Below are 57,671 nucleotides of genomic sequence, written 5' to 3'. Positions count from 1 at the left end.
CTGCTCCGATCAAATCAAGTGGATCTTGATCTGCGTTTCCACGAACTTCCAAGGCTTCATTAACCCCTTGGGCAATATCAGGAGATTGTTCCACCAAAGATGGGTGTACTCCTACAGTTTCAGCTGAGAATCCATATTCCGTATTAGTATAACCAATCTCTGCAATAGTATCACGAACCACACGGTTAATATCCACATAAGCAGTCGTTGAAATCTCACCAAAGACATGCACGGAACCAGTATAAACAGCTGTTTCGGCAGCCACGTGAGCTTCTGGATCTTGCTCTAAAATAGCATCTAAAATAGCATCTGAAATTTGGTCTGCAATCTTATCTGGATGCCCCTCAGATACTGATTCAGACGTGAAAAGTTTACGTTCTGACATAAAAATGTCCCCCCTTAAAAAAATATTGTTATAGAGTTACAAAGTACTGATAGAAGATTTCTACCACCTTATCGGGACCATATAACACTTCATTATAACACATTACATATGATATGGAAAATGATTTTTCAAAAAGCCCATTAAATCAGCTTTTTCGGTCTATGCACTACCCAGTTAAACTGACTTAAACAGTCCTCAAAGTTCCTAAAAAGTTCACAAAAAATACCCACTAGGGTATCTATCAATTGACGAGTTCAGCAGGCAAGATCTAGTACCCTCACACGGTGCTTTTTTTATCTTCAAAAATGGTAGGCGTCCGCGTACCAATGGGTACTCAAAAACCTACCATCTACTTAAATGATAACAGTTCTTTAAAAATTTTCAACCCTATCTACTTTACTCAGTCTCCATTTTTAAATAATATAGTTCCAATAAATACTAAAACTCCCAGAATAAAGGATAAAATATTAGGACCTATCCAATAAGGATCTGGCGTACCTATAATGGAAATAACAAATGAGATAGCTGCCGCATTTAGGAGTCCTTTACTTCCTTTTCTCATACCTATGAAAAGTAATATAGTCGCAATCATAAAACAAATATAATGGATGGCACCAATATATAAGATCAGTAGATACATGGGGTTTCCTAAAAATAAAGGAAAAATCATAATACCAAGGTGACAGACTGCTATTATAAGTGCGCTCCATAACCAAGGCGACTGAAGAATAATTCTTTTTGGCGAATTTTCTTCATCATTGTTTGATCGTATATCAGCATTCAACTGATCGTTTACATCTATGTCTCCTTCTACTTGAGAGTCCGCCATCTCTGGTTTAGTGTCAATAGATGATAGATCTTGTACTTTCACCTTAGACTCCCAGCTAGCTGCAACTTTCTCAAGTAAACTAAAAACACGACAAGCAATATAAATCGATAAGAGAAGATAAAAGAGACCGTAAAAGCTTATACGAGAGATGAAAGAGTATACTATACCTATCTCAACAAGGGAAGATAAAATGAGCAAAAGAGAAAAGACTTTCTGAAGTTTATCACTTGTACTTGTGATCATAACATTAATCAGAAGTAAAAACATTAACTCCATTACACTGTATCGAAGTGTAAAAGCGTAAATATCACTCGTTCTATCCATACCAATCAATATAAATAGTGGAGAAATATTTGTAGAGGCAACAAATAGTACTAAATAAGCTATCGATGATTTCCAACCATCTTTACTTTTCCAATTGTTTAAAAGCTCCCTCATTTCTACATTCTTTATAAGCAAGCAAATCCATATTAAACAAATGATATTTAGCACAAAGGAAATGTTCATCAGATTTGTTGGGGAGAAAGGTGGTAAAAAAAACATCAGTAGTTGGGTAATTGAGAGGAGAAGAGCAGCTATCAATCCTTCAACATTTAAACGCTGCTTCATGATTCTCCAAATTACCCAGCAAATAATCATTCCATTCCATATAGAAAAAATACTAGAGACAGTGAACAGTGGTGTATTTCCATTTAAATTTTGGGAACTATAGTTCACCACTATACTACTACCATAAGAAACAAGATAAAGAATTGCTTCAAGAATTAGCAGTATACAATACCATTTTTTTCTAGACATAGATTCTCCTCCACTTTCTAAGAAAAGTATTTAACGATTCATTTATTTAAATTATAACACAATTTGTAACCGTTTTCTTAGTGCGTTATCAGTACTAAATAAATAAAAAAGATAGGATTGAACATCCTACCTGCTATCATCAGTCTTCATTTTTTAACAATACAGTTCCAATCAATACCAGCACTCCTACCACAAGCGGTGGTATATGATTAATCAGCCAATCCGGATCACCCGCAGCAATAAATGAAAAAACATAAATAGCTGCTGCTATATAAAAAGTTGCTTTATTGGCATTCACTATTCCATTCCAAAGCAGGATGGTTGCAATCACAAAGCTAATCATATGGATTCCCAAAAAGTACAAAAAGCCACCAGCCCACGCTCCCATTGAAAAGAGACCTAATAAAAGTAAAACTATATAAACAATGGCCAAGAACAAAGCAATAGAAAGGATTACAGAATTTCCAATTCTCTTCTCTGGCTTCATTTCATTGTTCGGAAAAAGACTTTCATCTGAAGCATATGCCTCTTTTTCTTTATCTACTTCAAGATTTTTCTGTTGATCAGTCATAACTTTCTCCTAACATTTTTAGTTATTCTTTCAAATAATAGCGCTTAAAAATAGAGAGGAAGAACTGATTTAACTATCTCTTTGATCGACCCGAATACTTTTTATTGAGTAGAGTTGACCATATCCATTTTTTAATTAAGAGCTTTTCACTTCTTTAACCAGGAGTGTTCCGATTAAATCCAAAATACCTAAACATAAGGGAGCAATTCGAAATATTTCCCAGTCCGGATCAAAAGCCAAGATGATAGACAGCAGATAGAGTCCAATACTCGCATAGAGAAGGCTTTTATTCCCCTTCTTCATCCCTAGTCGAATTAGAAAGGCTCCAATCGCAAGACTTAATAAGTTTGGACCAAGGAAAATCAAAACGACAAATCCCCAACCATCACCCCAAGGTGCAAAGAAAAAGACAAACAATACAAGATAGATAATGGATAGGTAAAAGGTTACTGAAAGAAGAATAGAATGTAAGCTATTTTCTTTTGGAGGATTCTGAACAGATACAGAATTGGGATAATCTTCACTGATCTTACTATGTTCTTTATTTTCCTCAAGATGTTTCTCTTGGTTTGTCATCATTTTCTCCTACCTTTCTTATATTTTTATGTTTTTCCTTTAACACCATTATACTTGATTCCATTATTCTTTTCATGATAGCCATCTATTCAATGCTATCTCTTAAACATTAATTTGGACAGGTTTCCAATTAGATTGCTAACATATCATGAAATGGACTAAAAGTCTTCCCTAAATAAAATCAGCCTCTGCAATAGCTCTTTTCACTTCTTCAATTGGTAAATTGACCAGTTCTACTTCTTTTTCACGGTAAAGATACTCGGCATATTCATCGATGCGGTATTGATGGATATAAACGACCCGCTTGCAACCGACTTGAAGCAACTGCTTGGTGCAATTGAGGCAAGGAAAATGCGTCACATAAGCTGTAAATCCTTTGGGAATTCCACGTTCAGCTCCTTGCAAAATAGCATTGACTTCCGCATGAATCGTCCGGACACAATGTCCCTCGACCATGAGGCAGCCATCCTCTAGACAATGATCTGTCCCAGAAACGGATCCATTATACCCGGTTGCAATGACCTTATTATCCTTTACCAGTACAGCCCCAACCTTAGCTCGATTACATGTCGCACGATTCGAAATCAGTAAGGCCTGTGCTGCAAAATATTCATCCCATGCTAGTCGATTGTGTGTCACCTTTATATCCTCCATCTCTCCTCATATCGGTTACGATTGTTTTCATTATAGCATGAAATCAACAAGAAAAAAAGGGAGTGGGAAAGAACTCTGACTAGTAAAAAAGAGTTCGTTTTCCAACCCCCGCACAGTTGATTAGGCTATCTTTGGAGCTTATAAGGCGAACAAAGAAGCCAATCAACCACTGCGTCATACAGTTATTTCTATCATACATCAAAGGCTGGACAACTTTTGCCCAGCCTATTGTAAATATTATTTACCAAGTTTTGCTTTAGCTGCATCTGCAAGAGCTGTGAAAGCCGCTGCATCGTTAACAGCCAAGTCAGCAAGCATTTTACGGTTAACTTCGATCTCAGCCAATTTCAAACCATGCATCAATTGTGAGTATGAAAGTCCGTTCAAACGAGCTGCCGCATTGATACGTGTGATCCACAATTTACGGAAGTCACGTTTCTTTTGACGACGGTCACGGTATGCATAGTAGTAAGAGTTCATTACTTGTTCTTTTGCAGTACGGAACAAGATATGTTTAGCTCCATAGTAACCTTTAGCTAATTTAAGAATACGTTTACGACGTTTGCGTGATACAACGCCACCTTTAACACGTGCCATTTATATTTCCTCCAATATTTCCTAGAATTCTTTACTTACGAATACGCAATTATTTCAAGCGAGTAAGCATTGCTTTGATACGTTTGAAATCTCCTGCATGCACCATAGATGCTTTACGAAGATGACGACGTTGTTTCTTAGTTTTTCCGTGGAAACGGTGAGAAGTGTAAGCACGGAAACGTTTAAGTCCACCAGAACCTGTACGTTTGAAACGTTTAGCTGATGCGCGGTGTGTTTTTTGTTTTGGCATGATATTTTCTCCTTTTTTTAACTTTCTGACAGATTATTTCTTGTCAGTTGCTGGCGCCAATTGCATGAACATTTGACGTCCATCCATCTTAGCTCGTTGTTCGATGATCGCCACATCTTGTGTCGCTTCAGCGAAGTCGGCTAAAACTTTAGCACCAATCTCTTTGTGGGTAATCATACGACCCTTAAAGCGAATGGATACCTTCACTTTATTTCCTTTTTCAAGGAATTTGCGAGCATTGCGAAGTTTTGTATCGAAATCACCCTTGTCAATCACTGGGCTCAAACGAACTTCTTTCACGGTCACAACGCTTTGTTTTTTGCGTTGTTCTTTTTGCTTCTTCTGGTACTCAAATTTGAACTTACCGTAGTCCATAATTTTCGCAACAGGAGGTTTAGCTTGAGGTTGAATGAGAACCAAGTCAACATTAGCATCGTCCGCAAGTGCTTGCGCTTCGCTAAGTGGTTTGATACCCAATTGCTCACCTTCAAGACCGATTAAGCGAACTTCACGTACACGAATTTCATCATTGATGAATAAGTCTTGCTTTGCTATGGTTTTCACCTCTTTTTTATTATTCGAGAAAAACAAAGAACGGACCTGCAAAACAGGCCCGAACTACATGATGTATTTCATTACTGAAACTTGATCCGTAGGGGCCAGGCAACTTGCGTCACAAGGCGAGAAGTTCTCACTTCTGCTTTTCTCAACTTTTATATGATATCAAGTTTTTTATTCTTTGTCAAGAAGTTTTTTTGCTTTTTCTTCAATAAATGCAACAACGTCTGCAATTCCAACACCCGTTGTGTCAAAATGAATGGCATCAGCTGCAGGTTTCAAAGGAGAAACGGCACGGTGGCTGTCCTTATAGTCCCGCTCAGCGATTTCTTTTTTCAACAATTCAAGATCCGCTGTGATGCCCTTTTCAACATTTTCCTTATAACGACGTTCTGCCCGCTCCTCAACAGAAGCGACCAAAAAGATCTTCAACTCTGCATGTGGAAGGACGACTGTCCCAATATCGCGTCCATCCATAACGATGCCCCCCTCTGCTGCAATTTCTTGCTGTAGAGTGACAAGTTTTTCACGGATCGGCGCAAGCGCTGCAACCCATGAAACATTGTTGGTCACTTGGTTATCGCGAATCGGGTGAGTAATATCCACGTCCGCTACAAAGACAAGCTGCTCTCCTTCTTCCGAACGACCGAAACTAATTGGATACTGATCTAAAAGGGCTAAGAGGTCATCAACCTGCTCAGCTGTCAGATTATTTTGCAAAGCTAGGTAAGTCGCTGCACGGTACATAGCTCCTGTGTCTAGATACGTATAGCCTAGATCCTTGGCAATGATCTTTGCAACTGTAGATTTTCCACTAGAAGCCGGTCCATCAATGGCAATTTGAATTTGTTTCATGCTGTCCTCAACTCCTACTGAATCTTAACGACATCACCAGGATTCGCATACCATGATCCTGTAGACATGTGAGATGGATTTAACTGTTCCAATTGGGCAATGGAAATACCAGCACGCGCAGCAATTGCTGCTTCCCCTTCACCTGCTTGAACAGTGATCGTACCTTCTTCAGAGTTCTCATCTTTTGAACTATCGTCTTTAGCCGCTTGGTCAGTTTGTGCTGCAGGGGCTGATGATTTCTGTTCAACCTTAGTCTCTCCATTGTAGAAACCAGACATTTGTTTTGATTTATTGCTGCCACCTGTTGAAAGGAAAATCAACAAGCAGACCATCGCCACTACTACTACAAAGAAAATAATGGCTAAAATCGTCAATAGACGATCTGCCTTGATTCCGTTTAACTTACTCGTTCTTTTCAATGTTTCTTCTCCATCATCGTAAATATCTTCTTCCCATGGTTCTTTTGCCATGACTTCCTCCTTGTTTTTTCTCGTAAAAATCATTACAATAGAAGTATGAAAGTTACGTTAATTCCAGATCGTTGCATCGCTTGCGGTCTCTGTCAGACCTATTCTGAATTATTTGATTACCATGACAATGGCATCGTTAAATTTGCTGCTGAAGAGGACGACCTCCTTGAAAAGGAAGTTCCTGTCACAAACGATGTTCTCGAGGCTATTAAAGAATGCCCCACTCATGCTCTCTTAAAAGATTAAGAGGGCTTTTTATTTGTCTGCATAATACATCTCGTAGTAATCCACATGGATGAAATTGTCCGTCAGGATTACTTCTCCCTTAAAATAAGGATTTAAGGCAAGCGCATTGATAAAGTATTTTTTCGGCCATTTACGCATACAGAATGTCCGACTGCGCGAACCATCATTAAAAATGAGCTTGATCGATTTCTTATTTACTTCGACCTTGTCGATCGAATCAATCTTTACCTTGATTGGAGTAAAAGGATTAGCTGTAATAATCCGCAAGATCCCATCCTCATAGATCGTGAAGTAACGATGGACCCCAATCGCGAGCAAGACCATAAATAAAAAGAACGAAAACAAAACTAGCGTTGGCACACTAGAGCTCTCATACATCAAGGCCAATCCAATAAAGACCGGAATCACTGCAATGGACCAATAAGTCACAAGAATAGATAAGTCCGGTTGCCAATGATAATGGACCTTTCCAAATATCTTAATCATGAGCGTACCCCCATCTAATAGTTTAGCATAAAAAACAAAAAAAAGGGAGCCAGACAGCCAAAATCACAAAGATTTTTACCTGCTTGCTCTCCTTTTAATTGGATTTATCAGTTGGAACTTTAAAGAAGTCTTTAGAAAGGTAACCTTTCCCACTAATCAAGTCGTATTCAACCATTTTCAAATCCTCTGCAATTTCTTGTGCTTCTCCTTCTAAGGCCTTTTTATCGACACTTGCTTTTTTCAATACTTCTGTCAACAAAGCATAGTAAGGCGAAACTTTTGAATTGGTCTGTTCAAAGACCATAGCAGAGAAATCACTTGAATTGACCAAAGGATAGTTCAATTTCGGTGCATCAAAATTACTCCAAATGAAGTAATCTGTCTGATACTGACTCTCCGGATTATTCTTAAAGGCCGACTCAGGATAGAGACCTGGTAAGTGATCCCCATAAAATACCACTGTAATCTTCTTATCTATTTTAGAAAGACTTTCCAGGAAGGATTGGGTGGCGGTGTCGGTAAAGGTTAAAAGACGTGAATAATTCGTTAACTTGGTATTTTCATCATCTGAAAAACCGTTGCCTGTTGCTGTTAAGTCTGAAGGTTCTCCTGCTATAAATGGGGAGTGATTTTGAATCGTAATGACAGAAAAGAATTGATTCTTTTTAGCATCCATCTCTTTTAATACTGCCTTATACGTAGATTCATCGCTTATATGTACTTCTTGATAACCTAAATCATAATTCTTTTTATCATCAATGCTTATAAATTTATTGAATTTCAATCTATTGTAAATCACATTTCTAGAATAATTAATTGGAGATTCGAAATGAATAACTTCTTTATTATTAAATGAATCACTAACTGAAATTAGTCTTCTCATTTTAGGAGCAACCTCTGAGTATAATACAGAAACTGTCGGATTAATATTATAAAAAGGTAACCCTGTCAATGTTTGAAACTCCATATTTGCGGTTCCACCACCATAACCATCTGATTGCATTAATCCACTTGTAACTTTTGTCTTAATTTCTTGAATTTTTGGTATAGGATTTCTAGATAAATTTACCCCTTCAATTCTTGATGGGTCAGCAAAACTCTCACTTAAAACATAAACAATTGTTTGATTATCAATTAACTCATTTCTATTTTTATTGATTTCGAAAGCTACTTGATCATATTTCTTCTCAATTTCTTTGATTTTTTCTTTACTATATCCCTTCGGTTCTATAATTGGATCTGTTGTGATTTGATTTAACCAAACATAGGACAACGATCGATATCTAGCATTTATGGAATTTCCTAACCATTTTGTATCTTGGAAATTATTTAACAAAGTAATAATCGGAACGTCATCAATAATTTTACCATTATCTTTTCTTTTGAAAATAGAATAAACATTAATGGACAATAAGATCATAAGTCCTAATAAAACAAATCTTAAGATCGTTGCACGAATAATTCTACCTGGATAAATATATCTCCGTCCTATTATATAGATAAACGTAAAAATGACTAAGGAAATACTCACAGTCATTAAAACCGAAGCATCTACAAAACTAAATAAAACAGAAGGTTGAAATACCCAGACCAAATCACTTGGCAAAATTGGTTCCGCACGCATACTAAATTTTATAGCATTAGCAACAATAAACAGAACCCCACCAAATAAAATCAATATTGTCGTAAATAAATATCTATTAAAGATAATATATAGAAAAATAAACAGATAAGATAAACACAATATCTGAAATATTACACCTCCAGGAAATATTGAGTATCCAACCAAAGGTTCCCCATGGCCTAGACCCAATTGAATTCCTGTATTAAATAATATTGCAAGACTAATACTTGTAAATGCAGCTAGCGAAAAACTAGACCTATTTTTTACTACATCAACTTGTCCTTTTACAAAAAGCAAGCCAACTAAAGTCAGGAAAAAACTTAAGAGTAGCAAATGAAATTCTAAAATCCAAAATTGGCTCAAGGAGTACTTTCCTGCTCCTAATTTCTCAAAATTTCCAGATACATACCATGATGTACGATACAAAAAAGAAAGAATTTTAGAATCAGTAAAAATGAACGAACAAACTACGCTAGAATGCAAGACATATTCGAACATTTTCCCAATAGGTTCTAATTTTTTTCTATTCGCTTTATTATCATATGATTTTTTGATCTGACCCAAAACATAAGAAATCACTAACAATGACAAAATAAATACTAGAGAATTAAATTGCCAAAAATTGTTTTTTTCAAAATGATCAATCTTATAACTAGGATTATTAATATTAAGCGAAACATCAATCGAGTATGATAGTATTAAATAGATTACGTATGAAACTAAAATTTTAAGGAAAAAAATCCATTTTAAAGCGTATTGTGAAATTAGTAAAACTAGAATTAAGAAGGCAATTCCAAACCAAATTCCAAACTGATTAACTAAGAATAATACAGATCCTGTTGATTTGATCTCTTTAGAAATCAAATTTTGTGTTAAGAAAGTATTGCTTATAAAAAATAAAAGAAAGAGAGCTATACAGTACTTTTGTGTTCTTGTTATTTTATTATAAATTTTAAAAAGAAAATCTCTTAAATCTAATTTCCTCTTTCTCTTCATTTTTTATCCTTCCTATAAATTTTTTATCCCTGCAATTGAGTGTATATTCCGATACTAATTGTTAAAATATTTAAATACACTAACATATATTGCAAACTACATTCAAAATTCGAATCTTCATTTTGAATGGTCATATCTAAAAAACCAAATAATTTTCTAAACCATGATCCACAAAAAAGTGGCAAAAACATCAGAATAAAATAATAATAACGACCTTGTACACCACCTACAGTAATATCACCTTTGTGGTATACCCTAGGATCTCCTGAAATAGCAATTACTATTAATGAGGCAATACCTGCAAGTAAAAGAAGACAGTAATATTTAAAAAATGTTGGCATTTCAATTTTATTTTTTAATGCAATGACAAACATAGCAAAAAAGAAAGTAACTATCGAAATTGCAATTAAAAACGGAGACGATTCTGAAACATATTTCAATGGTTCAGAAACAAAATCATGAATAATACCGTATGGCGCTAAAAGTAAAGTTCTAATTAATGGTAATGGATGTGTTACAAAATATAATAGTCCTGGTCCTTTGCCTGACAAAGCATTGTCTGAAGCAAACAATTTAATGATTCCAACGTATGTAAAGGAAATGAATAAATTTAAACCAAACAGGATTGAACTGAATTTTCTTACTGATTTATCCTGATAATACTTATTTGGCAATATTGAAAATAGACTTCCAATTAATACAAACGGAAATTTTGCAAATGAAAATAGTAATGTAGAGCATTGAAATACAAAAGCATATTTTCTATCAATTTTACGTTCACCTGATAGAATATTTGTCAATATAGCAAGACTAATTAAAGTTGCTCCAAAATATAAATAATCATAATGATAACCTGCTATAATGTACAATACTGCAGGGAATGTAGAAAATAAATATATCGCTTCTCTATAAACTTTGCTGATTTTTAATGCAATAAATACTAGAATGGCATATGCTATGACTTCGAAGATTCTTCCCAAATAATAGGAAACAAACACTTTTTTAGAGATTAATCTACCTATATTCCATCCAATTGCACTAGGAATAAAGGCTGGATTATCAAATCCAACTCTTACTCCTTTAATTTTACTTTCCTTATGCTCAACATTGAACCAATAATTTTTATCTTTTTTACTAGGATTTCTTAGTGCATCATATTTAAAAACTGAATTATAATCTTCCAATTTCTCATTAGAATATTTAAAAATAGGACTATCCGAAATACTGATTACGTTTGGTAAATGAGACTCTTCATCTAATCCATATTGGACTGGTTTCACTACTGAAATTACACTACCGAAAATAATTATCAGAAAAAAAGCATTAATTGGCAATTTCTTTTTATCTTTTGGATCAAAAAGAATAAAATAAATTACAATACTAATAATTAATAGTATAATTTTGAGATTGATAGTAAACTGAAATAAACTGGCCAAAAACACTCTTGAAAATAATACTAAAAATATAGCGATTAAAATATTTCTAATTTTAGTCTTATCAATAACTCCCATATAATTTACTCTACTTTCTTTTTATCATTCTTTTTAGTATATATTTCACAGCTCTTGCAGGACCAATTACGATATACTTCAAGGCTCCTTTTATCCCCCCAATTTGATTAAAGTCCACAAAGGTATGGGGTTGAAGATCTTCACGATTGTTCAATTGCTTATTATCAATAAATGGTGTCAGAACATGTGGGTTTTGAGAGATCCTAAAGTCATACTTTTGATCCCAAGCAATGTAGATCAACAAACGTTCGATCGCATGCAATATCGAATTTTGAGGAAGAGGTTCTGCTGGAACATCTGCTGCTGTCAAATTCAAATCAAAGAGTGGTTTCAAAGCATCATATTTAAACCAAACAAAGGTCCCATAACTCATAACAAAAGTATTGAGATTTTTGAAATCAATTGTCTTGGTAGCTCCCATCCGTTCCCAGAGCTTATTCATCTCTGGTGAAATAAGAGCCTCATTCCAAGCAACCACTATTCGATTGTAACGGAAGAAAGTTGGAATATCTGCGATAGTGATTCCGACTTTTGGATTGGCTTCCATATTGGCTAGGATTTGATCAGCCGGTTTGACCAGCATCTCGATCAATTCTTTGCGCCAAGATTCACCTGCCCAGAAATCTGCTTCTTTGGATTTCTTGGTATGGAAATGGCCTACATAGTCATAACGAGAGAGTTGCTCTTTTAAGAGCAACATTGGCAACACATCTCGTCCAATATTTCCAGTCACCACAACCGTCGCATCTTGTGCTCGATTAGAAAGGATTTGTTCAATAGCCTGCTTCTTCTCTTCTACATCTGTCGTAATCCATAAGTCATAAGCGAAATGAAAAGCTTGGAAAGCATCTAGAAATTCTTCCAAGAGGTCCACATAAAAGACATGAAGATGAACCGCAACTTTTTTACCGAACTCTCCAGCTAATTCCTGGTTTTTCAAGTACTTACGAGACAAGAGATAAGGATAGTCCGGACGATCAATCATAGACATGTGGTTGAGGATCAAGTCTAATGGATAGTTCGATACACGCTCCAACTCGTCAAAAATATAAGGCATAATTCCTTCATTATTTGCAATGGTTTTGACTTTGATGAAAGGAACCTTATGATTGAGAATCGCTGTAGGATTATAGTAAGAAAAGTCTGGATAGAGCATTCCTATGGTGTCTTCATGAATGGTATCAAAGACCGTCTTATAGTGAAAACCATCATCCAAGAAGTTCGTTGTGACCTTGGTCTCGTAGTTATCGATCACATCCTGAACATTGGTAAAGTCTTGAACTCCCTGCCAAAATTCATGGAAAGTACTTGATTCAATAACCTGTTTTTTAAAGCTGAGATAATAACTCTGAATATGCTCGTTAAAATCCTTGTCTTTCCGGTAATTGGTCATTCCCCAGAAATCAACCTCATCATCATTCTCAAATTTTTGGTAGATTGGTTCTAGATCCCAAAGAGGTCCAAAGCAGGTATCATTCATGAGGGTAACCGAATCAAAATGAGCCAGTTGGTCAAAGCCAACTGTCTTCATTCCATCCCGCCAAGCCGCAAAGTCAAAGCCACTATTTTGGCGCTCTAGAATATCGTCTACCAGATGCTGTGCTACTAAATTAGACTTCACATCTTCTGGTAGTTGACTATTGGAGATAAAGACCACCCGTGAATACAAGGGACGAATGTTTTCTAATTGGTAAAGTACATGTCCACTAATAAAATTAAACTTATTATAGTGAACATATAAAAGTAAACGTTGCATATTATTTCCTTATTCTAAAGAATTTCAAGATCTTTGTTGGAATGGTCCAACGGCGAGAATGGATGACTGTATTATATGCTTCTTTCGTAGCTTGTAACTCTGCCTCAAGATTTTTCAAACTATTTTGACAATCTAACATTTCGGCAGCAAAAACTTTTCCAATATAATCCGGTGCAGAGGGATTATCTATAGAAATCATTTTATAGCTCAGTTGATACACACCTTCTTCTTCAACTTCATAAATCAATTGAGGATCTGGTTCACTAAAAAGAAACAAATTATCTGTAACGATACCATTACTATAAACTGGCGAGCAAACCTTTCCGTTAGAATCTCTCAATTCAACATCAGAGTAATAACTTGGACTTTCAGACAGATCAACTCGGATAACAGAAGTTCCCTTCGGAATTTCGATTGCCAGACTATCTTCTTTTTGAAGAAGTTTGGTCATGGTACGATCTTCCGAATAAGTATTTTCTTCGTCACCAAAATAAATTGTAACAGACTCCATTCCGATGTGTGAAAGAGAATCCATTGGTTTGGAAAGACGAATCTCATAAGTATTATTACGATCTAAAAGGATCTTCGTCATCTCTTTATAATCGGCATTTGGATATTTATCAAGATACTCAAGTTGTGTTTTCAACAACTTATGAAATCGGCGTTCTAGTTTTCTGAAATCAGTTGGACGAGAATCCGATCCTTGATTAATGGTATAAGCAACTGTCGCTTCATCCAGATAGGCTAAAGAAGTCCGTTGAAAGAGTTCCAATTGAAGGTTGAAAGTATCATCTGATGTTGTTAAGTCTAACTCTTGATTGACTTCTAACATCAGATCTCTATCAACTAGCCATGTAGAGGCCATGGTAAACCCTCTTGTTGCAAGCATCTTTTCATAGGTATCTGCTAATGGAATCGTATGTTTGGCAAAGCCGGCCTTAGAAACGAGGGTTCCTTGTTCATCATAAATATCAAAATCTGTATTGGACCATTTGCAATCAGGTTCACTTTCTAATAAATCAACCTGTTTCTGAAGTTTTAAAGGGTCTAACCAAAAATCATCTCCATCACAGCGGGCAATATACTTTCCACGTGCTTCTTTACAGATAGAGACCCAGGTTTTAGAAATTCCCTGATTCTCATCCTGATAAAAGGCACGAATCAGATCAGGGTAGTTGGCTTGATAATCATGAATGATAGAACGAGATCCATCGCTTGAAGCATCATCCACTAAGATAATCTCATAATCAAACTCTGTTTGTTGGGCTAAGAAGCTATCAATCGTCTTCTTTAGCCAGGGGTCTTTATTAAAAACCGTACAAATAATCGAAACAAAAGGCGTCGTTTCCATATTTCCCTCAGTCTAGTCAGTCATTGACCATGTTCCATTGCGTTGGATTAAGCCACTTGCCGAATCCATTGCTGATTTATCATCCAAAGCAATATCATCTCGATTGATAAAGATCAGTGGAGTCTGGGTGGCATCTGAAAAGGCCAACATCTGCCCTTCCTCATCCCTTACTGTCACTTCCAATTTCATTTTTAAGTCATTTACAGTTGGCAGTGAACAAGTATAATGAACTGTTTTATGTCCAGCTCCACTCATCAGTTGATTCATAGAATTATCATTGTAGATCCAAATGTTCCGATCAATATCCGTTAAAGACAGAGCGATATAGGTCCTGATATCTTCACGAACATCAAAATCAATCTGGAACTGAATAGGATCTTGAGGACGTAATTTGTTTGAGCTTAACAACTGAAGCTGAAAATTTTCTACCAAGACTTTTTCTTCCTGGTTGGAATTGCCTGCTCCATTAGCTTCTCCTCCCTGTTGCAAAGGAGCTGTATTATCAAAACTGTACTGATTGGCAACATTTTCTGGACTCCCTAAAGCCTTCACCAATCCATTTTCAATCAAAACAGCCTTGTTACAATATTTCTTGACGGCTCCCATATCATGGGTAACGAGGATCGTGGTTTTCCCTGATTTCTTGCGTTCTTGGAAGTAATCGTTACACTTGCGCTGGAAGGCTTCATCTCCTACTGCGAGGACCTCGTCCAAAATCAAGATATCCCCTTGGGCCTTAATGGCAACCGAAAAGGCCAGACGAACCTGCATGCCTGATGAGTAGTTCTTAAGCTTTTGGTTCATGAATTCATGCAACTCGGCAAAGTCTACGATATCATCATACATGGCATCAATTTCAGCTGTTGAGAAGCCTAGCATAGCCCCGTTCATATAGACATTTTCTCGACCTGTCAGTTCTGGGTTAAAGCCCACTCCAAGCTCGATAAAAGACACCAGTTTCCCATCAATAGTGACGGTACCTTTTTCTGGCACATAGATTTCAGAAATAATTTTCAAGAGAGTCGATTTTCCAGAACCATTTCTTCCGAGGATCCCGAAAAAGTCTCCTTTTTCTACTTCAAAAGAAATATCCTTAAGCACATGTTGTTCTTTGTATCCTTTGATTCCTTTGAAGCGATTGACCAGGGCAGTTCGAAGACTATTGGTTGCCTCTGTTGGCAACTTAAAGTACTTGCTGACATGGTCTACTTTTACTACAATTTGTTTATCTGTCATTAGAGAATCTCCGCAAATTTCTTAGCATGTTTGTTAAAGTAAGCAAAGCCAGCAACAAAAATAAGAATTGGTAAAACATAAGGAATCAAAACCAAGAACTTATTTTCCACCAAAAGCCAGACAGGGGTATTGGCCTTATCAATCAAGAAATAACGCATATCTTGAATAATTTGAGCCAAAGGATTCATCATGACCAACTTAGCAGCCCATGGATTGCGGTCTGCAATAAAGGTAATCGGATAGATAATTGGCGTCGCATACAGGCCGGCTTGCAGGAGTACTTCCCAGACTTGACCTAGGTCACGGAAACGAACAAAAAATGTCGCTAAGATCAATGCACATCCTGTCGCCATCAAGAACAACTCAAAGAATAGCGGAATCACCATCAAAGCTGTCCAAGAGAATGTCACCCCATTAAAGAATGAAAAAATTAAGACAACAACCAGGTTAATGACAAAGTTGATGGCTGCTCCTGAAATCGCAGACAAGACGATGATATGTTTGGAGAAATTCAACTTCCGCAATAGGTCGCCTCGACTAACGATCGACACCATCCCCATAGATGTGGCTTCTGAGAAGAAGCCCCAGATTACATTGGCCAACAAGAGGGCAACTGGGAAATGGGGCACATCTCCACCCAAGCGTAAGAATCGGATGAAGACAATATACATGATCGTAAAGGTCATCAGGGGCTTTAAAATCGACCAAAGATAACCGATTGCTGATCCTTGGTAACGTAATTTAAAGTCTGTTTTGATTAATTCTCTTAATAAAATTCGATTTTTCTGACTAAAAACGTCAAACATTATTTTTTACCTCGATATGCAAACTTTGTCAGAATCAAGCTGGTAAACACAACCGTATGAAAAGCCCGGTTCTTCCGGTAACCGTACTGACGAATCCGTCTCAAACGTTCTTTTAGTGAAACATCCATAATGGTGACAAAGTTTTCAATGATTTCTTTAGTTTGGGAACTGACAGGCAGATCCAATAGATTTTTTGCTTGTTCTTGACTGGACTCAATGAGATTCCAATATTTAGCAAAAAGAATATGAGGGCGAACCCAATTTTTAACCCGTTTTCTAAGGGTACGAGCCCCCAGAACATTGCTACTGTGCTGACGGTACAATTCTGTTGGCCGATCGATATAGATGAGCTTCCCAAATGCAGTTGCCAACAAGGCCAAATACCAATCATGCATAAGAAGTGCATGTTTTTCTTGACCCGTCCATAAGTCAGCCAGCGCGTGGTTAATCATGGCTACACCGCCAGTTACCGTATTTTCCGTCAACTCTTGAATCAATTCTGTATTGGCATGATCAGACTGGGTGCGAATCATACTCTCATGCTGAACATTCAAGTTTTCATCGACTACTTTTAAATCGGTGTAGACCAGCAAAGGCATTTCTTGAGGATGCTTCTCGGCTTCTGCTACTTGAAGAGCAATTTTTTCAGGAAGCCAGACATCATCTTGGTCACTGAAGCAATAAAGATCTGCTTTCTCGTATTTCAGAAGCGCATGGAAGCTCCTGATAACACCGAGATTTTCGATAGCTCCTTGATTGATAAAACGAATGCGCTCATCCTGGGCCACCAACTCTTGAATAATCTTCACCGTACCATCTGTCGACCCATCATCTCGGATCAAGAGTTGCCAGTCTTGATAAGTCTGGTCTTGGATACTTTTGACCTGCTCTTTTAGATACTGTTCACCATTATAGGTGGACAACAAGATATTTACTTTCATGATAAGAATAATTCCTCGTACTCACCTACAATTTTTTCCCAGGTAAAGTTTTGCTTCATATTGGCCTTGGCACGTTGACCCCATTCAGATACATCTTCTAAAGGATCGACCTGATCAATCAAATGCGCCAAATTTCCAGTTTCTTTAGTCCAATAGTGAGCTGTGTCCTTTGCAACCGTTTGGTTAAAGGAGACTCCTAAAACTAAATTCAGATCCGTGTGAGCAAGAGCCTCTAAGAGACCCGGATTGGTTCCGCCCACTTCATGACCATGGATATAGGCAAAGGCTTCTTTACGGATATACTTCAACAGGTCTTGGTCATAGACCGTTCCTACAAACTTGACGCGTGGATCCTGATCAAATCCAGTACAATCTCGGAGCTCCTCAAAATAAGGATTGCCTTCCTGGTTACAAATGATCACCAAATCCCTTTTGGTGGAAGAGGCCATAAATTCACGAATGGCGGTCTCGTAATTATTTTCTGGGACAAAACGGCCCAAAATTAGGTAATAGTTTTTCTCCTGAGTCTGCCACTTGTGATAGAATTCTCGGACCTTATTATCCTGACTACTTAGGCTGGTTGGAGACAAGTCCGTCCCATAGGCAATATAGGTCGTCTTGGACCAAGGATAGGCTTCCTTGATATAAGACTCAATACCCGGGTTGTCAGAAATCACCAAGTCAGCATGGCGCGTCATGATCTTTTCAGAATACTTGAGATAGGCTTGGATCGGCTTGGCCCACTTGGCCCGCTTCCACTCCAGTCCATCTGGATTGATATAAAATCGTCCGCCTATCTTATGGATCTTGCGCGCAAAAGGCGCCACAAAGGCTCCGATTGTATTGCCCAAGACGTAAAAAATCGGCTGTTCAATTCCTTGTTTCTTAATAAGCTTCAAGGCATAGTTGATGGCCATCATATCATAGGCGATGACACGCGCAGGCCCAAGCTTAGGGGCTTTAATGGTAAAACAATCGACACCCTTGTAGTCAAAATGTTGAAAAGCTTGATCATTAGAAAGGCAGGCAACATGGTACTGGATATCTGGAGACACTTGATACGAAACCAATTGGTCCACAAAAGTCTCAAAACCGCCATATTGAGCCGGAAGCCCACGACTTCCGATAATAAAAACATGTTGCATAGAGTTCCCTTTCAAATCATTTACAGTCTATTCAATTATACCATTTTCTAGGCTTTTTGCCTAATCCAAACAGAAAAGCGACCCTCAAGGGCCGCTTCAAATTTCTCTTATTTCACTTCTTGTTTATAAAATTCTTTCAAGGCATCTTGCCAAGTTGGAATAACGAATCCTGTAGCTTTCGCTTTTGCCAAACTCATTGTTGAGTTCAGTGGACGTTTCGCTTTAGCTGGGAATTGGCTAGAATCCACTGGTTTCACTTCTACATCCGTATCTTTGAGGATTTCAACTGCAAAGTCATACCAAGTTGTATCTTCTTTCGCATCATTTGACAAGTGGTAATAACCATATTCCTTACGGTTTTCAGCCAAATAAGTCATAAACTCTGCAAGAGTACGTGTCCAGGTTGGACGACCATGTTGATCATTAACGACCGTAAGTGTTTTGTGAGTCTTGGCAAGGTTTTGCATGGTGAAGACAAAGTTCTTACCGTAGTTCCCGAAGACCCAAGCTGTACGGATGATATAGAAATTGGAAACATGTTTCTCAACCAATTCTTCTCCCATACGTTTGGTACGACCGTACTCAGTTTGAGGATCTGGTTGATCGTCTACTTCCCATTCTTGTCCAACTGGTTTTTTACCGTCAAAAACGTAGTCGGTTGAGATATAGACCAAGGTTGCACCATGCTTTTCAGATGCCTTTGCTACATTTTCCGTACCAGTCACATTGATGGCATAGTCCAACTCTTTTCCTTCTTCTTCTGCCGCATCAACAGCTGTATAGGCAGCACAGTGATATACCAAGGTTGGTTTTACTTCCTCAAATACCTCGTCTACTTTCTCTGCATTTGTGATGTCCATTTCAGCTACATCAACAGCTACATATTCTTCATTTCGTTCATCTAACAAATGGCGAAGCTCCGTTCCAAGTTGACCATTTGCACCTGTAATTAAAATCATGTTACGTTCCTTTCGAATGCTTTTTCCTTATCATTATAGCAAAAAAAGCAGAAGTTTTCTGCTTTTTACTTACTTTTCTCTTTGATGACATAGATTGGACGTTTCTTGGTTTCCATGAATATCTTACCGATATATTTCCCTAAAATCCCAATGGTTAGTAATTGGAACCCTCCTAGGAAAAGAATCACTGTCATAAGGGATGGCCAACCTGAAGTAGGATCCCCAAAGACTAAGGTACGGATCACAATCAGAATCACCATGATAAAGGCCAAGATCCAAGATAAAAGTCCACCAATAAAGGCAATGTTTAATGGGGCATCCGAAAAATTGACAATCCCTTCAATCGAATACTTAAAGAGGGACCAAAAATTCCAAGACGTCTCTCCTGCTACGCGCTCTACATTTTTATATTCGAGGTATTCTGTCTCAAATCCTACCCAAGCAAAAATTCCTTTTGAGAAACGATTGTACTCCGATAACTCCATAATGGCATCGACCATGGGACGGCGCATCAAACGGAAATCACGCGCCCCGTCAACCATTTCCACTTGGCTAATATGATTGATCAATTTATAAAACATTCGCGCAAAGAAAGAGCGGATCGGTGGTTCCCCATCACGGGTTACGCGTCTCGTTCCGACACAGTCTAAATTCGGCTGTTCCTCCAACTTCTGCTTCATTTCGATCAATAACTCAGGAGGGTCCTGCAGATCTACATCCATGACGGTCACGTATTCACCACTAGCACGCTCAAGTCCAGCGTACAGCGCCGCCTCTTTCCCGAAATTTCGAGAAAAAGAAAGGTAGTGCACATTTGAATCTGTAACATGTAGCTTTTGAAGAACAGATAGCGTACCATCTGAAGAGCCATCATTTATAAAAATATATTCAAACTTTTCTCCCATCTTCATCCGAACACGTTCCATTTCTCGATAAAACAATGGAATCGATTCTTCTTCGTTAAAACATGGGACTACAACTGATATAACCATTCATTGCTCCTATTAACATCTGCTACTAACTTATCAGTAAACTGTATATCTTCTAACTACCCTTTACAATACAGTTTTGCAAACAGTTTTAATAAACCGAGCTTTTCAATCAAGTTCATTGTAAAGATAGCTAGTTTAACCATAAACCTCTCATCTCTAATTTCTCGATCAAAAACAGAAAGAGTGGACTTCATTCCATTTATCCTGATCCAATCATTAATTTCTTTATATTGACGTAAAAACTCTGCACTTGTAGAATGTCTCCCACCGTCCAATAACCAATAAAGAGTAAATTTTTTTATAAAAAATTTAATTAATTTAGTTTCAGAAAAATCTTTAGGGATAATCGCTGCAATTTTATCAAGTACATTCTTGATATCTAAATTTGGGTTAAATCCTTTATTTAATGTATTAGAGGCACTATTCTCATTATAAAACCAATTATATCCACAATATGGGATAGTTCTTATATTTTCAGATTTTGTATATACCGTTAAGCTGAATAACAAGTCCTCAGCCAGCGGAATATCTGGAAAAGAAAGTTCGTGATCTACTAAAAATTTTTTTCTATAGATGCGAGCACATGGTGAAATCGATCTATATTTCGACCATTTATCTTTACCCAATTGGATAGAAAATAGTTGTTTACCATCTTGGTTTACTCTCTGAAGACCACCAATAACTGCATCATCTATCCCACTTGATATTTCATCATAAAACACCTGCAAGTAATCTGGGTTTATATAATCATCACTATCGATAAACATGATGAATTCACCTTTTGCAAGCTTGATACCTTCATTTCTAGTATAGGCTGCACCTTTATTTTCTCGACTCAAAGTTCTAATATTTGGAGAAAATTGTTGGTATTCATTCAATATTTTAAACGAATTATCCTTTGAACCATCATCAATTGCAATAATTTCAAATGATTTAAAACTTTGATTCAAAACGGAATCTATACATCTTTTGAGATATAATTCTGCATTATATACTGGAATAATGACACTAATCTTAGGCGCTTCTTTCACAATCTTATCCTTTATATATTTTAATAGAACCCATAGTTTTTCAAATAATTAAGATATTCATACTTTTATATTGTTATCAAACCTCGAGCACGCAAACTTTAACCATTCGTATCCTGACTCTTTTTATAAAAACGATTTAAACATTTCGCTAATCCGTTTGGCCAAAAGAGTTTAAACATCATGTAATCTTCCTTTGTTCGAGTATTGTCACTAATGGTATTACTCGTTTCAGAGTCTTCATGAATACGATGGCACATTAATTTTTTTGGAACATATACAAATCTGCCATCAAATTTAGCCAAATGGTACCAGGCAAGCCAATCTAGACTAACTCTCCATTCCTCATCAAATCTAAAGCCCTTAACCAATTCTAAATTATAAGTTACAGCAGGGCAACAAATTGGATTTCCAAAAGCAAGAATCCGATTTCTCCACCACTTAGTTTTAGGGAATAATGAGATTGTTTTTAACATTAATGATTTGATTTTTAGATTTGAAGTCGGTTTAATGACCTCTCCGTTTTTTTCTTCAAAATAATCAGAATAAAGAATGATAGCATCTTGATGCTTCTTTATCCTCTCTTGAATTTCCATTAAATAGGTTGGCTCATAATAATCATCTTGATGGGCTATTGTAGCATATTGGGTAGTAACAAAAGATAAAGCATTATTCCAATCTTTTCCAATCCCGCCACCTACAGTTGTATTAAACGGAATGGCATATTTTTGGCAAATACTTTCGATAAATACACTTGGAGTAGAAGTATACAAAATGATATTACTTTTTACGGTTTGGCTTAATAACGAGTTTATACAATCCTCTAAAAAAGGACTATCCCCATAAGCACAGATTACAAATGTATGATCATTCCACTGATTCATATTTTTGAATCTCCTTCCTTCTCATAATTACAAAGACAATCCAACTAGCAATGGTGTAAAACAACATAACAATAACAAAACTAAGCCCTGCTCCAAACAAGCCAAACTCCCTCATCACTATAGGCGTAAGAATATTCGTCAATAACGCCATTGCGACATAAACATAGAGTAGATAGACTTGTTTCCTCAATATAATTAAAAAATCACCTATGACAGAAGCTATAGAATATAAAAAGCCGGAAAGCACTAAAATAGTAAGTAATAAACTATAATTTGATAAATCAATACCACTTATAATATTTAAAATAGGAACCCCTATCAAATAGGCTAGTATTGATACAACCAGTCCCAAAATCATAAGTAATAATAAAATCTTACGAATCATAGCATTAAATGTATAAAATCTTTTTTCTGACCATTGTTTTGCCAAATCGGTTATTAACGGTCTCAGTGCTAATACAAATAAACTCATAAAGAAAACAGGCATGAATAGAATACTGAAATCCCTTTGAGCACCTTCACGTAATACGCCCTCTACTAGCAATTTATCAATCACTTGTTTTGGATAATTCAATACATATACCAATAAAAAGCCGTTGACAAACAATGGAAGGCAAGTTTTCATGATGCTAATTGATTGCTTAAATGTAGCAGATGAAATCTGATTAAAAGGTATCGTTCTTATTTGTTTGGATTGGATGTAATCACCCCCAAAAACAAAAAGAACATTAAAAAAACATAAACAAATTAAAGAAAAAATTAAAGAATTTGAAAGTAACAAACTAATTAGGAGAATGATTGTGCTTAAACTATAACGAAGCACCATTAATTTCCCTGCAATATCTAAACGTTCATGTTGTTGAAATAATCCTTGGAATAAATCAGAAAAAGCATCACATGAACGATAAATAACTGTTAGAATGATAATTAAAAATAAATCCCCTTTTCCAACATTATTTCCACTAAAAAATAAATACGGAAATAGTGAAACTAACATTAAACAAACTGTAATAACCCTAGTTAGCCAATATTCCAAATACGAGTACGTTTCTTTCAAATCAGTCGCCTGATAATTTCTAACTTGAAAAATACCAATTACAACCCATAGGTTTCCAATTGCATAAGCCAAACTAAAATTATCAGCATCACTTGCGGAAGTATAACGAGAGACAATAATCAAATACAATATTGAGACTGCAGCTGCTGCTATATTTCCTGCAAAATTCCAAAAATAAATACTCCTATTTACTTTATTGTTCATTTTCATTCTCACTTCTTAATAAAGCAATCGTTTGTGACAATTTCTTAATCTGTACTGATTGTTTTGATACAGTACGAGTTAATGAAAAAATTAAAAATATTAATAAAAATGTACTTAATAAAAAAATAAAGTTACTTAGTGTCTGAATACCAAGAAATAAAGATATTGCTCCAATCAAATTAGGAAACCAAATGACTGGCAACGATAGCAAACAAAGAATGAGCCAAGAAATGACATTTCTCAGTTCAACGACTTTCTTTGCAACTAGGCGTAGAATATAAACGATAAAAATAATTACAATAAGGGTTAACCAAATATTTAACATGTTATTTCTTATATCCTCCACCAATTCTAGCCAATAGCATTGCCATTGTCACTTTGATCATATAGTAAACAGACTTGCTTAATGTGATGGACGATTCTCCGTGTTCTCGTTCATTCATTAATACAGGCACTTCTGCAACGGAATAGCCTGAGGTTAAGAGGGACACAATCGTCTCTGGTTCTGGATAATCACTTGGATATTGTTTAGCAAATTCTTCAATCACCTTTCGATCAGCCACTCGCAATCCTGAGGTTGGATCTGTTACCTTTTGACCGGTTAAAATCTTAATTAATTTTTCAAAAAATGAAATTCCAATCCGTCGCGCGAAGGAGGATTGGAAACCTTGATTTTCAATGAAACGAGAGCCAATCACCATATTCACATTCTTCTCTTGAAGGACTTGAAGCATCTTTCTGATAAATTCAGGATTATGCTGACCATCTCCATCCACTTGAACAGCATATTGATAGCCATTTTTAACTGCATATTGATAACCAGTCTGGACAGCACCACCAATTCCTAAATTAATCGGTAAATCGATAACGTTAAAGTTGTTATTGCGACAAATTTCAAGTGTATGATCTGTAGAACAATCATTGATAATGACATAATCAAATTCAGGTGTATGTTCTTCAATCATCTTGATTGTTTTTTCAATATTTCCACTCTCATTATAAGCAGGAATAATGATCAGTAATTCTGAATTTCTCAATCCTATTGTTTTCCCTTCTAAGCATATCACTTCATTATACAATAATCAGTGCATATTTTCTACTTTATACTGTCCCCTCCCCCTTTTCATGGTATAATAGAGTGAATCGATTACGGAAGGACACCTTATGTTAAAGCTGGGAATTATTGGTACGAGTTGGATTTCACATGAATTTATTACAGCTGCTCATCAGACAGGCCACTATCACTTGCATGCTGTGTATTCGAGAAAGATGAAGACAGCTCAAGAGTTTTGTGAGCCTTATGGGGCGGTCTCTTGCTACACGGATTTCATCGACTTCTTAGACAGTGAGCTGGATGTGATTTACATTGCTAGCCCCAATTCTCTTCATTTCGCTCAGGCCAAGCTTGCTATTCTGGCCAAGAAGCATGTCATCATTGAAAAACCGGCTGTGACCAAGCCTTCTGAATGGAAGGAACTGGTCAAGCTCGCTAAGGAGCACCAGGTCTATCTCTTTGAAGCTGCCAGAAATTACCAAGAAGCAGCATTTCAAGTAGTTAAAGACTTCCTCTCTAATCAGGAAATACTGGGCGCCAACTTCACCTTTGCCAAATATTCTTCCAAATTGCCAGCCCTTCTTGCAGGTGAGATGCCCAATATTTTCTCAGATGTCTATGCAGGTGGAGCTTTGATGGATCTGGGTGTCTACTGCCTCTACTTGGCGATTGGCTTCTTTGGAGAACCGATCTCCAGTCACTACACCGCTCAGCAATTACCCAATTCGGTTGATCTCTATGGTCAAGGTGTCTTGATTTATCCAGAGTTTCAGGTTGCCATTCAGGCAGGGAAAAATATCACCAGCCATCTACCTGCTGAAATCTACACCAAGACTGGAACGCTGACTCTCAATGCTGTAGCAGCCATCAACCAGGCTCGCTTCGTCAGCCATTCTGGGGAAGTTATCGACCTTCCGATCCAGTCCTGCCCGCACCAAATGCAAGAAGAGGCGGAAGCCTTTGCCCTTGCCATCGCTCATCAAAAGCCAGCTGCTTATCTTGAATGGTTACAAACAGCTGAGCAGGTCCATGAAACCCTCTACCAGATGCGTCAAAGCGCTGGAATACAATTTAAGGATGAAAAAGAATGAAAGAACAATTTCCACAAAGCTGGAAAGACCAGTTAGAAACACTCGGATTTGATACATTCACTGAAATTCAGGAACAGATCTTCTCCCCTATCTATGAAGGAGAAAATGTCCTCGGGATCAGTCCTACCGGTACTGGTAAGACACTCGCCTACCTCTTTCCGAGCTTGCTCAAACTCAAACCGAAGAAGGCCCAACAACTCTTGATTTTGGCTCCTAATACAGAATTAGCAGGACAAATTTTTGATGTCACCAAACAATGGGCAGAGCCTCTCGGTCTCCAGACACAACTCTTCCTTTCAGGATCTAGTCAAAAACGGCAAATCGAACGCCTCAAAAAAGGACCCGAAATCCTGGTTGGGACGCCTGGTCGGATCTTTGAACTGATCAAGCTGAAAAAGATCAAAATGATGAATGTAGAAACCATCATTTTAGATGAATTCGACCAATTACTGAGCGATTCTCAGTACCACTTCGTCGACAAAATCAGCCACTATGCTCCCCGTGACCACCAATATATCTATATGAGCGCCACAGCCAAGGTCGATCCTGACCAACTAGAGGAAAATACTCTTCGCGTTACGGTTGATGGAGTTTCTTTGGATAATATCCAACATTTTTATATGCAAGTGGATAAGCGGGACAAGGTTGAATTGCTCCGCAAACTCGCCTACGTCGAAGATTTTCGTGGTCTGGCTTTTTTCAATAGCCTGTCTGATCTGGGTAGTGCTGAAGAAAAACTACAATACCGTGGTGTTGAGGCCGTATCGCTCGCAAGCGATGTCAATGTCAAATACCGCAAGGTCATTCTGGAACGCTTCAAAGACCATCAGCTGACCCTCTTGCTGGCCACCGATTTGGTCGCTCGTGGCATCGATATTGAACATCTTGAGTGTGTGATTAACTACGATATTCCTCGTGATGTGGAGACCTATACCCACCGTGCCGGTCGAACAGGACGAATGGGGCGTGAGGGCTATGTAATCACCTTTATCACCCACCCAGAAGAACTCAAATCCTTAAAAAAATACGCTTCTGTACGTGAACTGGTTTTAAAAAATTCTCAACTCTTTTTAAATGAATAAGAAAATCCTCTGCTAGTGAATGAACTGCAGAGGATTTTTACGTTAATTTCCATTGTAATAAATGCGATGACTTTCAAGTTGATAATCCAACAATTCATCCACCGTTACAAAGGTATAGCCTTGTGATTTGAGGTAGTCAAGGACGGTCGGTAGAGCGTCAATCGTGGTTTGATGGATATCATGCATGAGGATAATCGAACCCGGTTTGACTTCTTTTTTCACTTCATTGAGAATAGCCGTCGTATTATGCGTCTTCCAATCTAGGCTATCCACATCCCACATGATGAAGGATTGGTCGACACCGTATTGGATGGCACTATTGATGGCTCCATACGGAGGACGGGTAATCTTGGTCTGCACACCTGTCGCTTTTTGAATAGCTTCTTGGGTATCCAAGATCTCTTTTTTAGCATTATCCAAGCTCAATTTTGGCAACTGAGGATGATCCCAGGTATGGTTCCCGATTTGATGACCTTCTTTGCGGACTTGCTTAGCAATATCCGGATTCGCGCTGACATTTTTTCCAACCATAAAGAAGGTAGCTTTAGCATTGTATTTCTTTAAGATGGCCAGCGCCTGAGGAGTCGTGGTTGGATCTGGTCCATCATCAAAGGTCAGGGCAATCATCTTACGGTGGCGTTCTTCTATATAGGATTCGTAAGAAGCTAGATCATCAGGAAGCAAGCGCTCTGTATCAATCACGTCGTAGAATTTAGACAAGGGAACAGTAAAGGTATCGTCTCCCTTAACCTTGGTTGGAAATGGAATAGTGAAAATTCCTTTTTCATATTGGAATTCCCATTGGCTCAAATCCAACTCTGAGAAGTGGGCAACCATTTGATCAATGCTTTCCTCATCCAGCTGACGAAAGGCTAGATTCCCCCGTAATTCCTCCAAAAAGATCTGTTTGGCTCCATCTGGATCCGCAAAAACCTGGCTGAGGGTCAAAGGGTTACTATCATCATCCAAGTAAAAGAGGGGCAACTTCACCGTCTCATCTTTGATGAATTTCCCTTTTTTGTACTGGTATTCAGCCCGTTTGATTTGGATAGGGTGATAACCAACAAAAGGCGCTTCTGCTTCTTCACTATGGTAGAAGGTCAAATGCTTTGGTTCTTTGGTTTTTTCATCGGATCCTAGACGCTGAAGGTCTTCTTGGATCTTCTCTTTCACAATCTCAACAGGCTGTCCATCTTTAGTAGGATAATAAGCCGTCACATAAGAAGTTCCTAAAATCCCTTCCTGAACTTGAACATCTTTCCCTTTTTCAGAGTTTTTCTCTAGTTGGGTGACCTTGGCAAACTGATCCTGATAGGCTTTTTGTTCACGAACCCTTTGAATCTTTTGATAGCCAATATACAAAAGACTCAGTAAAAGGAGATTTGTAATGATTAATAAAATAGTTTTCGTGTGTTTGAATCTCATAACTTTATTATAGCAAATTTCTCTCGAAAAAACATTCCTTTTTTGTAAATGGTTTCATAAAAAAGAGGGCGACTGTCGTAGCCGACAGCGGCCCTTGTTTTTAGTCCCTCTTATTTTAAGCGAATGACTTCTACCTTATACCCATCCGGATCTACAACGAAATAGTAATTCGGTTGCGTCCCTGGAAGACCTTTTGGTTCTGTCACTTCATAGCCTTTAGCCTTGTGTTCCGCATTCAAACCTTCTAGATCAGGAGTACTCAAGGCAACGTGAGCATAGCCATCTCCGATGACATATGGACCATGATCATAATTGTAAGTCAATTCCAGCTCATAGTCATCTCCAGGCAAGGCCAAATAAACAATCGTGAACTTGTAGTCTGGGAAATCTTTCCGACGTTTTTCTTCAAAACCAAAAGCATCTTGGTAAAAAGCGATTGATTTTTCTAAGTTTTCCACACGAAGGCAAGTGTGCAACATTTTTGAACTCATAGGTATTCCTCTTTTCTATTTTTAAAAAATTATCAACGATTTTTTTTACGACTTTCCGTCTTAATGGATAATTTCACTTCAAAGATGGTCCCTTTTGGTTTATTATCTTTGACTTGAATGGCCCCTTTGAAGGCTTCTACAATCTGCTTAGCGAGGGATAACCCCAAACCAAATCCACCTTTTTGACGGGTTCTGGCCTTGTCCACGCGGTAAAAACGATCAAAGATCCGTTTCTTATCCTCATCTCGAATCCCTGGACCATTATCCAGCACCCTCAGAAGTAGATTTTTGTCCTTCAACTGGACTTCAAATTGGATCTCGCCATCTTCATCGGTGTACTTCAAGGCATTGTCATAGAGAATGGTCATCAATTGCTTGAGGAGCGTTCTATCAGAACAAATGACTTTGTCCACCTGATTGTCTCCTTGGAAGAGTTTGCCATTTTCTTCCGCAATGATCTCAAAATTGGAGAAGGTCTGATCGAAAAAGCTTGGTTCGATATCTTCCATCTCCGGCTTCAAGCCGTCATCTCTTCGGGCAATGTTAAGAAGGTTAGTGGTTAAGAGCTTCATATTTCGAACTTCATCCAAGCTGGATGCAATATTCTCACTCGATTCCATAATGGTCGCTTCAGGCTTTCTAAAAAGCGTTTCGAGGCGATTTTGCAGAACTGCTAAAGGCGTCCGCAACTCATGGGAAGCATTTTCCACGAAAGCCTTTTGTTTTTGCATACTCTCAAGAAGGGGCTTGACGCTGAGACGTGCTAGGAAGAGACTAGCGAATAAGGAGATTCCCCAGAAGCAGATCATGATGAGGGCGATTTGACTTTCGTGCTCTTCACTGGTCTGCTCTAGCTGACTGATATTGGTCATGACAACCGCATACTTGATGTCACTATCACTTTCATCATCAGATAAACTCAACTCTGCCATATAGGCCCGGTAACTTTCTTTTTTCCCATAGCTATTTGTAATTTGAAGCTGGGAAACCTTGTTGAGGAGCTTTCGACCAAACGTCACCGTTTTGAAGTTTAAAAACCCATTACCGGTTGTCAAGTTTTCATATTTTTTATTGAGCAAAACAACAGTGGTATTGGATGTGACATCCCCTTTAGGTTCTGATTTATCATGATCTGGGATCATCATCTCATGATCATTATCATCTCCTTTGGTATTTGACTGTCGCTGGTCTCGATAAGCAATCGCTACAAGCGAGTAGGGATCCTGACTGAGAGTCTTGAGGTTTTCATCGACCGTTGTATAGAGACTCGAGCGCATGACCTGGATGATAATCAGGGTCATGGCTGAGAATATCAAAGTAAAGAGCCCAAAATATCGGATGAAGTAGGAAAAATCATCTTCCCCGACGGTTTTCTTAATTCTGGTTAGCATCTTTTAAGATATACCCCACACTGCGCAATGTTTGCAAGTTCTCAACGAAATCAGTACCTTTTAATTTCTTACGGATTTTTGAAACATAGACTTCAACCACTGAGATGGTCGTATCACTGTCAAAGCCCCAGAGACGATCGAAAATCTGTGTTTTTGGAAGGATGACATTTTGGTTTTGAAGGAAGTAGACCAAGAGATCAAATTCCTTCCCAAGAAGTTCCACTTCCTTATCGTCCACGTAAGTCGAATTAGTGGATAAATTAACCTTCAAATTGCCATAATTGAGGGTATTTTCATTGACCTTTCCTGAGCGCTTCAAGAGGGCTTGAATCCGCATCTTAAGCTCTTCTAGGTAGAAAGGCTTAGTGAGGTAATCGTCTGCCCCTAGCTCAAATCCGTGTCCCTTGTCATCCAGACTTTCTTTGGCTGTCATGATCAAAACAGGGGTTGTCACGCCTTTTTCACGCAATTCTTTCAAGACATGGAAACCGTCTTTTTCAGGAAGCATGAGGTCCAGCAAAATCAAATCATAGATCCCGCTTTCTGCTTCGTAAAGACCTTCTTCTCCATCAAAGACCTGCATGACATCCGCAAAATCATCTAAAAAATCAAATACTGAATTTGATAAACCAAGGTCATCTTCGACCAATAGAATTTTAATCATTGTCGTATCCTCTTCTCTTTCGTGAGTGAGTCTTTCTAATCTATTCTTAACCATTATAACACGACTTCCCTTCATTTCCTATAGTTTAGAACTTGGTTTTATGATCAAATTCAGCCTGCCTGAGGAAGGCTAATTCTATGAGTTTGTCGTGTTTTCTTTGTTACTTTGACTGTCACTCGTCTTGTTTTTATTTTTTGAATTCTTCTTATTGGACTTTTTAGAGGAACCTTGGTTCCCTTCTTGTCCGCCAGATTGGTTCATGCCATTATCTGGACCATTCCCTTGTGGGCCACCATTGCCTTCTTGTGGCATCTGACCAGGTCCGCTACCTTGGCCTTGGCCACCACCTTGTGGGCCACCGCCTTGAGGACCGCCATCCTGTGGGCCACCATTTTGCTGGTTTCCTTGTGAAGCATGGCCATTTTGACTATTTTGTTGCTGATTAGATCCTTGGTTTTGACCCGTTTGGACCGGTTGAGAAAATTGTTGATTATTGGAAGATTGTGAGGCGATGACACCGACACCAAAGCCACTTCCAGCACCAACCAACAATCCACCAACGGCTGCCATGCCAATCCACCACTTAGGACTTCGTTTGAGGACAACCATTTTTTCTTTGGATTCTTGCGTTTCGACTACTTGTTTTGTTTCTTTTTGATTCATCTTTTTACCTTTTATCTTTTTGTACAAGTACTTGTCTTTTAAAATTTAAAGGGAGCTCGATCCTTTAGTAAGGCGATTATACTTCGGGAGTCTTAAGCCTGCCTAAATTTTTACTTAAAAAATCCTAAAACAAGCGTGGGCTATTGACAGGTTGAGCTCCTTATTGTAGAATAGTTACCATAAAATAAATCAGAGGTTAACTGTTATGAAGAAAATCTTTCCCTTAGTTCTCATCTCCATTGGAGTGGCCATGATCTCCGTCCTATCTCAATTCACCATTCCCTTTGGACCAATTCCTTTGACCCTACAGACACTCATGATCGGGATCATCGGGACCATCTATAAACCCAGCCATGCCTTTGTCACAGTCTGTCTTTACCTGCTTTTAGGCTTCTTAGGTTTTCCAGTATTTGCCGGAGGTGCTGGTGGTGCTTCGCATTTCCTTGGTCCTACTGCTGGTTTCCTCCTCTTCTTCCCATTCCGAGCATGGATCACGTCTCTATTTACCAATGCTAAATCCAGCATTTTCACTATCTTTTTGGCCAATCTCCTCAGTAGTGCTCTCCTCTTTGTGTCAGGAGCTATCGGCTTTATGCTGGTCACGCATACCGATCTCCAAAAAGCATTTGCTTTGGTCGTTGCTCCCTTTATCCTTGCCGACCTCATCAAACTGGTCATCATCACGATCACCAGCAAGGCGATTTTTGCCAGCCTCAAACACCACTGGTATTTCAAATAAGATTCAAAGGGCTTAGCAGATATATTAAAAAAAATCAACATCTGAACACAGATGTTGATTTTTGTTATAGGGATACATGTATAAATCTTTTCAATTGAACTCCTTTTAAAGAGAACACTGTTTTAATGATGAAAAACATAGATCCTCCTTCCTTTATTTTTCCTTATAAAGAACTCTCAAGATCAGTAACTGTGTTAGCAAAATCCAGATGATCAGAATAGTGAAGTCAAAAAATGAGACGGGACCATGACTATAGACACAAGCTCGTAGGAGGTTGACAGAAGGGACAAATGGAAGAACATGGTAGAGATGGTTTATCCAATCTGGAAGACGACTTGCAGGGTACATGATTGGAGAAAACATCAAACCAATCATAAGAATCAACTGAGACATCAGCGTGACAATATTGGGAGAAAAAGTATAAGCAATGGCAAATCCAAGACTGATCATCGTAAGACAGATCAGAAATAGAATGAAAACAGCCAGAACAGATACATTTAGGCGGACAGAGAAACGAAAATAGCCCAATATAACAGAAATGAACACTCCAGGCAAAATAGCAATCATCCACATCCAAAGATCTGCTAAGGAAATCAGAATTCGTGGTATTGGAAGGGCTCGTACGTAGTCTACATGTCCTTCTGACTTCGCATTTGCTATAACAGGAGATGAGATCGTACAGCCAATAGAAATAATTCCTATCAGAACTGAACCAGAAGAGAGATAGTAGGCAGCTGTCGTATCAATCTCACCGATCACTAGTGGATAACCAAAAAGAAGTGAAATGGATAACAGAACCTGAGCTAGCGTAAAGAGTAGAAATAGATCTTTTTGACGAAGATAGTTCCAACGAAGTAAGTAAAAGAATTGAGTCATATCAGTTTGTCAACTCCTCTCTATAAAGATCTGAAATGGATATGTTTTTCTGAGTAAGTGACAGATTTAAAATATTCTTTCTATCCAATTCCTGCGTGATTTTTGGTAGCAGTCTCGTTAACTCCTTCTCTTCTATTTCAATACGACAAATTGAACCGTTGATAATGGTGTAATCTTGAAATAGAGCTAAGCTATCTTCATTCCTAAACTCAAAAGATATTTGGTACTGTTTTTGATAGGTTATTTGCTGAACTGGTCCTGATTTGATTAACTTCCCATGGTTAAATAAGGCATAGTTGTCTGCATATTTTTCAACTTCCAAGAGATTATGCGTCACGATAATAATGGTATGACCTTTATGCGCCAGCTTCTGTAATAATTGCCATTGTTTTTCACGACGTATTGGATCAACATCATTCGTGGGTTCATCAAGAAGAATGATGGTCGGAGATCCGATTAAAGCCATTGCAAAAGAGGTCAGACGCTTTAAACCACCTGAAAGGTCCTTTCCTTGTTTTGCCCGGTACTCCTTAATTTCTAAGTCGGTTAAGAGCTGATCCATTTCTTTTTGTAAATCTAAGGTGTTTAACTCTCTCATTCTTCCAAGCATTTCTATGTTTTGTTCCACCGTCAATTTCTCAAGTGGTGCATACTGTTGCGACATATAGCTCATCATTGAGCGAGCTTGTTTACGATTCTGTACAAAAGAAATATCTCCATAGCATACATCTCCTTTATCGGGTTTGGTAAAACCAATCATTTGATTTAAGAGGGTGGACTTACCAGCACCATTGTGTCCTAAAAAGGCTGTAATTTTAGCAGCTTCTATTTCTAAGGAAATATGGTTATTAGCAAAATGTTGCTTATCGAATGATTTTGTCAAATCTTTAATAGTCAGTGTCGCAAATGTCTTCATCTTATCACTCAAAACTGAGAAGATTGTCCCAGCTTCCTTCATTTTTGATAAGATTATTGTATAATAAACATATGACTTTCCATGGTTTACGTCATGATTTACCATTTAAGTGTCATAATTAGCCAACTCAATTTGATAAGGGGGACTTATGTTAAACGTCGTTATTTGTGATGACTCAACTAGAGATGCTAGTCAGTTAGAACAGTATTTACTTTCTTACGACAAGGTTCCTGTAGAAACAAAACTATATACAAATCCACAAAAAATGCTAGAACAGTTAACAAGGGATACACATTGTGTTTTTTTGGATATTGATATGCCACAAATTACTGGAATTGACCTTGCACGTGAAATTCGTCAGTTCAATCCTTTTATCCCCATTATTTTTGTGACCAGCTATCGAGATTACATGGAACAAGTATTTGAAGTACAGACTTTTGATTACTTAGTAAAACCCATTGAACCCCAAAGGTTAAATAAGGTAGTAGATAGGATCTTGCGTTATTTAGATCTAGGACAAACCATCTTTAACTTCTCATTTGGAAAACAAAGTTACTCTATTCCTTTAAGTGACATTACCTATTTTGAAAAAGATAAGCGTTCCGTTTTTATTTACACACTAGCAGATACCTATAAGTCCTTACTGAAAACTCAAGAAATTTTAGATAAACTGCCTGATTATTTTATTCAAATTCATGCTTCTTATATTGTAAATCCCAAATATATAAAAGATTTTGATGCGAAAACAGTAACTATTTTGCTAAATGGAACCGAGGAGCATTCACTTCCAATTAGTCGTAAGTTCCAGTCTTCTTTTAAAGAAAAATACTATAACTATCTCAGTGAAAGGAATTTCTAATGCTAATAGGATTGCGGATCATTAGTATCTTGTTTGACTTATTTCTGGCAAGTGTTTTATTTTATAGGCCAAATTCCAAAAGTAAACATTCAAAAGAGACACTTTTAGTCCTTTGTTGTTGCTTTCTTCTTCATGTGGCTTTTGTGTTTATATTTTTAGAAAGTCGCGTTTTTTTAGTGAGCAATCTCCTTCTTAGTATTGTAGAATCCTCTCTTGTAGGACTCTATTTTGGCTACCCCTTTCGTGATTCTTCCTTTTGGATATTCTTACAGACAAGCCTGACATTATTAGCAGGAGCTGTTCTCAATCAAGCTATCCAACTTTTTCTTCCACTGTCAAAAGTATCGAAAAATTTAGGACTGATTAGTGGTTACCTTGCCATTAGTTTTCTTTTTTCAACCATCATAACACTTGTTCTTCGACAGTTATTTCGAACACATCAAAAGTTAGGCATGGCAACATCTAAAAGAAATTGGCTGTATCAATTTATTGTGCCGATTTTATCGATTATTTTTGCCTTTACTGTATCAGCTATTCAAGGGCAAGTATTTGGACCAGATTATCTTTCTGTCATTTCACTCTTGTCTCTTATTGTATTGTCGTTTTCCTCGCTTTATTTTACTCTACATCTTTCTCAACAACAGCACACTTATTATCAAAATAAATTAGATAAAGAACAGCTTCAATTCCAATTAAGAGAAACACAACAGTCTCAAGAGGAATACCAACGATTGCAAAGTCTTCGGCATGACTTAAAAAATAAACATTTAACTCTGTTGGCACTTCTAGAAGAAAATCCAGATGAGGCTAGAAAGTATCTTCACTCGTTAACTGATAGTATTTCAGGAAAACAAACCTTTTACTCCAAAAATCCAACAATTAATTTTTTACTAAATCAAAAACTGCACGATGTGGAAGATGAAATTGAATTGGAAATTGACTGCTTTGTCCCTCAAGAATTATCTATTCAGCCTGATATTCTAGCTGTTATTTTAGGAAATTGTTTAGATAATAGTATTTCAGCCTGTCTTCGATTAACTGATAAATCGGAGAGAACCTTGGCTCTAAATATACGTTATTTTCAACAAAACCTATTTATTTCGATCAACAATACCTTTAATGAACAAGAACAAGAGACTCGTAAAACACGTCAAAGAGATGGTTGGGGCTTACGAAACGTTGATGCTCTAGTACAAGAATACCAAGGAACTATCAAGCGTTTCAAAGAAAATGGCCACTATCGAACGGAGATTCTCTTACCAAGTCCAATAAACTAATGATCCTTCTCCTTTGATATCCAATACAAATGATTCATTGAAAAACAAAAGATGCTACAGAATAAATTCTGTAGCATCTTTTATAAATTTATTTCATTTATTTCGTCGCAAGGATAGCGGCTTCTACTGCTGCCTTTTCCCGTTGGATCAAATCCACACGTGCTGCGATCTCCTTGATACCCATGCTGATGTTTCGGCTGATCGCCATATCATCCAATTGAGGCTCAAAGAAGGCCTTGTATTCATTCAAGCGTTCACGGGTCTTGAAACAGTTAGCTGGGTAGATGACAAACTTATCAAAGCTCATATCACCACCGAGGGCTTTCTTGATCCAATCCCAGTTTTCACGCGCCCAAGTCCAAGTTCTACCTTGGGTAAAGTCATCATGCAAGAAGTTGTAGTACCAGCTCATAGCCAAATCCTGAGGTTTCACCACATCCTTGTTCTTCCACTCCTTCAATAGAGCTTCCAAAGTTTCCTCATCCTTGGTATAAGAAAGTGCAGCCGCCAATTGGCGTTTAAAGTTTCCATCCACTGTCTTCACATAGGTATCTAGGTATTGTTGGCTAAGCTCCTTGGTTTCCTGGTGCTTGATTTGGTTGACCAAGATTTGCAAGCGAATGGCAGCTGGAAGTTTTTCCAAGTCATCTGCATGCGCTTCAAAGATAGCGCTCGCTTGAGCTTGTGCTGCTTCATCATTGGCCTTAATCATGTTAGCAATCATTAGCTGACGAACTTTTTCGTCTTCTTCTGTTTCACCAGGCTTAGCCTCCAGACCCAAGCGTTCAAAGTTGTAACGGTTCAAACGTTTCAACAACTCATGGAAGGCCACTTCTGTTTCAGTTCCCTCATCCACAAAGAGACTGATTCCGGCTAAGACGCTCGAAACAGCTGAAACAACCAAGTAGGAACTTTCTTCTGTCAAGTGTTCAATCACTGGCAAAAGGCTTGCATAAGAAATTTGACCGCTTTCCGCTAAGAGACGGCGTTCTTGAACCACTTGCAATTTCGAAGTGCTATCCAAGCTAGCAAGTTCAGCAAGGATGTCTTCCAACAATTCCCCACGGTAATCACTGATATAATGAGCCGTATTTTCTGTATTGAAGCGAAGAGCTCCGGTATTAGCTTGTTTCAAGGCACTATAGTTTGGAATTTCTAAGACTTCTGTTTCCAAAGTATCTGGAATACCTGTCCAGTTGCTGTTCAAAGGAACAACCCACTTGCGACCTTTTTCTTCTCTTTCTCCGATGAAGAACTGCTCTTGACGGATGATCAAGGTATCGTTTTCCACAGAAGCTGAAACAACAGGGTATCCTGGTTGCTCCAACCAAGAATCCATAAAGGCTGCGACATCACGACCTGAAGCTTGCCCAAGAGCATCCCAAAGGTCACGACCGATAGTATTGCCGTATTGGTGTTTTTCAAAGTAGATCTTCAACCCTTTACGGAAGGCGTCATCGCCTAACCAGCGGCGAAGCATGTGCATGAGACGGCTCCCCTTGGCGTAAACGATTGCTGGGTCAAAGAGGGTGTTGATCTCATCAGGGTGTTTGACTTCCACATGGACGGATTGAACGCCATCTGTAGCATCGCGTTTCAAGGCAGCAGGCACACCGGTTGTTTGGAAGTCTTCGAAGATATTCCAGCTTGGTTCGATAGCATCTAAGCTGACATATTCCATCATATTGGCAAAACTTTCATTCAACCAGAGGTCATCCCACCATTTCATGGTCACGAGGTTTCCGAACCATTGGTGAGCCAATTCGTGAGCCACCACCAAGGCCACTGTTTGACGGCTTTGGGCAGTCGAGTTTTCATCTACAAGGAGATAAACTTCACGGTAGGTTACCAAGCCCCAATTTTCCATCGCTCCTGAAGAGAAGTCTGGAAGAGCGATATGAAGGGATTGAGGGATTGGATACTTAACGCCATAGTAGTCTTCGTAGAATTCAATAGCACGAACGGCAATATCTAATGAGAAGTCCAAATTTTCTAATGGGTGAGCTTTTGTTGAGTAGACTCCGACAAGGGTTCCATTCTTAGTCTTAGCTGTCACTCCTTGGAGGTCTCCAGCCGCAAAGGCCAAGAGGTAAGAAGACATGCGAGGAGTTGTGTCAAACTTCCAAATACCTGTTTCTTTACGGTTTTCCACATCAATTTCAGGCATGTTTGATAGGGCAATTTCACCTTCTTCTTGGTCAAATTTCAAAGAAAGATCAAATGTTGCTTTAGCTTCTGGCTCATCCACACTTGGGAAGGCTTCACGCGCAAAATGGCTCTCAAACTGAGTAGAGAGGACTTCCTTCTTCACACCATCAATACTGTAGTAAGATGGGTAAATCCCTGTCATATTGTCTGTGATCTTACCAGAATAGGTCAGAGTAACTGTCACTTGACCTGTGCTTTCCAATTCAACATAAACCGCTTCATTGGCCTCATCAACCGTAAATGGACGAGCTTGACCTGCTACTTCTACTGTTTCGATGGTCAAATCCTTTTGGTGAAGCGAGATCTTGTCCGCCTTGGCTTGACCTGTGATCACCACACGACCGCTAAAGGTCTTGGTTTTACGACTTAAATCCAAAAACACTTCGTAATGTTCTGGAACGAATGTTTCTACAAAATGTGCAACTGCTTGCATAATTTCCTCCTTTAAATGTTTCATGCTTTCCCAATCAAAAGCCCTAATAAAACTATTTTATCACAAAGTTAAGATAAAAGAAAAGACAAGCATTAGAATGCCCGTCTGATATCGAAAAGACTCCATGATCTTACATTTCGATAATTTTACCTGTTTCGAAGTAAACCACCCATTCACAGATGTTTTTTGCATAATCTCCGATGCGTTCCAAGAAGTTGATCACTTGGAAATAATCCCGTCCGGTCACGATGGACTCTGGATTTTTCCGAATTTCTTCTGTTGCTAATTCTTGGATGCTATCGAAGTAATGGTTGATGACTTCGTCTCGTGAAGCAACTTCATAGGCCAAATCCACATCGCCTTTGAGGTAAACATCTAGTGTCGCTTCGACAAAATCTTTGACTTCACGGCCCATCTTGCTGATCTCTTCCTCAACAGATTGAATACGGACTTCCCCTTTCATGCGAATGGTTGCCTTGGCAATTGATACTGCGTGGTCACCCATCCGCTCTAAGTCAGAGACCGCTTTTAAGACAGTCATCACGACACGAAGGTCTTGTGAAACGGGCTGTTGAAGGGCAATAATCTCAAAGGATTTACGCTCTAATTTCACTTCGTAGTCGTTGATCTCCGCATCATCTTCGATGACCTGGCGGGCCAATTCACGGTCATGGGTCACGAAAGCACGGACCGTACGGTTGATCTGACTCAACACTTCATTTCCCATTGCATAAAACTGGTTATGCAACTTCTCTAAATCTTCTTCAAATTGAACTCGTAACATTTTATTTTCTTCCTATCCAAATTTACCAGAGACATAGTCCTCTGTTTCTTTCTTAGCTGGGTTCATGAACATTTCATTGGTGTCATTGTACTCAATCAAATCGCCATCCAAGAAAAAGGCTGTTTTATCGGAAATCCGACTCGCTTGCTGCATGGAGCGGGTCACCAAAAGCATAGTGTAACGGTCTTTTAGTCCATACAGTGTTTCTTCAATCTTACCAGCTGAAATCGGATCCAGCGCTGAAGTTGGTTCATCCAAAAGAATAATCTTTGGACTGGTCGCAAGAACCCGCGCCACACAAACCCGCTGCTGCTGACCACCGGAAAGTCCGATAGCTGAATCATGCAGTCGATCCTTGACTTCATCCCAGATGGAAGCGCGTTTCAATGAGGTTTCAACTGTCTCATCTAAGACAGCCTTATCCTTGACACCATTAATCATCAATCCATAAGTCACATTATCATAAATGGACATTGGGAAAGGATTGGGCTGTTGGAAGACCATTCCGATTTCCTTACGCAATTCAACCGTATCGGTCCGGGGTCCGTAGATATTATGTCCATTGTAGAGGATGGTTCCTGTGGTGGTGACCTCATGGTTGAGGTCGCCCATACGGTTAATGGCTTTTAAAAGGGTAGATTTCCCTGATCCTGAAGGACCAATCAAGGCTGTGATCTCCTTTGGAGCAAAATCCAAGGAGACGCTATTTAAAGCCTTCTTTTTATTGTAATAAACCGACAAGTCCTTGACTTGCAAAATTGGTTCTGTCATTCTATTTTCCTTTTTGTTGTCATTTTACTTTATCCAAAGTGACCAGATACATAATCGTTGGTCGATTGCAATTTCGCATTTTGGAAAATATTCGAAGTCTTATCGTACTCGATAAGGTTTCCAAGGTAGAAGAAACCGGTATAATCACTAGCACGCGCTGCTTGTTGCATGCTATGGGTCACGATGACAATGGTATAATTCTTCTTCAACTCAAGCATGGTTTCTTCTAATTGCGCTGTCGCGATCGGATCAAGCGCTGATGCTGGCTCATCCATAAGTAAGATATCAGGCTTCACAGAGATGGCCCGCGCGATACAAAGTCGTTGCTGTTGGCCACCTGAAAGTGTCAGAGCTGATTTATGAAGGTCATCCTTGACCTGATCCCAAAGAGCTGCCTGTTTCAAAGAAGTTTCGACCAATTCATCCAAGACCTTCTTGTCTTTCACCCCCGCACGTTCATGCGGGAAGGTGATGTTTTTGTAAATCGATTTGGCAAAAGGATTCGGCCGTTGGAAAACCATCCCAATGTGCTTGCGCATTTCATAAACATTGATATCTGGACGATTGACATCAATTCCTTCATACCAAATTTCACCCGTTACACGCGCAATATCGATGGTATCGTTCATCCGGTTCAAACTACGAAGGTAGGTTGATTTTCCAGATCCTGAAGGACCGATCAAGGCTGTAATCTTATTCTTTTCAAACTGCATGTCGACGCCTTTAATGGACTCGTTCGTTCCATAATAGACATGTAAATCTTTGGTCGATAGGACCACCTTTTCTTCAGGAAAAGTAATGATGTGTCTCTCATCCCAATTGTATTTTGACATTTCTTCTCCTTTAAGCAGATGTTAGTTTTTTATGGAGGTAACTTCCGAGTTTGCGCGCTCCAAAGTTAAAGATCAAGATAAAGATCAAAAGAACGGCGGCAGAACCGGCTGAGACTTCGATCGAGTCTGGAATGGTTCCTTCACTGTTGACCTTCCAGATATGGACAGCCAAGGTTTCAGCCTGACGGAAGATCGAAATCGGACTGGTCACACTAAAGACATTCCAGTTTGACCAATCAAGGGCTGGAGCCGATTGACCTGCAGTATAGATCAAGGCAGCAGCTTCCCCAAAGATCCGTCCAGAGGCCAAGACGACCCCAGTGATAATACTTGGAAGAGCTTCTGGTACCACGACATGAATCACAGTTTCCCAGCGAGACAAGCCCAGAGCTAGACCTGCTTCGCGCTGTGTATGGTGGACGTGCTGCAAGCTATCTTCGATATTGCGGGTCATCTGTGGCAGGTTAAAGACGGTTAAAGCCAAGGCTCCTGAAATGATCGAAAATCCGTATTTGAACTGGACAACGAAAACCAAGTAACCAAAGAGACCTACAACGACAGATGGCAAAGAAGACAAGATCTCAATACAGGTACGAACCAAATTGGTCAAGCGACCTTTTTTAGCGTACTCAGAGAGGTAAATCCCAGCTCCAAGAGACAGTGGGAAGGAAATCACCAAGGTAATGACCAAGAGGAAGAAGGAATTATACAATTGAATTCCGATCCCTCCTCCTGCTTGATAAGAAGAAGATTTCCCAGTCAAGAAGTGCCAAGATACATGGGGCAAGCCACGGACCAAGATATAAAGGATCAATGAGGCAAGAATCGCAACGATGATCCCTGAAATAGCATACAGCACTCCTGTGGCAATTTTATCCATTCGTTTAGCGTGCATAGTTCTTCTTACCTCTTTCTTTCGTAATCAGTTTAATCACACTGTTAAAGGCAAGACTCATGAGGAGCAATACCAAGGCAAGTGACCAAAGAACATTGTTATTGACCGTACCCATGACGGTATTTCCGATTCCCATAGTCAAAATAGAGGTGAGGGTGGAAGCTGGTGTTGTGAGCGAGGTTGGTACCACTGCCGAGTTTCCGACCACCATCTGGATAGCCAAGGCTTCCCCGAAGGCACGCGCCATACCAAAGACAACCGCTGTAAAGATTCCTGAGCGGGCTGCCTTGAGCGTGACATGCCAAATCGTTTGCCAGCGTGTCGCACCCATGGCCATACTAGCTTCCCGGTAATGACGGGGCACAGCTCGGAGGCTATCGGTCGTCATAAAGGTGACAGTTGGCAGGATCATAACAAAGAGGACAAAAACCCCTGAGAGGATCCCAAAACCAGTCCCTCCAAAGAGACTACGGGTGAAAGGGACAACGACTTGAAGACCAATGAATCCATAAACAACTGAAGGAATCCCCACTAGGAGCTCAATGGCTGGTTGCAAGAAACGAGCTCCTTTAGGAGAGACTTCTGTCATGAAAACTGCTGCACCAATGGCAAACGGCGTTGCCAAGAGGGCAGAAAGCAAGGTTACAATAAAGGAACCTAGAATCATTGGTAGGGCTCCGAATTCCTTTGCAGCAGGATTCCAAGTACTCCCAAATAGAAAACTAAAGATATTGACTTTATTGACAAAGAAAGTCGATAAACCTTTTTGGGCCACGAAAATCAAAATCATGGCAACGACGACAACAATCAAACTCATACATAAAAAAGTAATGGTTTTCCCAAATTTTTCTAGGCGGGAGTTTTTTGATTTCGTCAGCATTTTTTTTGCTACTTCGTTCATTTTTTACCTAATTCTTTTATTTTTTTGACACATTCCCTTTTAAATCACGGGTTACTTTCATGTCATTGATCGGGATATAACCCATCTTGCCAACAACTTTTTGCTGAACCTCATCGGTCATCATGTAGTCAATGAATTTTTTAGACAACTCATTGGGTTTTCCTTTGGTATACATGTGTTCGTAGGACCAGATTGGCCAGTTATTGTTGACGACATTGGCTTTGATTGGTTGATAGCCATTGAGCTTCATGGTTTTGACACTGCTATCCAAGTAGGTAAAGGCCAGATAAGAGATGGCTCCTGGCGTTTGAGAAACGATGTTTTTCACCATTCCATTAGAGTCTTGCTCTTGGGCCTGCTTGGGTTGTTTGCCATCCATGATAATGGCATCAAAGACAGCACGGCTACCAGAACCAACTGCACGGTTCACAATCGTGATTTCAAGATCTGGGCCTCCCAATTGCTTCCAATTGGTATATTCACCCGTAAAGATCTTTCGCAATTGCTCCGTTGTCAAATTGTCGATTGAGATATTTTTATTGGCAATGATGGCTGTTCCTGCTACGGCTACCTGATGGTCGACCAGACTAGAGGCATCGATCCCAGATTTTTCCTCTGCAAAGAGGTCACTATTTCCGATGTCCACAGCGCCTGATTGAACTTGTGAAAGTCCTGTACCAGAACCTCCTCCTTGTACATTCACAATCTTACCAGGATGTTCTTCAATGTAGCGATCTACTACTCCTTCAACCAAGGGTTGTAAGGCAGTCGATCCGACAGCAGTGATGGATTCTCCGCGATTGATCCAAGAAGCACAAGCAGATAAACTTCCTGCTAATGCGATCGTTGCTAGTCCTAGGATCAGCTTTTTAGACTTTTTCAAATCATGTCTCCTTGATATTTCACTATTTCACTTATGATTTTGACAAGTTTTTTCAAAAAAACCTGTACTCCCACTATATCATAGAACGAGTTCTTTGCCCAGCATTTTACCTAAAACGAAGCCCCTTTGGATAGAAATTTTTCAGGGTCTGTCCGGTCACTTTGGCAAAGCCCAAACCATTGCCTTCGACAAGGACCTGGTACCATCCATTTGGATGCGTTTCCTTCAATTGAACCGTCTCTCCCGCCACATAATGAACAAAGTCTTCAGGCGTGATCGAAACGGTCTCTTTGACTTCACTCGGTCTCAATGCCAGGCCAAGGGCAAAACTAGGTTCAAATCGATTTTTCTTGAAGGTCCCTAGGTGCAAACCATTTCGGGCGATTTTTACTTTTCGCAAATCTGGTAAACCATGTGGAACCAAATACAGTTCGTCCCCAAAGGTTTCGAGGACTCCTTCCAGAGTAATCTTCAAGTGTTTCTTAGCAAACTCCTGCCACCATTTCTTTTGCTCCGCAGATAATTGGTCCTTTTTGGAAGGGATTTTGGCAGGACGATTCTCTCCTAGATAACGGAACTTAGCAACAAATTGGCCCTCCCCTTTAAAGAGATGAGGATACATACGCGCGGTTTCTGGGTAGTCAATGCCTTCTGCCATACCATTAATCTTCTCGATCGTTTCCAGCTCCAGATCATAGTTTTCCAAAAGCCAGGATACAATTTCTTCATTTTCCTCTGGAGCCCAGGTACAGGTTGAATAAACCAAGGAACCACCTTGGACCAACATCTTGAGGGCATCCTCCAGAATTTCTCTTTGAAGAAGACTACACTCTCGAGGATATTCGACAGACCAATAGTCCATGGCATCTGATTGCTTACGAAACATCCCCTCACCCGAACAAGGAGCATCTAATACAATCAGATCAAAAAATCCTGAGAAAACTTTTGCCAGGCGATCGGCTGACTCATTGGTTACCAATACATTTCGGGCACCGAAACGTTCGACATTCTCTACGAGAATTTTCGAGCGTCCCTTGTGGATTTCATTGGAGACCAAGAGTCCCTGATTGTCCAAATAAGACAAGAGTTGGGTGGTCTTTCCGCCAGGAGCTGCGGCCAAGTCTAAGACCTTCATCCCTGGCTTCGGCTGAGCGACTTGGGCCACTATCTGTGCAGCTGGCTCTTGCGAATAGACTAAACCCGTTGCGTGCTCGATGGATTTTCCTGAGACCTTTCCATAATGTCCCCAAGGGGTATTGGGAATCGGATCATCAAATGCTTTTTGAGTTTCTTTCAAAGGATTAGTCCGAAAGGCCGATACTGCTTCTTGCTCAAAGGTCGCAAAAAAAGCAGCAGCATCCTCACCTAGAAGATGCTGGTATTTTTCTTTAAAACCATTGGGAAAATTCATTTAACTTCTCCCTTTCTTAAGATAGGTTTGAATTTCTGTTAACTTCACTTTTGGAACCATCATAATGGGTTCCACTGACTGGTAATTAGGTTTATTTCCATTTAGATTTAAAACGGTATAGCCCAACTGTTCCCCCATGATCGCAGCTGCGGCATAATCCCAAGGCCAGATATAGCTAAAATAAGCTAGAATCCCACCTGAGAGAATTTTTGAAAAACTAATACCGGCACTTCCGTAGACCCGAATGCCAAGAGAGTCCATGCCAAGATCGGCCATTCCCCAGTCATTTTTCTCAAGCATACCGACATTTGACGCAATCAAAAGGTTTTCCAGAGGCTGATCTACAAAGGGCGTCAATTCAACCTCATTGCGATAAACTGGGAATTCTCCACCCCCGAAAAAAAGGTGATCCCGCATCACATCGTAGATCAGGCCAAACCGACCGATTCCGTCTTCGAAATAGGCCACCATGACCGCAAAATCTTCCTTTTGGGTCACAAAATTATTGGTCCCATCAATGGGATCAATCACCCAAACGGATCCTTCTGAAATCGGTGAACGAAGGCCATCTTCCTCCGCAAAAATCCGATCTTCTGGGTAGCGATTTGTGATTTTTTCAACCAAATCCTTTTGAACCTGTTGGTCCATCTGGGTCACCAAATCTGTCGGCCCAGTCTTTTTTGAGATCATCAAGTCATCATGGAGATGAAGACGCAAGTAGTCTCCAGCCTCTAAAACGATTTGTTTGGCAAACTCTAATTTATTCTTCAAGAGAAAACCATCCTTCCTCTTTTTGCTTTGCAGCCTGGGTCGCACGATAGAGAGAATAACCGCTCACTTCTTCGAACTCCCGTCCGAGACGTTTTTCTTCTCCGATACTAGGCACGACCTTCTTAAAAGCGCGGTAGGCTTCCATGTATTCTTTGGCCTCTACCTTACTTTCATAGGCTTCTTCAACTTTATTGAAAAAAGAAAGCACTGAAGCAAGCTCTTCAGTGCTCCACGATAAGTCCAGTGGGTAACTATAATTTTTTTGCATTCGACATACTTCTTAGTTTATTTCTGCTCTTAGAGTGGCAGAGCGTAACTCTTGTTTTCGATAACTCCGCGGCAAGAAGGCCCGAATTTCGTCTTCGTTAAAGCCGATTTGCATGCGCTTGTTATCTAAAATAATCGGTCTCCTTAAGAGACTTGGATTTTCCTCAATCAGATGAATCAAGGCTGAGATCGATAAATCTTCAACATCAACATCCAATTTTTGAAAAATTTTTGAACGAGTTGAAATAATGTCGTCTGTTCCGTTTTCGGTCAAGGCCAATATACTTGTCAACTCCTGTTTGCTCAAAGGACTTGTCATTATATTGTGTTCTTTAAATGGAACATCGTGCTTTTTTAACCAAGCCCGAGCTTTTCGACATGATGTACAACTCGGTGATAAAAATAATGTAATCATGTGGTTCACTTCTTTTTTATATATAACTATCTAACTCTATTATACAAAAAAATTAGGTGCTTGAAAAGCGCTTTTTTGATTTCTAGTCGATTTTTCTGAATTTCAGTAGAAAAAAAGAAACCACTTTCATTATCCCCAAAAAGACAGCAGAAAAAAGGACTAGGTAACTTCCTAATCCTCGGGCCAGTTTCGTGAAACTGCTTCATCTTCTTTCAATTGAGCCACTAGTTGATCGATCCCATCGAATTTGACCATTTCCCGTATCTTATCCAACCAATGAATGGTCAAAGTATGGCCATAAATATCTCCAGAAAAATCAAAGAGATTGACTTCGAAACGAAGCTCTTTTCCATCAAAGGTGACATTTTTGCCAACAGAAGCCATGCCTCGATAGATCTGCCCTTTAAAATCGACATCAACTACATAAACCCCATCTGATGGTAAATAGGTCCGGTCAATCGGTGCTAAATTGGCAGTAGGATAGCCAATGGTGCGGCCACGCGCATCCCCATGCACGACGATGCCCCGACTGGATAAAGGGTGACCAAGTAGACGGGCAGCTTCTTGGACGCGTCCTTCTAGGATAGCTTGACGAATGCGGGTTGAACTAATCTTTTCCCCCTGATCCAATACAGGAGAAATGACTTCCACTTGACCATCAAAATAATCAGCTAAGTCAGAGGCCGTTTTCTTATCAGAGCCAAAACTATAATCAAATCCAGCAATTAAAACTCGGGCCCTCAAGGCTTTGACAAATTGATCAACAAATTCTTTGGCGGTTTTAGAAGCAAAATCGGTCGTAAAATCAATGAGGAAGAGCTCATCCACTCCTAGTTCGTTTAATTTTTGGAACCGATCCTCAGGACTCTGCAAATGAAGCAGTAATTCTGGTTGGTAGCGAACAAAGGCTAACTTAGGAGATTCAGGAAAGGTTAACAAAGCGACCTTCAAGCCTTTTTCATCCGCGATCTGACGCGCCTTTTTAAAGAGTTCTTGATGCCCCAGATGCAGGCCATCAAAGTAGCCCAGAACCAAAACTGTCTCATTCTCCAAATGGATCTGGTTAGCAGTAGTAATCGTACGAATATTCATGAATTTATTGTAACACACTTTCTGTTAGAAAGACTTTTCGAGGTTTGTAAAGTTCTTCTCTTTTTTCTAAAATGGCTACCAATTTTCCTTGGTAAAAAGCAGCTAACTCTTTGGAGTCACTCTCAACTGGAATAAAGCGTCCCACTTGAACTTCGCCAACCTCTTCTACTGTCAGCTCTACTTTTTCCAGATCCCCGGTGCCAATTTCAAGTGGGTGAAGGAAGCTCAAATCTCCTTGTGCTACTTTTTCAGCCACTTCTTCTAAGGTCAGGGAATCTTCCAGTGACAAACCGGCAGCACTGGTCCGTGTCAGATGAGACATATGGGCTGCATAACCCAGTTTTTGACCCAAATCCACCGACAAGGTCCGGATATAGGTGCCCTTGCTGCATTTAACCCGGAAGCGAAAACGGGCTAGTCCTTCCTCGTAGCCAATCTCACTGGTACGCGTGAATTCATAAATGGTTACCTGTCGGACAGGGCGTTCCACTTCTTCTCCTGCCCGTGCATACTCATAGAGCTTACGCCCATTGACCTTAACCGCGGAGTACATAGGCGGTACCTGCTCGATCTCTCCCACCATTTGGGCAATCATACGATCGACCTCTTCTGCATCTAAAGGCACTTCCACTGGGGTCCGCTCCACGACATCCCCGCTGGCATCCTCCGTTGTGGTAGAAAATCCCAGAGTGATTTCTCCTTCATAGACCTTGCCTTCATCTTGCATGAATTCGACCATCCGGGTCGCCTTGCCAACTGCTATTGGAAGCACTCCCACCACATCCGGATCCAGCGTTCCCCCATGGCCGATCTTCTTAGTTCCTAAGATTTTTCGCAGTTTAAAGACCACATCATGTGAGGTCATGCCTGCTTCCTTTTTTACATTGATAATTCCGTCCATCTGATTTGCTCTTTCTAACTGATTGTGTGACCATCCGGTCCACCGACCCTTTATTATACCATGAAACAAGACTTCTTGTCCCTCTTTCCCCCTTCTCATGAGCTCCTAAAAAATCCCGTAGCAGATTTCAGACTTTTTAAAATGGATTTGATACAATAGAAAGCGAAAGAAGGTGTAACATATGTTAATGTATGATGTTATTGTGATTGGATTTGGTAAAGCTGGTAAAACACTCGCAGCGAAATTATCAAGCCAAGGAAAAAAAGTCGCTCTGATTGAAAAGAGCAAATCTATGTACGGTGGTACTTGTATCAATATCGCTTGTATTCCCACCAAGACCTTGATTGTTGCAGCAGAAAAAGGCTTGGATTTTGAGCAAGCCATGAATGAGAAAAATGCAGTCACTACTCGTCTCAACGGCAAGAACTACGCAACCATTGCTGGAACTGGCGTAGACATTATCGACGCGACGGCTCGTTTCGTTTCTAACAAGGTCATCGAAATTCAAGCTGGAGATGAAAAGGAAGAATTGACAGCTGAAACCATTATTATTAATACTGGTGCTGTGCCAAATGTCCTTCCGATTCCAGGTTTGGCTGAAAGTAAATTTGCCGTGGATTCAACCGGCATTCAACGTTTGGAAAACCTACCTAAACGCCTTGGTGTCCTTGGCGGTGGACCTATCGGATTGGAATTTGCCCACCTATACAATACCTTGGGTAGCCAAGTAACGGTATTGGATGCTTCTGAAACATTCTTGCCACGGATCGAGCCAAGTATTGCAGCTCTTGCAAAAGGCTACCTTGAAGAAGACGGCATTCAATTCTTGCAAGGCGTTCATACCCAAGAAATCAAAGATGGTGACCATAGCTTAACGGTTGTCACAGATAAGGGAGACTTTGAGTTCGATATCCTTCTCTACGCAACAGGTCGTAAGCCAAACACAGCTGGACTTGGTCTTGAAAACACAGACATCCAAGTCACTGATCGTGGAGCGATCCAAGTTAACCGTCATTTGGAAACCAGCGTCCCTGGAGTCTTTGCAGTTGGGGATGTCAATGGTGGTCCACAATTCACCTACATGTCACTCGATGACTTCCGCATTGTCTTCAACTACCTTACAGGCGATGGTAGCTACAATCTCGAAACTCGTCACAATTATGCGACAACACTCTTTATTGCTCCTCCACTTGCCCAAGTCGGCTTGACCGAGCAAGAAGCACGTGACAAAGGACTTCCAGTTGCTGTTAAAGAATTGCCAGTTGCTGCTATGCCACGCGGACACGTCAATGCAGACCTTCGAGGTGCCTTCAAAGCCGTGGTCAACCCAGAAACTAAAGAAATTCTTGGAGTGACGCTCTTTGGAGAAGCTGCAGGCGAAATCATCAACCTGATCACCATGGCGATGGACAACAAGATCCCTTATACTTACATCGCAAAACAAATCTTTACCCACCCAACCATGGCAGAAAACCTAAACGATCTCTTTGCGATTTAACTAGAATAAAAACGCTGGAATTTTTCCAGCGTTTTTTAGTTTAAGAATCCACAGACAGCCTCTTGAAATGCTTTATTTTCTTCATAAAGAGCATGCCCAGAATGCTTAAGAATGAGGAGTTGACAATCCGAAATCGCTTTTGCTAGTTCCTTGGATCCGTCCACACCAATCACATCATCTTCAAGCGCACCAAGGACAAAGGTTGGACACTGAATTTCCTTTAAGACCTCAATGCTATCGTGAGTAAGGCAAGACTGAGACTGAATGGCAATTCTATTTTCATCTTTGATTCGCCCCAAGCGACCCATGATATTATAAAGGAACCGCCACTTTTGATAGCTCTTTTGCGTATAGGAGTGCTTTGCGATATCCAGCATGAGATGCTTAAAAGTTCCAGATTGACTAAGCTTTTGCCAATGCTCAATTCGCTCTCTAGCAAGTTGACTAGGTTTTGCAGTAGTCACGGCTAAGATGAGCTTTTGAACCTTTTCAGGGAAATCCACCACCAACCATTGGGCAATCATTCCACCTTGCGAAATCCCCATAACATAAGATGTATCTAAGTTCAGCGCCTCCATTGCTTCTGCTACATCTGCTGCCATATCCCGCGTCGTATAGCCCTGTCTCAGCTCATTGATTCGAGAAAAAACATAGATTTTGTAACGTTTGGCAAGTATACGGTATGTGATTGAAAAAGGCATAGCCATACCTTTAACCGTCTGCAATCCATCCCCCAATCCTGGTATGATCACTAATGGCTGTTTACCTTTTCCAAATGTTACATAGTCCATGCTCTTTTTGTTCAAATATAAGGTTTTCCCTTTTGTTGAAGACATTACTTCGTTTTCTCTCCTATTTTATCATGTTTATTCATGTTGAGTTTTTAAATACAGAGCAAAGCCGGCAGTTACTTTTTCAAATCCAACTGCCTGATAAAACTGATGTGCAGCATTTCGTTCAGCGGTTAATCCACTATTTAGAGCCAGCGCCTTAACCCCTTCTTTTACCGCTTGTTTTTTCAATTCATCGATTAGCCTACTAGCAATTCCTTGTCGTCTTGTTTCTTTTGCAACTGACAAAGCCAAATACGATAGTAAGACCCATCTGCTTCAAAAAAGAAGAGTTTTGCATAACCTAAGAAACCTAAAATTTCTCCGTTTCTTTCAGCTAAAAGACAGCCATAATGTGGTTGAGAAAGAATCATTTCTAAGCGTCGAGACAGCTTAGAAGCGGTCGTTGGATAGCCCAAGTCTTCGTATAAAGACAGTAAGACTTCCGCATCTTTCATGGTTGCTTTTCGTATCTGCATAGAAGCCTCCTAGTCTTCCTTCAAGGCATCAAACTTCGCTTTCATAGTTGGATTTTTCCGAGTCAATTTTTTAACGGAAACATCATCCAACTTGTTGTTAGCGAGGCGAAGTTGGTTTTCTGATGTGGTGAGGAATTTCTTGACTTCTTCCATCCGCTTGATGGCTTTGTCGATTTCATCGATAGCCTTGCCAAAGTTGACAGAAGCCGAATTGTAGTTCTTAGCAAAGGCTACTTTAAAGGCATCTAGGTCCTCTTCAAAGTGGGTAATATCAATATTTTGTTCACGGACAAGCGCCAATTCCTGCTTGTATTTAAGGGAATTAAGGGCCGCATTACGCAGGAGCCCAATGATCTGGATAAAGAACTGAGGACGGACGACATACATCTTCTCATACTCGTGGCTGACATCGACAATCCCTGTGTTAAAGTAGTCGTTATCTGCTTCAAGCATGGTCACTAAAACCGCATACTCACAGTTCTTTTCTCGACGGTCCTTGTCCAATTCCTTGTAGAAATCCGCATTCTTATGCTTCTTCTCTGTCCCGTCAGCTTCATTCTTCATCTCGAACATAATGGAGATAATCTCCACCCCATTTTCATCGCACTCGCGGAAAATAAAGTCGCCTTTAGACCCACGTGCAGAGACCTTGTTGTCCTTTTCAAAATAGGCATTTGGAAAGGCAAAACTGCGAACCTTGTTGAATTCACTTTCCGCATACTGTTCCAGACTTTCCCCGATGGCCTTGGTCGACTGTTGGGCCTTAAAATTCTTGTAGAACTCGACCTGTTCATTGGCTGCCTTAAGCTGGGCTTCGTAGTTTTGCTTGACAGAAGCTAGGGACAGTTCATTTTCCTTCTCTTGAAGGAGTAATTGGTTTTGTACCTGATCACGCTCCTTCTCCAAATTAGAAAGCGTCTTTTGCAACTGGTTCTCATGCTCCAAGCGCAAGGTGGCCAATTGATTCTCCAGTGCTTGCACTTCTTTTTCTTTCTCTAGCAAGCTTTGGCTAGCTGTTTGCTCCACCTCTTTTTTAGCCAATTCTTTTTCAGTATCAAACTGTTGAATCTGGTTTTGTAACTGAGCAATTTCTTGATCCTTCTTTGCTAACTTCTCTTGCTGCTCATTAAGGGCCTTTTGCTCTGCTAAAGCCAACTCTTGCCGAATTCGCTCATGAATTTCCTTGTCAAACTCTGCTGTCCGTACCTGTGACAAGAGTTCGCTGTATTGACTTTCATTGACTGTAAAGACTTCCCCACAGTTGGGACACTTGATTTCGTTCATAGTATGCCTCTTTCTCTATTCTTAGTATATTATATCATGCCACCAGTAAAATCAAAACCAACAAACGAAGCTTGCTGGTTTTAAGTAAATATTCATTCTTTTATAGAGACTTTCCTTAGGTGAGGACGGACGGTAGCGACTCCCTTTGGGATTCCATACCTTAGATTTGAGCCTTTCGTCTCAAATCTACCGAGCACCAGAAACTAATGCGTTTCTGATGCTTTCCTCACGGCGAAAAGTCTCAATCTATTTTGCACTAGTTCCAAAATATTTTTTTCAATAGTCTCATTCAGTAATAACTTTAGATTTCTGAAAAGATGTTGCTTATTTATAATCTGAAACAGTGGACTTAGCTTACTGGCTTTAGTTTATTTCTTCTCAATCGGCGCGACACTGGCCAAGAGTTTCTTGAGACCCACTTCTGGGAAGTTGATCTTGAGCTCTTGGGTGTTGCCACTACCAGATACTTCAAGCACAGTTCCTTCTCCCCACTTCTTGTGAATGGCAATATCACCAATGGACCAAGCGACGCTTTCTTTAGCAGCAGCTCGGTTACTATTACCAAAAGGTAGGCTTGATGACGTGAGAGCACTTGGGGATGCTTGTCTCTTGCGCTCTTGAAGGGCTTGAGACAGGCTCATGCCTTTTCCAAATGTCGTTCCGCTTCCATTGCTATAAGAAGCCTTAAAGCTGGTATTAACTGGACGGGCTAATCCTTGGTAGGTCAATAAATCCGAGCTAATTTCATTGATGAAACGCGTCGGACGGTTGTAGCTGGTCCGTCCAAAGAGCAAACGAGAGTTGGCATTGGTCAAGAAGAGAACCTTCTCTGCCCGCGTGATCCCCACATAAGCCAAGCGACGTTCTTCCTCCAATTCATCTGGATCCTCTGCTGCACGACTAAGAGGAAAGACATTTTCTTCCATTCCAATCAAGAAGACGACCGGGAACTCCAATCCCTTGGCTGCATGAAGAGTCATCAAGGTGACTTCTGAAGTTTCTTGGGCCCCATCGTCTGTATCGGCAATCAAGGCCAAATCGTTCAAGAAACGACTCAAGGTTTCCACACCTGATTCGTCTTCGACGGTCTCTCCATTTTCATCAAAATTCTTGGTAACAGATAGGAACTCTTGGATATTCTCGATGCGGGCCTGACTTTCCAAATTTCCCTGATTGGTTAGGGCTGTCATATAACCTGTCTTGTCAAGGACTTCTTCGACCAACTCTGTAATGGTGAGCTGGTCCAATCTTTCTCTCAAATCAAGAATGAGATTGGCAAAGTCCCAGATGGCTTGAGCGGCCTTTCCTTTGATGCCTGAGAGCATGATATTGGCTGAAGCATCCAGGAGTGAAGACTCTTGCATTTGGGCAAAGTCACGAATCTTATCCACTGTACCTGGCCCGATTCCCCGCTTGGGTTCATTGATAATGCGCTCAAAACTGATATTGTCACTGAGGTTGGCAATCAAGTTCAGATAAGCAATGACATCCCGAATTTCCTTCCGGCTGTAGAACTTGGTGCCTCCCACCATGGTGTAGGGAATGTTGGACTTGAGCAGCGCTTCTTCAATGGTCCGTGACTGGGCATTGGTTCGGTAGAGAACAGCAAAATCACGGTGCTTGTAGCCAGCTTCGCGACTGAGCTCTTCAATGGTTTTAGCAACAAAGACTGCTTCATCCTGCTCGTCATTAGCCCGATAATAAACAATATCTTCCCCGTCTTCATTTTGTGTCCAGAGATTCTTCGGACGGCGGTGGCGATTGTTTTTGATGACATCATTGGCTGCTTGCAGGATAGTTTTAGTGGAACGATAATTTTCCTCCAACAAAACGACCTTAGCTTCCTTATAATCCTTCTCAAAGTCCAGGATATTCTGCATATCTGCTCCCCGCCAGCCATAAATAGACTGGTCCGCATCCCCAACGACACAGATATTTTTAAAGCGTGAAGCCAAGAGTTTGACCAACTGGTATTGGGCATGGTTGGTATCTTGATACTCGTCTACGTGGATGTATTGGAACTTCTGCTGGTAATAGGTCAGCACATCTGGATGCTGATCAAAAAGACGCAAGGTCAGCATGATCAAATCATCAAAGTCCACTGCTTCTGACTGACGGAGTTCCTTTTGGTAAGCCTCATAGCACTTGGCGACGATCTGGGTGTACATATCGCCAGCCTGGGCGGCGTAGGCCACTTCATCGATCAGGTCATTTTTGGCATTGGAAATAGTCCCCAAGATTGTCCGTTCATTCCATTTTTTAGGATCCAAGTTCAAGGACTTCAAGATCCGCTTCATCAAGGTCCGTTGTTCTCCTGGATCTACAATGGTAAAATTGCGATTGTAGCCAATATGATCCGCATCTCGGCGAAGGATGCGCACACACATGGAGTGGAAGGTCGCAATCAAGCAATCTTGGGTGGCTGGATTCAATTGATAAGCCCGCTCCTTCATCTCCCGAGCGGCTTTATTGGTAAAGGTAATGGCCAAAATATTCCAAGGATTGACCATTTTTTCATCGATCAAGTAAGCGATGCGGTGGGTCAAGACACGTGTCTTACCAGAACCAGCCCCCGCCATGATCAAGAGGGGACCTTCTGTCGTTTGGACCGCCTCTGCTTGGCGATCATTCATACCATTCAATAAAGGATTCATCTCATACTCCTCATTCATTCAATCGTTCTATTATACCACAAAAACCGGTCTAGCTTCTTTTAAAAAAGGACTCAATTGAATTTCCCTTCCAAAAACGATATAATAGTAGCTTAAAGAAAACAGGATTTCATCCGAGGTCTAGGAGGATATTTTGGATAAACCATACAGTAACTTAAAACTGGCCGAACGTGGCGCTATCATTAGTATTCTAGCCTATTTATTGCTCTCTTCAGTAAAATTGGCTACCGGCCATCTACTTCATTCATCCAGTTTGGTAGCCGATGGATTTAACAACTTATCTGATATCATCAGCAATGCTGCCCTGCTCATCGGGATTCGTCTCGCTCGCCAACCAGCTGACCGTGATCACAAGTTTGGTCACTGGAAAATTGAGGATCTAGCTAGTCTAGTCACCTCCATCATTATGTTTTATGTCGGTTTTGATGTCTTACGCGATACCCTCCAAAAGATCTTCAGCAATGAAACAGTTAGCATTGATCCACTCGGTGCTGGCGTCGGAGTGGTTTCAGCCCTTGTCATGCTAGGCGTTTATTTCTACAATCTTCGCTTAGCAAAACGGGCCAAATCAAAAGCCTTAAAAGCAGCCGCAAAAGACAATCTTTCAGACGTCGTCACATCTCTTGGAACGTCGATCGCGATCGCTGCTAGTGCTTTTAACTATCCAATTGTCGATAAAATCGTAGCCATCATCATCACCTTCTTTATCCTCAAAACAGCCTACGATATTTTTATGGAATCTTCCTTTAGTCTTTCAGACGGCTTTGACGATAGTCTCCTCGAAGATTACGAAAAAGCTATTTTAAAACTCCCTAAGATTGCGCGTGTGAAATACCAACGCGGACGGACCTACGGAAGCAATATCTATCTGGACGTTGTCTTGGAGATGAATCCCGACCTTTCCGTCTATGAAAGCCATGCGATCACAGAAGAAGTCGAGAATCTCCTGAAAGAAGAATTTGGAGTCTTTGACATTGACGTCCATGTGGAACCTAGCTCAATTCCTGAAGATGAGCTGATCGAAAACGTTGAAAAGAAACTCTTGACCTACGAAAAACGCCTCTATGCTAAGCAAGAGTTTGATACATTGCTAGCGGATAATTATACCTTGATTGACGACACCGGTCACGAACACAACAAGGCAGAATTAATAGAGGCTCTCGCAAACGACCAAGTTCAATTCCAAAACTTTGAACTGGAGTCCATCAGCCAAAAAACCAAACTCATACGCTATGAACTAGACGGTCAAATCCATACCAGTCTCTGGCGTCGCCATGAAACGTGGCAAAAGATTTTCCATCAAATTACTAATAAAACCGACTAAAAGAGGCTGGGACAAAAATCCTAGCCTCTCAATTTTCTTTGGATTGTCGAGCAAGACGCAGTGGTTGAGTGGGCTCTACTACGCTGATTTCATCAGCTTTTACAGCCCTACTCAACTGTGCGGAGGTGGGACGACGAAATCGAATTCTAACGAATTACCGATTTCTGTCCCACTCTCTTTTTTACTTGATGTCATCTGTTGCTACATCAGTTCCCAACCACTTCTTAGAGATCTTTTGGAACTGGCCTTTTTGATAGAGTTTTACGAAGGCTTCATCAATTTTTTTCTTCAAAGTTTTATCCGCCTTGCGCACCCCTACCGCAAAGGATTCTGTCTCAAAACCGACAGGAAAGACATTATAGTCTTTTAAAATTCCTTCCGTTTGCAGATAATAGTTGGCATAGACACGGTCGATTAAGAGGCCATCGATCCGATCATTCTGAAGATCGATCAGCGCCTCGTTGAAACTCTGGTATTGGGTAGCCTTTTGATTTTTGATCTTATTTTTCAAGATTTTAGGATTGGCTTCAAAATCCATATAGCCAGGCGATCCGGTCTGGGCATCTAATCGTTTCTCTTTGATATTTATAAAAAAAATAGCCTTTCGGCTATTCTTCTACTTTTATAAATCCAAATTTATTGAGAGGATAAAGACGCAGATTCACGACTCCTTCGATCTGATTTTTATGGATATAACCAAACTCACGACTATCTTCTGTATCTCCT

58 protein-coding genes, 2 pseudogenes and 1 other annotated feature (2 of these 61 only partly in view) are annotated in these 57,671 nt (G+C 39.9%); of the genes and pseudogenes, 8 read left to right on the top strand and 52 right to left on the bottom strand.

Translation table 11 applies throughout. The features are described from left to right. From metK to HMPREF2704_RS01490, 10 genes are all read right to left on the bottom strand, one after another. Positions 1-385: the start of a methionine adenosyltransferase gene (gene metK / locus HMPREF2704_RS01535; protein ID WP_061590804.1), read on the bottom strand. It extends 806 nt beyond the left edge of the window; the window shows 385 of its 1,191 coding nt (coding positions 1-385); it begins with the start codon at positions 383-385; its stop codon lies beyond the left edge, outside the window. A 400-nt stretch (positions 386-785) separates the two neighbouring features. Next, positions 786-2,012 carry an ABC transporter permease gene (locus HMPREF2704_RS01530; protein ID WP_070845462.1) on the bottom strand — a complete coding sequence of 409 codons (1,227 nt, stop codon included), beginning with the start codon at positions 2,010-2,012 and terminating at the stop codon, positions 786-788. 139 nt (positions 2,013-2,151) lie between these two features. Then, a complete protein-coding gene (locus HMPREF2704_RS01525; protein WP_070845461.1) occupies positions 2,152-2,583 on the bottom strand; it encodes a hypothetical protein in 432 nt (143 codons plus the stop codon). 135 nt (positions 2,584-2,718) lie between these two features. Continuing rightward, complete coding sequence (locus HMPREF2704_RS01520; RefSeq protein ID WP_256318004.1) at positions 2,719-3,162, bottom strand: hypothetical protein; 444 nt, start codon at positions 3,160-3,162, stop codon at positions 2,719-2,721. 168 nt (positions 3,163-3,330) lie between these two features. Continuing rightward, positions 3,331-3,798: a deoxycytidylate deaminase gene (locus HMPREF2704_RS01515; RefSeq protein ID WP_049490930.1), complete on the bottom strand. Its 468-nt coding sequence runs from the start codon at positions 3,796-3,798 to the stop codon at positions 3,331-3,333. Between the two features lie 252 nt (positions 3,799-4,050). Beyond that, positions 4,051-4,410, bottom strand: a complete 360-nt coding sequence (gene rplT / locus HMPREF2704_RS01510) for a 50S ribosomal protein L20 (protein ID WP_000124830.1) — start codon at positions 4,408-4,410, stop codon at positions 4,051-4,053. A gap of 49 nt (positions 4,411-4,459) precedes the next feature. After that, entirely contained in the window at positions 4,460-4,660 is a 201-nt protein-coding gene (gene rpmI, locus HMPREF2704_RS01505) for a 50S ribosomal protein L35 (RefSeq protein ID WP_003003453.1), read from the bottom strand. Positions 4,661-4,693: 33 nt separating this feature from the next. Then, positions 4,694-5,224 (bottom strand): translation initiation factor IF-3, encoded by a 531-nt coding sequence (gene infC / locus HMPREF2704_RS01500; protein WP_003003721.1) that lies wholly within the window; start codon positions 5,222-5,224, stop codon positions 4,694-4,696. A gap of 16 nt (positions 5,225-5,240) precedes the next feature. After that, positions 5,241-5,369, bottom strand: a sequence feature (ribosomal protein L20 leader region). A gap of 23 nt (positions 5,370-5,392) precedes the next feature. Further along, the gene (cmk, locus tag HMPREF2704_RS01495; protein ID WP_070586083.1) at positions 5,393-6,073 is read right to left on the bottom strand and encodes a (d)CMP kinase; all 681 of its coding nucleotides are present in this window, start codon (positions 6,071-6,073) and stop codon (positions 5,393-5,395) included. Between the two features lie 14 nt (positions 6,074-6,087). Then, on the bottom strand, positions 6,088-6,543 hold the full coding sequence (locus HMPREF2704_RS01490) for an SAG1386/EF1546 family surface-associated protein (protein ID WP_003006692.1): 456 nt from the start codon (positions 6,541-6,543) through the stop codon (positions 6,088-6,090). Positions 6,544-6,588: 45 nt separating this feature from the next. On the opposite strand from HMPREF2704_RS01490, the gene HMPREF2704_RS01485 reads away from it, so the two are divergent. Continuing rightward, positions 6,589-6,789 carry a ferredoxin gene (locus HMPREF2704_RS01485; protein WP_003006690.1) on the top strand — a complete coding sequence of 67 codons (201 nt, stop codon included), beginning with the start codon at positions 6,589-6,591 and terminating at the stop codon, positions 6,787-6,789. 9 nt (positions 6,790-6,798) lie between these two features. Here HMPREF2704_RS01485 and HMPREF2704_RS01480 read toward each other — a convergent pair whose 3' ends face one another. From HMPREF2704_RS01480 to HMPREF2704_RS01405, 16 genes are all read right to left on the bottom strand, one after another. Beyond that, positions 6,799-7,275 carry an EbsA family protein gene (locus tag HMPREF2704_RS01480; RefSeq protein ID WP_070845460.1) on the bottom strand — a complete coding sequence of 159 codons (477 nt, stop codon included), beginning with the start codon at positions 7,273-7,275 and terminating at the stop codon, positions 6,799-6,801. Between the two features lie 94 nt (positions 7,276-7,369). Then, the gene (locus tag HMPREF2704_RS01475) at positions 7,370-9,895 is read right to left on the bottom strand and encodes an LTA synthase family protein (RefSeq protein ID WP_070845459.1); all 2,526 of its coding nucleotides are present in this window, start codon (positions 9,893-9,895) and stop codon (positions 7,370-7,372) included. 23 nt (positions 9,896-9,918) lie between these two features. Next, entirely contained in the window at positions 9,919-11,406 is a 1,488-nt protein-coding gene (locus HMPREF2704_RS01470) for a DUF2142 domain-containing protein (RefSeq protein WP_049471995.1), read from the bottom strand. Between the two features lie 10 nt (positions 11,407-11,416). Beyond that, on the bottom strand, positions 11,417-13,162 hold the full coding sequence (locus tag HMPREF2704_RS01465; protein ID WP_070845458.1) for a rhamnan synthesis F family protein: 1,746 nt from the start codon (positions 13,160-13,162) through the stop codon (positions 11,417-11,419). Between the two features lies 1 nt (position 13,163). Beyond that, entirely contained in the window at positions 13,164-14,513 is a 1,350-nt protein-coding gene (locus tag HMPREF2704_RS01460) for a glycosyltransferase (RefSeq protein WP_070845457.1), read from the bottom strand. A gap of 12 nt (positions 14,514-14,525) precedes the next feature. Continuing rightward, positions 14,526-15,749, bottom strand: a complete 1,224-nt coding sequence (locus HMPREF2704_RS01455; RefSeq protein ID WP_070845456.1) for an ABC transporter ATP-binding protein — start codon at positions 15,747-15,749, stop codon at positions 14,526-14,528. Next, positions 15,749-16,555, bottom strand: a complete 807-nt coding sequence (locus HMPREF2704_RS01450) for an ABC transporter permease (RefSeq protein WP_003003247.1) — start codon at positions 16,553-16,555, stop codon at positions 15,749-15,751. The genes HMPREF2704_RS01455 and HMPREF2704_RS01450 overlap by 1 nt, the downstream gene beginning before the upstream one ends. Next, complete coding sequence (locus HMPREF2704_RS01445) at positions 16,555-17,496, bottom strand: glycosyltransferase family 2 protein (RefSeq protein ID WP_070845455.1); 942 nt, start codon at positions 17,494-17,496, stop codon at positions 16,555-16,557. The genes HMPREF2704_RS01450 and HMPREF2704_RS01445 overlap by 1 nt, the downstream gene beginning before the upstream one ends. Beyond that, entirely contained in the window at positions 17,493-18,641 is a 1,149-nt protein-coding gene (gene cps2T, locus HMPREF2704_RS01440) for a beta 1-4 rhamnosyltransferase Cps2T (protein ID WP_061590795.1), read from the bottom strand. Before cps2T ends, HMPREF2704_RS01445 begins: the two co-directional genes overlap by 4 nt. Before the next feature lie 107 nt (positions 18,642-18,748). Next, positions 18,749-19,600 carry a dTDP-4-dehydrorhamnose reductase gene (gene rfbD, locus HMPREF2704_RS01435; RefSeq protein ID WP_061590794.1) on the bottom strand — a complete coding sequence of 284 codons (852 nt, stop codon included), beginning with the start codon at positions 19,598-19,600 and terminating at the stop codon, positions 18,749-18,751. Between the two features lie 65 nt (positions 19,601-19,665). Further along, positions 19,666-20,592: a glycosyltransferase family 2 protein gene (locus tag HMPREF2704_RS01430; protein ID WP_061590793.1), complete on the bottom strand. Its 927-nt coding sequence runs from the start codon at positions 20,590-20,592 to the stop codon at positions 19,666-19,668. Positions 20,593-20,648: 56 nt separating this feature from the next. Next, a complete protein-coding gene (locus tag HMPREF2704_RS01425) occupies positions 20,649-21,623 on the bottom strand; it encodes a glycosyltransferase family 2 protein (protein ID WP_231065236.1) in 975 nt (324 codons plus the stop codon). Between the two features lie 98 nt (positions 21,624-21,721). Then, positions 21,722-22,504 (bottom strand): glycosyltransferase family 2 protein, encoded by a 783-nt coding sequence (locus HMPREF2704_RS01420; protein ID WP_049472004.1) that lies wholly within the window; start codon positions 22,502-22,504, stop codon positions 21,722-21,724. Then, a complete protein-coding gene (locus tag HMPREF2704_RS01415; protein ID WP_070845479.1) occupies positions 22,488-23,765 on the bottom strand; it encodes a lipopolysaccharide biosynthesis protein in 1,278 nt (425 codons plus the stop codon). Before HMPREF2704_RS01415 ends, HMPREF2704_RS01420 begins: the two co-directional genes overlap by 17 nt. Continuing rightward, positions 23,755-24,090, bottom strand: coding sequence for a DUF2304 domain-containing protein (locus HMPREF2704_RS01410; RefSeq protein WP_049472006.1), 336 nt, complete (start codon positions 24,088-24,090; stop codon positions 23,755-23,757). The genes HMPREF2704_RS01415 and HMPREF2704_RS01410 overlap by 11 nt, the downstream gene beginning before the upstream one ends. A 1-nt stretch (position 24,091) precedes the next feature. After that, on the bottom strand, positions 24,092-24,802 hold the full coding sequence (locus HMPREF2704_RS01405) for a glycosyltransferase family 2 protein (RefSeq protein WP_049490916.1): 711 nt from the start codon (positions 24,800-24,802) through the stop codon (positions 24,092-24,094). Between the two features lie 127 nt (positions 24,803-24,929). On the opposite strand from HMPREF2704_RS01405, the gene HMPREF2704_RS01400 reads away from it, so the two are divergent. After that, positions 24,930-25,910, top strand: coding sequence for a Gfo/Idh/MocA family protein (locus HMPREF2704_RS01400; RefSeq protein WP_070845454.1), 981 nt, complete (start codon positions 24,930-24,932; stop codon positions 25,908-25,910). Beyond that, entirely contained in the window at positions 25,907-26,992 is a 1,086-nt protein-coding gene (locus HMPREF2704_RS01395; RefSeq protein ID WP_070845453.1) for a DEAD/DEAH box helicase, read from the top strand. Before HMPREF2704_RS01400 ends, HMPREF2704_RS01395 begins: the two co-directional genes overlap by 4 nt. A gap of 42 nt (positions 26,993-27,034) precedes the next feature. On the opposite strand, the gene HMPREF2704_RS01390 is transcribed toward HMPREF2704_RS01395, so the two are convergent. The 5 genes from HMPREF2704_RS01390 to HMPREF2704_RS01370 all read right to left on the bottom strand — a co-directional run bounded on the left by HMPREF2704_RS01390 (position 27,035) and on the right by HMPREF2704_RS01370 (position 31,626). Next, positions 27,035-28,417: a polysaccharide deacetylase family protein gene (locus HMPREF2704_RS01390; protein ID WP_070673898.1), complete on the bottom strand. Its 1,383-nt coding sequence runs from the start codon at positions 28,415-28,417 to the stop codon at positions 27,035-27,037. Between the two features lie 110 nt (positions 28,418-28,527). After that, positions 28,528-28,908: a lactoylglutathione lyase gene (locus HMPREF2704_RS01385; protein ID WP_070673897.1), complete on the bottom strand. Its 381-nt coding sequence runs from the start codon at positions 28,906-28,908 to the stop codon at positions 28,528-28,530. A 32-nt stretch (positions 28,909-28,940) separates the two neighbouring features. Beyond that, the gene (locus tag HMPREF2704_RS01380) at positions 28,941-30,299 is read right to left on the bottom strand and encodes a sensor histidine kinase (RefSeq protein ID WP_070673896.1); all 1,359 of its coding nucleotides are present in this window, start codon (positions 30,297-30,299) and stop codon (positions 28,941-28,943) included. Next, entirely contained in the window at positions 30,283-30,963 is a 681-nt protein-coding gene (locus HMPREF2704_RS01375; protein WP_003011876.1) for a response regulator transcription factor, read from the bottom strand. Before HMPREF2704_RS01375 ends, HMPREF2704_RS01380 begins: the two co-directional genes overlap by 17 nt. Before the next feature lie 135 nt (positions 30,964-31,098). Beyond that, the gene (locus HMPREF2704_RS01370) at positions 31,099-31,626 is read right to left on the bottom strand and encodes a hypothetical protein (protein WP_070845452.1); all 528 of its coding nucleotides are present in this window, start codon (positions 31,624-31,626) and stop codon (positions 31,099-31,101) included. 205 nt (positions 31,627-31,831) lie between these two features. On the opposite strand from HMPREF2704_RS01370, the gene HMPREF2704_RS01365 reads away from it, so the two are divergent. Continuing rightward, complete coding sequence (locus tag HMPREF2704_RS01365) at positions 31,832-32,365, top strand: biotin transporter BioY (protein ID WP_049522885.1); 534 nt, start codon at positions 31,832-31,834, stop codon at positions 32,363-32,365. Positions 32,366-32,518: 153 nt separating this feature from the next. On the opposite strand, the gene HMPREF2704_RS01360 is transcribed toward HMPREF2704_RS01365, so the two are convergent. Both HMPREF2704_RS01360 and HMPREF2704_RS01355 read right to left on the bottom strand, forming a co-directional pair. Then, positions 32,519-33,241, bottom strand: coding sequence for an ABC transporter permease (locus HMPREF2704_RS01360; protein ID WP_049503982.1), 723 nt, complete (start codon positions 33,239-33,241; stop codon positions 32,519-32,521). A gap of 1 nt (position 33,242) precedes the next feature. Further along, positions 33,243-34,199: an ABC transporter ATP-binding protein gene (locus HMPREF2704_RS01355; protein WP_070845478.1), complete on the bottom strand. Its 957-nt coding sequence runs from the start codon at positions 34,197-34,199 to the stop codon at positions 33,243-33,245. A 106-nt stretch (positions 34,200-34,305) separates the two neighbouring features. Between HMPREF2704_RS01355 and HMPREF2704_RS01350 the strand changes: the two genes are divergently transcribed. Together HMPREF2704_RS01350 and HMPREF2704_RS01345 are read left to right on the top strand one after the other, a co-directional pair. Then, entirely contained in the window at positions 34,306-35,016 is a 711-nt protein-coding gene (locus HMPREF2704_RS01350) for a LytR/AlgR family response regulator transcription factor (RefSeq protein ID WP_014713137.1), read from the top strand. Further along, positions 35,016-36,293, top strand: a complete 1,278-nt coding sequence (locus HMPREF2704_RS01345) for a sensor histidine kinase (RefSeq protein WP_070845451.1) — start codon at positions 35,016-35,018, stop codon at positions 36,291-36,293. Before HMPREF2704_RS01350 ends, HMPREF2704_RS01345 begins: the two co-directional genes overlap by 1 nt. Positions 36,294-36,390: 97 nt before the next feature. Here the strand turns inward: HMPREF2704_RS01345 and HMPREF2704_RS01340 are convergent, their stop codons facing one another. From HMPREF2704_RS01340 to truB, 13 genes are all read right to left on the bottom strand, one after another. Beyond that, a complete protein-coding gene (locus tag HMPREF2704_RS01340) occupies positions 36,391-38,934 on the bottom strand; it encodes a M1 family metallopeptidase (RefSeq protein ID WP_070845450.1) in 2,544 nt (847 codons plus the stop codon). A gap of 130 nt (positions 38,935-39,064) precedes the next feature. After that, on the bottom strand, positions 39,065-39,718 hold the full coding sequence (gene phoU / locus HMPREF2704_RS01335; RefSeq protein WP_031577047.1) for a phosphate signaling complex protein PhoU: 654 nt from the start codon (positions 39,716-39,718) through the stop codon (positions 39,065-39,067). A 12-nt stretch (positions 39,719-39,730) separates the two neighbouring features. Next, positions 39,731-40,489: a phosphate ABC transporter ATP-binding protein PstB gene (gene pstB / locus HMPREF2704_RS01330; RefSeq protein ID WP_070845449.1), complete on the bottom strand. Its 759-nt coding sequence runs from the start codon at positions 40,487-40,489 to the stop codon at positions 39,731-39,733. Between the two features lie 29 nt (positions 40,490-40,518). Beyond that, complete coding sequence (pstB, locus tag HMPREF2704_RS01325; protein WP_070845448.1) at positions 40,519-41,322, bottom strand: phosphate ABC transporter ATP-binding protein PstB; 804 nt, start codon at positions 41,320-41,322, stop codon at positions 40,519-40,521. A gap of 10 nt (positions 41,323-41,332) precedes the next feature. Continuing rightward, on the bottom strand, positions 41,333-42,217 hold the full coding sequence (gene pstA, locus HMPREF2704_RS01320; protein WP_070660270.1) for a phosphate ABC transporter permease PstA: 885 nt from the start codon (positions 42,215-42,217) through the stop codon (positions 41,333-41,335). Continuing rightward, positions 42,207-43,118, bottom strand: a complete 912-nt coding sequence (pstC, locus tag HMPREF2704_RS01315; protein ID WP_003003307.1) for a phosphate ABC transporter permease subunit PstC — start codon at positions 43,116-43,118, stop codon at positions 42,207-42,209. The genes pstA and pstC overlap by 11 nt, the downstream gene beginning before the upstream one ends. Before the next feature lie 16 nt (positions 43,119-43,134). Beyond that, positions 43,135-44,001 (bottom strand): phosphate ABC transporter substrate-binding protein PstS family protein, encoded by an 867-nt coding sequence (locus HMPREF2704_RS01310; protein WP_070845447.1) that lies wholly within the window; start codon positions 43,999-44,001, stop codon positions 43,135-43,137. A 106-nt stretch (positions 44,002-44,107) separates the two neighbouring features. Beyond that, the gene (locus tag HMPREF2704_RS01305) at positions 44,108-45,412 is read right to left on the bottom strand and encodes an RsmF rRNA methyltransferase first C-terminal domain-containing protein (protein ID WP_070845446.1); all 1,305 of its coding nucleotides are present in this window, start codon (positions 45,410-45,412) and stop codon (positions 44,108-44,110) included. Further along, the gene (locus tag HMPREF2704_RS01300; RefSeq protein ID WP_070845445.1) at positions 45,413-46,183 is read right to left on the bottom strand and encodes an inositol monophosphatase family protein; all 771 of its coding nucleotides are present in this window, start codon (positions 46,181-46,183) and stop codon (positions 45,413-45,415) included. Beyond that, a complete protein-coding gene (locus tag HMPREF2704_RS01295) occupies positions 46,173-46,451 on the bottom strand; it encodes a UPF0223 family protein (protein WP_003003480.1) in 279 nt (92 codons plus the stop codon). The genes HMPREF2704_RS01300 and HMPREF2704_RS01295 overlap by 11 nt, the downstream gene beginning before the upstream one ends. 12 nt (positions 46,452-46,463) lie before the next feature. Beyond that, positions 46,464-46,865: a Spx/MgsR family RNA polymerase-binding regulatory protein gene (locus HMPREF2704_RS01290; RefSeq protein ID WP_009732658.1), complete on the bottom strand. Its 402-nt coding sequence runs from the start codon at positions 46,863-46,865 to the stop codon at positions 46,464-46,466. Positions 46,866-47,036: 171 nt separating this feature from the next. Continuing rightward, on the bottom strand, positions 47,037-47,957 hold the full coding sequence (locus HMPREF2704_RS01285; RefSeq protein WP_070673893.1) for a bifunctional riboflavin kinase/FAD synthetase: 921 nt from the start codon (positions 47,955-47,957) through the stop codon (positions 47,037-47,039). Positions 47,958-47,961: 4 nt separating this feature from the next. Then, on the bottom strand, positions 47,962-48,858 hold the full coding sequence (gene truB / locus HMPREF2704_RS01280) for a tRNA pseudouridine(55) synthase TruB (RefSeq protein WP_049472264.1): 897 nt from the start codon (positions 48,856-48,858) through the stop codon (positions 47,962-47,964). 181 nt (positions 48,859-49,039) lie between these two features. Here truB and HMPREF2704_RS01275 point away from each other — a divergent pair, with 181 nt between their 5' ends. Beyond that, on the top strand, positions 49,040-50,356 hold the full coding sequence (locus tag HMPREF2704_RS01275; RefSeq protein WP_070845444.1) for an FAD-containing oxidoreductase: 1,317 nt from the start codon (positions 49,040-49,042) through the stop codon (positions 50,354-50,356). 35 nt (positions 50,357-50,391) lie between these two features. Here the strand turns inward: HMPREF2704_RS01275 and HMPREF2704_RS01270 are convergent, their stop codons facing one another. The 4 genes and pseudogenes from HMPREF2704_RS01270 to pcrA all read right to left on the bottom strand — a co-directional run bounded on the left by HMPREF2704_RS01270 (position 50,392) and on the right by pcrA (position 55,603). Continuing rightward, positions 50,392-51,192 carry an alpha/beta fold hydrolase gene (locus tag HMPREF2704_RS01270; RefSeq protein WP_049474798.1) on the bottom strand — a complete coding sequence of 267 codons (801 nt, stop codon included), beginning with the start codon at positions 51,190-51,192 and terminating at the stop codon, positions 50,392-50,394. Positions 51,193-51,222: 30 nt separating this feature from the next. Then, positions 51,223-51,665: pseudogene (locus tag HMPREF2704_RS01265) on the bottom strand (N-acetyltransferase family protein). 9 nt (positions 51,666-51,674) lie between these two features. Beyond that, positions 51,675-52,949, bottom strand: a complete 1,275-nt coding sequence (locus tag HMPREF2704_RS01260) for a DUF2130 domain-containing protein (RefSeq protein WP_045759278.1) — start codon at positions 52,947-52,949, stop codon at positions 51,675-51,677. Between the two features lie 368 nt (positions 52,950-53,317). Continuing rightward, positions 53,318-55,603, bottom strand: a complete 2,286-nt coding sequence (gene pcrA, locus HMPREF2704_RS01255) for a DNA helicase PcrA (protein WP_045760174.1) — start codon at positions 55,601-55,603, stop codon at positions 53,318-53,320. 151 nt (positions 55,604-55,754) lie between these two features. Between pcrA and HMPREF2704_RS01250 the strand changes: the two genes are divergently transcribed. Next, positions 55,755-56,945, top strand: a complete 1,191-nt coding sequence (locus HMPREF2704_RS01250) for a cation diffusion facilitator family transporter (RefSeq protein ID WP_024055507.1) — start codon at positions 55,755-55,757, stop codon at positions 56,943-56,945. Positions 56,946-57,126: 181 nt separating this feature from the next. Here the strand turns inward: HMPREF2704_RS01250 and HMPREF2704_RS01245 are convergent. Both HMPREF2704_RS01245 and lepB read right to left on the bottom strand, forming a co-directional pair. After that, positions 57,127-57,525, bottom strand: a pseudogene (locus tag HMPREF2704_RS01245) (transporter substrate-binding domain-containing protein); the annotation flags it as partial. A 28-nt stretch (positions 57,526-57,553) separates the two neighbouring features. Then, positions 57,554-57,671, bottom strand: partial view of a signal peptidase I gene (gene lepB / locus HMPREF2704_RS01240; RefSeq protein ID WP_003006560.1) — the 3' end only. It continues 443 nt past the right edge of the window; 118 of the gene's 561 nt are visible here — the last part of the coding sequence; its start codon lies off the right edge, out of view; its stop codon occupies positions 57,554-57,556.

Origin of the sequence: Streptococcus sp. HMSC076C09, from assembly GCF_001837905.1 — a bacterium.
Taxonomy (GTDB): domain Bacteria; phylum Bacillota; class Bacilli; order Lactobacillales; family Streptococcaceae; genus Streptococcus; species Streptococcus parasanguinis_I.
This window is presented reverse-complemented; position numbering and strand designations above follow the sequence as displayed.

Coding starts and splice junctions, on each gene's coding strand:
- HMPREF2704_RS01530 (WP_070845462.1), bottom strand. CDS start 2,012: ATGTCTAGAAAAAAATGGTATTGTATACTGCTAATTCTTGAAGCAATT.
- HMPREF2704_RS01525 (WP_070845461.1), bottom strand. CDS start 2,583: ATGACTGATCAACAGAAAAATCTTGAAGTAGATAAAGAAAAAGAGGCA.
- HMPREF2704_RS01520 (WP_256318004.1), bottom strand. CDS start 3,162: ATGATGACAAACCAAGAGAAACATCTTGAGGAAAATAAAGAACATAGT.
- rplT (WP_000124830.1), bottom strand. CDS start 4,410: ATGGCACGTGTTAAAGGTGGCGTTGTATCACGCAAACGTCGTAAACGT.
- rpmI (WP_003003453.1), bottom strand. CDS start 4,660: ATGCCAAAACAAAAAACACACCGCGCATCAGCTAAACGTTTCAAACGT.
- cmk (WP_070586083.1), bottom strand. CDS start 6,073: ATGAAACAAATTCAAATTGCCATTGATGGACCGGCTTCTAGTGGAAAA.
- HMPREF2704_RS01490 (WP_003006692.1), bottom strand. CDS start 6,543: ATGGCAAAAGAACCATGGGAAGAAGATATTTACGATGATGGAGAAGAA.
- HMPREF2704_RS01485 (WP_003006690.1), top strand. CDS start 6,589: ATGAAAGTTACGTTAATTCCAGATCGTTGCATCGCTTGCGGTCTCTGT.
- HMPREF2704_RS01480 (WP_070845460.1), bottom strand. CDS start 7,275: ATGATTAAGATATTTGGAAAGGTCCATTATCATTGGCAACCGGACTTA.
- HMPREF2704_RS01475 (WP_070845459.1), bottom strand. CDS start 9,895: ATGAAGAGAAAGAGGAAATTAGATTTAAGAGATTTTCTTTTTAAAATT.
- HMPREF2704_RS01470 (WP_049471995.1), bottom strand. CDS start 11,406: ATGGGAGTTATTGATAAGACTAAAATTAGAAATATTTTAATCGCTATA.
- HMPREF2704_RS01465 (WP_070845458.1), bottom strand. CDS start 13,162: ATGCAACGTTTACTTTTATATGTTCACTATAATAAGTTTAATTTTATT.
- HMPREF2704_RS01460 (WP_070845457.1), bottom strand. CDS start 14,513: ATGGAAACGACGCCTTTTGTTTCGATTATTTGTACGGTTTTTAATAAA.
- HMPREF2704_RS01455 (WP_070845456.1), bottom strand. CDS start 15,749: ATGACAGATAAACAAATTGTAGTAAAAGTAGACCATGTCAGCAAGTAC.
- HMPREF2704_RS01450 (WP_003003247.1), bottom strand. CDS start 16,555: ATGTTTGACGTTTTTAGTCAGAAAAATCGAATTTTATTAAGAGAATTA.
- HMPREF2704_RS01445 (WP_070845455.1), bottom strand. CDS start 17,496: ATGAAAGTAAATATCTTGTTGTCCACCTATAATGGTGAACAGTATCTA.
- cps2T (WP_061590795.1), bottom strand. CDS start 18,641: ATGCAACATGTTTTTATTATCGGAAGTCGTGGGCTTCCGGCTCAATAT.
- rfbD (WP_061590794.1), bottom strand. CDS start 19,600: ATGATTTTAATTACAGGTGCAAATGGTCAACTTGGAACGGAGCTTCGC.
- HMPREF2704_RS01430 (WP_061590793.1), bottom strand. CDS start 20,592: ATGGTTATATCAGTTGTAGTCCCATGTTTTAACGAAGAAGAATCGATT.
- HMPREF2704_RS01420 (WP_049472004.1), bottom strand. CDS start 22,504: ATGAATCAGTGGAATGATCATACATTTGTAATCTGTGCTTATGGGGAT.
- HMPREF2704_RS01415 (WP_070845479.1), bottom strand. CDS start 23,765: ATGAACAATAAAGTAAATAGGAGTATTTATTTTTGGAATTTTGCAGGA.
- HMPREF2704_RS01410 (WP_049472006.1), bottom strand. CDS start 24,090: ATGTTAAATATTTGGTTAACCCTTATTGTAATTATTTTTATCGTTTAT.
- HMPREF2704_RS01400 (WP_070845454.1), top strand. CDS start 24,930: ATGTTAAAGCTGGGAATTATTGGTACGAGTTGGATTTCACATGAATTT.
- HMPREF2704_RS01395 (WP_070845453.1), top strand. CDS start 25,907: ATGAAAGAACAATTTCCACAAAGCTGGAAAGACCAGTTAGAAACACTC.
- HMPREF2704_RS01390 (WP_070673898.1), bottom strand. CDS start 28,417: ATGAGATTCAAACACACGAAAACTATTTTATTAATCATTACAAATCTC.
- HMPREF2704_RS01385 (WP_070673897.1), bottom strand. CDS start 28,908: ATGAGTTCAAAAATGTTGCACACTTGCCTTCGTGTGGAAAACTTAGAA.
- HMPREF2704_RS01380 (WP_070673896.1), bottom strand. CDS start 30,299: ATGCTAACCAGAATTAAGAAAACCGTCGGGGAAGATGATTTTTCCTAC.
- HMPREF2704_RS01375 (WP_003011876.1), bottom strand. CDS start 30,963: ATGATTAAAATTCTATTGGTCGAAGATGACCTTGGTTTATCAAATTCA.
- HMPREF2704_RS01370 (WP_070845452.1), bottom strand. CDS start 31,626: ATGAATCAAAAAGAAACAAAACAAGTAGTCGAAACGCAAGAATCCAAA.
- HMPREF2704_RS01365 (WP_049522885.1), top strand. CDS start 31,832: ATGAAGAAAATCTTTCCCTTAGTTCTCATCTCCATTGGAGTGGCCATG.
- HMPREF2704_RS01360 (WP_049503982.1), bottom strand. CDS start 33,241: ATGACTCAATTCTTTTACTTACTTCGTTGGAACTATCTTCGTCAAAAA.
- HMPREF2704_RS01355 (WP_070845478.1), bottom strand. CDS start 34,199: ATGAAGGAAGCTGGGACAATCTTCTCAGTTTTGAGTGATAAGATGAAG.
- HMPREF2704_RS01350 (WP_014713137.1), top strand. CDS start 34,306: ATGTTAAACGTCGTTATTTGTGATGACTCAACTAGAGATGCTAGTCAG.
- HMPREF2704_RS01345 (WP_070845451.1), top strand. CDS start 35,016: ATGCTAATAGGATTGCGGATCATTAGTATCTTGTTTGACTTATTTCTG.
- HMPREF2704_RS01340 (WP_070845450.1), bottom strand. CDS start 38,934: ATGCAAGCAGTTGCACATTTTGTAGAAACATTCGTTCCAGAACATTAC.
- phoU (WP_031577047.1), bottom strand. CDS start 39,718: ATGTTACGAGTTCAATTTGAAGAAGATTTAGAGAAGTTGCATAACCAG.
- pstB (WP_070845449.1), bottom strand. CDS start 40,489: ATGACAGAACCAATTTTGCAAGTCAAGGACTTGTCGGTTTATTACAAT.
- pstB (WP_070845448.1), bottom strand. CDS start 41,322: ATGTCAAAATACAATTGGGATGAGAGACACATCATTACTTTTCCTGAA.
- pstA (WP_070660270.1), bottom strand. CDS start 42,217: ATGCACGCTAAACGAATGGATAAAATTGCCACAGGAGTGCTGTATGCT.
- pstC (WP_003003307.1), bottom strand. CDS start 43,118: ATGAACGAAGTAGCAAAAAAAATGCTGACGAAATCAAAAAACTCCCGC.
- HMPREF2704_RS01305 (WP_070845446.1), bottom strand. CDS start 45,412: ATGAATTTTCCCAATGGTTTTAAAGAAAAATACCAGCATCTTCTAGGT.
- HMPREF2704_RS01295 (WP_003003480.1), bottom strand. CDS start 46,451: ATGCAAAAAAATTATAGTTACCCACTGGACTTATCGTGGAGCACTGAA.
- HMPREF2704_RS01290 (WP_009732658.1), bottom strand. CDS start 46,865: ATGATTACATTATTTTTATCACCGAGTTGTACATCATGTCGAAAAGCT.
- HMPREF2704_RS01285 (WP_070673893.1), bottom strand. CDS start 47,957: ATGAATATTCGTACGATTACTACTGCTAACCAGATCCATTTGGAGAAT.
- truB (WP_049472264.1), bottom strand. CDS start 48,858: ATGGACGGAATTATCAATGTAAAAAAGGAAGCAGGCATGACCTCACAT.
- HMPREF2704_RS01275 (WP_070845444.1), top strand. CDS start 49,040: ATGTTAATGTATGATGTTATTGTGATTGGATTTGGTAAAGCTGGTAAA.
- HMPREF2704_RS01270 (WP_049474798.1), bottom strand. CDS start 51,192: ATGTCTTCAACAAAAGGGAAAACCTTATATTTGAACAAAAAGAGCATG.
- HMPREF2704_RS01260 (WP_045759278.1), bottom strand. CDS start 52,949: ATGAACGAAATCAAGTGTCCCAACTGTGGGGAAGTCTTTACAGTCAAT.
- pcrA (WP_045760174.1), bottom strand. CDS start 55,603: ATGAATCCTTTATTGAATGGTATGAATGATCGCCAAGCAGAGGCGGTC.